Source organism: Pseudoalteromonas sp. KG3 (genome assembly GCF_030436385.1).
In the GTDB taxonomy this organism is placed as follows: domain Bacteria; phylum Pseudomonadota; class Gammaproteobacteria; order Enterobacterales; family Alteromonadaceae; genus Pseudoalteromonas; species Pseudoalteromonas prydzensis.
On the sequence record NZ_CP098523.1, the window covers coordinates 2,272,256 to 2,329,926 of the forward strand.

The window sequence follows — 57,671 nt, forward strand, 5'->3', positions numbered from 1 at the left end:
TCAAGGTACAACAAGCTCACGAGCTGTGCTATTTACTAAGGATGCGCAAGTATATACAGCCGCTCAGCAAGAGTTTCAACAGTACTTCCCTGAAAATGGTTGGGTAGAGCATAACCCCGATCATATTTGGCAAACAGTAATTAGCAGTGCGCAAAAAGCATTGGCAGATAAACAAGTCAAAGCTGAAGACATTATAGCTATAGGTATCGCCAACCAACGTGAAACCACTTTAGTATGGAATAAAACGACAGGTAAACCCATTTATAACGCGATAGTCTGGCAAGATCGACGCAGCAGTGAATACTGTAAGAGTTTACGTGATGCAGGACACAGCGAAAGCGTGAATGATAAAACCGGCTTATTACTCGATCCGTATTTTTCTGCCACCAAAATTCGTTGGATTTTAGATAATGTCACTGGCGCTAAAGAGCAAGCTGCAGCTGGCGAACTGGCCTTTGGTACAGTAGACACCTACTTACTATGGCAATTAACCAACGGTAAAGTACACAAAACCGATGCAACCAATGCCTCTCGCACATTATTGTTTAACATTCATAAGCAATGCTGGGATGAAGAGCTACTCTGCTTATTTGATATTCCAGCCTCAATGTTACCTGAAGTGATGGACTCAGCGGCTGACTTTGGTGTAACTAGCAGCGAGTTATTTGGTGGTGAAATCCCAATTAGCGGCATAGCGGGCGATCAGCAAGCCGCATTAATTGGCCAGGCGTGTTTTGAAGAAGGTATGGCAAAAAGCACCTACGGAACTGGCTGTTTTTTAATGCTTAATACCGGAGATAAAGCACTCAAGTCGAATAATCGCTTATTAACCACCATCGCCTATAGGCTCAACGGCAAACCCACCTATGCCATTGAAGGCAGTATTTTTATGGCAGGTGCCACCATGCAATGGATTGTAGAAGGTTTAAAACTACTGGAGCACGCAGGTGAAAGTGAGGCGCTGGTTAAAGGTGTTCCCTTAGATCATGGGGTATTTTTAGTGCCCTCTTTTACAGGTTTAGGCGCTCCTTATTGGGATGCTAATGCTCGTGGTGCTATTTTAGGGCTTACCCGAGATTCAGGGATTAGTACTATTGTGGCAGCTGCCTTACAATCAGTGGGTTATCAAACTAAAGATTTGCAAAAAGCGATGGAAGGGGATGGCTTGCGCCCCAGTATTTTGCGCGTCGATGGCGGTATGGCCAATAATAATTGGGCAATGGCATTTTTAGCTAATATTTTAGGTGCAAGTGTTGAGCGCCCGACCTTAACCGAAACCACCTCGCTTGGTGTTGCCTATTTAGCAGGCCTGCAAAGTGGGGTTTATGAATCAACAGCGCAACTAGCAACGATGTGGCGATGTGACCGGCGCTTTGAACCAACCATGAGCAGCGATGAGCGCAACGATTTATATGCAAAATGGCTGCATTGTATTGCGCAAGTGACGCTTGCTAATAATCAGCAAAATAACAGTGCGAATTAACAGGCGGCTAATCGCGTTAATATAATCTGACATTCACAACCAACTTAAAGGTGCTCCCGTGCAGTTACTCGATAACGAATATGATTTACTCGTCATTGGCGGTGGCATTAATGGTGCTGGTATTGCCGCAGATGCCAGTGGTCGCGGCTTGAAAGTATTATTATGTGAGCAAGACGATTTAGCCTCAGCAACCTCCTCTAATAGCAGCAAACTTATTCATGGCGGGCTTCGCTATTTAGAGAATTATCAATTTAGATTGGTAAGAGAGGCCTTGCGTGAGCGTGAAATACTGTTAAAAAAAGCGCCGCATATTATGTGGCCACTCTCTTTTAGACTACCTCATCAAGCACATTTACGATCGCTATGGATGATTCGAGTGGGATTATTTATTTACGATCACCTAGCCAAACGTAATACTTTACCTGCTTCAAAAACAATTGAATTTAACAGCGACAGCGTACTCAACAGTAGTATTACTCAAGGCTTTGAATATGCTGATGGCTGGGTTGATGACGCGCGCTTAGTGATTTTAAACGCACAGGCAGCACATAATTTGGGAGCCACCATTGCAACACGTACACGCTGCATTAAAGCAACGCGTAATGCAACTGACTGGGATGTGATTTTAGAGCAACAAGCGAGCAAACAGCAACTACACATTAAGGCCAAAAGTGTTGTAAATGCCGCAGGCCCTTGGGTCGCGTCATTATTTGAAGATGTATTTACCCAGCCCACACCACACACCATTCGCCTTGTGAAAGGCAGTCACATAGTGGTGCCTCGAATTCATAGCCAGCCGGTTGCCTATATTTTACAAAACGAGGATAACCGTATTGTATTTGTTATTCCTTATGAGCAAGATTACTCACTAATTGGCACCACTGATGAAGAGTACACTGGCGATATTGCTGATGTAAAAATTAGTGAGCAAGAAATACAATACCTGATCAGTATTACTAATCATTACTTTAAAAAGCCAATAAGCGAAGCGGATATTGTGCACACGTTTAGTGGCGTGCGCCCGCTGTTAGATGACAAATCAACAGATGCCCAAGCGGTCACCCGCGATTACAAACTGATATTAAATAATGAAGCTGATCACGCCCCATTATTAAGCGTGTTTGGTGGCAAAATTACCACCTATAGAAAGCTTGCAGAAAATGCCGTTAATAAATTAGCGCCTCTTTACCCAAAAATGAGTCGCTCGTGGACGAAAGATAGCCCTTTACCAGGCGGCGACTTTAGTAACCAAGCATACCTTATCGCACAGTTAGAAAGCAGCTATCCTTGGCTGCCAATCGACACCTTAAAACGTATGGCTCGCAGCTATGGCACGCTTAGTTATCAATTATTAGGTAAAAGCCAAGCAATCGGCGATTTAGGTTATCACTTTGGTCATGGCTTATATGCACAAGAAGTTGATTACTTAGTTAACCATGAATGGGCAAAAAACAGCGCAGATATATTGTGGCGCAGAACTAAGCTCGGACTACGCTTTACTGAAAAACAAGTGGTTGTACTGGGGCAATATTTAACTAAACACCCTGCTTGTCACAGCTAAGCTGCGATTAACTAGCTGCAACAAGGTGCTGTGTTAATGCAGCTTTTTCATCAGCCGAAAGCGTTTGCTTTGTTTTGCTGGCAAAGTCGTATCGCACCATGACCGTTTTACCAATTGCACAGCACTTATCTTGCTGCCAGGCTTCTTGGCGGATCACAAATGAACTATTACCAATCTGCTCTATGCTGGTATTAATTGTCACCTCATGGGCATAAAATAACTCGCCGACAAACGACACTTCAACCTTAGCAATGATTAACTTCCAGTTGTGAGGATTAAGATCAGGGGTAAAAAATTTAAAAATAGGTACTCGGGCGGCTTCAAACCAAACAGGGAGTACGGTATTGTTGATGTGTCCGAGTGCATCCGTTTCGCTAAAGCGCGGCATCACTTTTTCAGTAAACATAATAATCCAATAATAATTAAACAGGTAACTCATGACGGACTTTATCCGCGTATATGACAACGCGCTCAGCAGTGACTTTTGCGATAACTTTATCACTACCTTTTCGCAAAGCCCGCATATAAAACAAGGGATGACATCAGGCGGCATAGATCTTAATAAAAAAGATAGCCACGACTTACACTTAAACAATCATCCTGAATACGCTGAGCAATTAAAACATATTCAACAAACTACTGCACAATATGTTTTTAACTACATTGAAGAACATATTTTTATAATGATTGGGGCGTTTGGTTTAAAAGTGTACCACCCCAAAACAGGACAACCTGTTGATTTAACGCAAGCTAATTTTGACGAGGTAGGTAAACCGCAATTACCTTTATTGGTACAGCAAATTTTTCGACTCGGTAATATCCAAGCGCAAAAATATGAGGTAAATAAAGGCGGCTACCCGTATTGGCATAGTGAAGTGTACCCACAGTTACAGCATAACGAAGCACTACATCGAGTATTGTTATTTATGTTTTATTTAAACGATGTTGAAGAAGGCGGTGAAACCGAGTTTTATTATCAAAATCGTAAGATAGCCCCGAAAAAAGGCACTATGGTGATTGCCCCTGGCTACTTTACTCATACCCATCGCGGTAATAAGCCAGTGTCGAATGATAAATATATTTTAACGTCGTGGGTGCTGTTTAACCGCGCAGAGCAAATATACGGGCAGCCACAGGCCTAAGCGGTCAGCGGTCAGCGGTCAGCGGTCAGCGGTCAGCGGTCAGCGGTCAGCGGTCAGCGGTCAGCGGTCAGCGGTCAGCGGTCAGCGGTCAGCGGTCAGCGGTCAGCGGTCAGCGGTCAGCGGTCAGCGGTCAGCGGTCAGCGGTCAAAAATTAACTAACTGCTGACTACTGTCAAGTATTTGCACTTTAATAAACAATAATTAAAGTGCAAATTTGCATTAAACTGACGGCTTATAGCTGACAGCTTCAAATCAGCTCATCAAACAAATTAAAGAGCGTGTCCATCTCTTCGATGGTGTTGTAGTGCATACAGCCAATGCGCACCACGCCGCCAGTATCCAATACACCCAATTGCTTGCATAAGCCTTGAGCGTAGAAGTTACCATCCCACACACATACATGTTGCTTGCCTAAAAACTCAGACACTTGGCGTGGCTCAAGCCCTGCAAAGGTTAACGCAAAAGTTGGGGTACGTTCAGCTAAACGATCTAAATCATCAATACCAAATAGCTTAATTTTAGGATAGTTAACTAAACGAGTAAGAAAGTACTCACTTAACGCCATTTCATGCTGTTTCGTTTTAGCAAAAGCTGCTGTTAATTTATCACGGCGTGAATAGCTTTCATCAAGCTCACTAATATCAGCAATGTAGTCAACAGCAGCAATTAAGCCTGCTAGTGCTTCAAAGCTTTGCGTGCCGGTTTCCCAGCGCCCAGGAATAACATCTTTGGCAGGCTCTACTTTGTATGGTCTAAATCCTTCAAGGTGCTCACGCTTACCGTACACCATGCCTAAGTGCGGGCCAAAGAACTTATAGGCAGAGCAGGCCAAAAAGTCACAATCAAGATCTTGCACATCAACTAACTCATGTGGCGCATAATGCACTGCATCTACATAAACCAAAGCACCTACGCTATGAGCAAGTTCTACAATACGTTTAATGTCGTTAATAGAGCCAGTGGTATTTGATGCGTAAGTCACTGCAACAAGTTTAGTCTTAGCATTTAGCAAACTCTCAAAATGCGCTAAATCTAAGCTGCAATCAGCTTCGTTAATCAATACAGTATTAACCTTTGCGCCTTTATCTTCTGCAGCTTGTTGCCAAGAGGAGACATTTGAGAAATGATCTGCGTTGGTCACGATAATCTCATCACCCGCTTGCCAATCACGAGAAATCGCACGGCTAAAGCTAAAAGTAAGGCTGGTCATATTCGCACCAAATACAATTTGATCGCGCGATGGGGAATTAAGTAAATCAGCCGCGGCTTGACGTGCATTAGCCATAAGCTCAACGGTTTTATCGCTTGAGAAAAACGCGCCGCCTAAGTTAGAGTTGTAATAACCTAAATAAGCCGACATAGCACTAAGCACTGATTGTGGTACTTGTGAGCCACCCGGGCCATCTAAAAATATTGGCGATTTACCCGCAACTTGTTGCATTAATGCCGGAAATTGACGACGTAGTTTAGTTAAATTCATTGCCATTCCTTAAGCCGTTAGTACGAAACAATCTAGGTAACCGTCTTTACTTGCATCAATTTTATTCATTGGCGTGGCGTTGTGCCACACTTCACGGTCGTTGATTAATGCAAACATACCGTCTTTAATTTCCATTTTAAAACACGGCTCAGCTTGTTTGTTTTCATAAACAAGTAATTCACCACCTTCTAGGTTTTCATGTGATACACCACAAATACATACATGATCAAAGCCATCTTGGTGAATACCTTCTGGCGCCGGTGGGGTATCGCTTTCGATTGCTAACATTCTGAACTGGTGAATTTCAATATCACGGTCTTCGTCTATGCCTGTGATAGCACGAAACTCATTAACGATACTTTTCATCCCTTCGCTTGCCAATAAGCTTGGCTCTAAGTTCTCATACGTACGCTCAACATTGCCTTGAAAGGTATTAATTGAATCATCTTGTACAAAGGCTTTAGTGGCTTGTAGTTTTAGTTCGCCACCTTGTGCTTTGATCACTGAATAGCGGCGTTTACGAAACGCACCATCGGCGTACGGATTAGCCGGAAGATTGGCAAATGATGGCTTGACCGCCTCGATATGAGCTTGGTTTACAAAACGAAGTTGTAATAGGTTCTGGTTGTTTAATGCTGTCATAAAATATCACCTAAGAAATAAGAGACTAACTCATAAATATTGAAGGGGATTTTAATGCAAATAGAGAGGAATTTTTGCGTCTTTACTTGATTAAAGCAAGGTTAAAGTAGAATTTTAAGATCTAAAATATCATCATAATGAAATTTTAATCTAACAACAAATAACTGGTTGAATTTCTATTTATAAACATCAATAACAAAAACACTTAAAGCGTCCAATAAACCTCATATTGATTTTGCAACCTTCGAGTATAAGTTCAACTTAGTACTAGGCTGGTAAGGTGGGTTATAGCACCCCTTCTTAATGTTCACTACATACAGATGATATTTAATAAAAAAGCCTGCAAAACAGGCTTTTTATGTACAAACTAGTTAAAATTAAACAGCTTGCTGAATAATTACGTTGTCTGCTTTTTTGGTATAAACAGGCATGCGATGGAAGTTCAAATAACGATAAGTATCAGCTGCTGTTGCATTAATTTTTGCTGCATACTGTTGGTACTCATCAGCTGTCGGTAACTTACCTAAAATCGCAGCTACGGCTGCAAGTTCTGCTGACGCTAAGAATACATTTGCACCATTACCTAAGCGGTTCGGGAAGTTACGCGTAGAAGTAGAAACCACAGTTGCTTTATCTGCAACACGTGCTTGGTTGCCCATACACAGTGAACACCCTGGAGTTTCAATACGAGCACCTACACGACCAAAGATACCGTAATAACCTTCGTCGGTAAGTTGGTCTTTATCCATCTTAGTCGGTGGCGCAACCCATAGCTGAGTTGGAATACGACCAGAGAAACCATCTAATAGTTTACCTGCGGCGCGGAAGTGACCAATATTCGTCATACATGAACCAATAAATACCTCATCAATTTTCTCGCCCGTCACATCAGATAATAAACGTGCATCATCAGGATCATTTGGCGCACACAGAATTGGCTCTTTGATATCGGCTAAGTCAATCTCTAGTACATGCTTATACTCAGCATCTGCATCAGCTTCCATTAGTTCTGGGTTTGCTAACCAGTCTTGCATTGCATTAATACGACGTTCAATAGTGCGTACATCGCCATAGCCTTCTGAGATCATCCACTTAAGCATTACAATGTTTGATTCTAAGTATTCAGCAATAGACTCTTTAGAAAGCTTGACAGTACAACCTGCCGCTGAACGCTCTGCTGATGCATCGGAAAGCTCAAATGCTTGCTCAACCGTTAAGTGCTCAACCCCTTCAATTTCTAGTACACGACCAGAGAACTCGTTGATTTTACCTTTTTTTTCTACAGTCAGTAGACCTTCTTTGATAGCGAAGTAAGGGATTGCATGCACAAGGTCACGTAGCGTGATACCAGCTTGCATTTCACCTTTAAAACGTACCAAGATTGACTCCGGCATATCAAGAGGCATAACCCCTGTTGCGGCTGCAAATGCCACTGCACCTGAACCTGCAGGGAATGAAATACCTAATGGGAAGCGTGTATGCGAATCACCACCCGTACCTACGGTATCTGGTAATAACATCCGGTTTAACCATGAATGAATAACACCATCACCAGGACGAAGTGATACACCGCCACGGTTCATAATGAAATCAGGTAGCGTATGATGGGTGTTTACATCAATAGGTTTAGGGTAAGCAGATGTATGACAAAAAGACTGCATGGTTAAATCAGCAGAGAAACCTAAACAGGCTAAATCCTTAAGCTCATCGCGAGTCATCGGCCCTGTCGTATCTTGCGAGCCAACGGTGGTCATCTTAGGCTCGCAGTATTGACCAGGGCGAATGCCTGCAACATTACATGCTTTACCCACCATTTTTTGTGCAAGCGTGAAGCCTTTATCAGATATTTCAGTTACTGCTGGCACTTTAAATACATCCGTTGCACCTAAACCCAGTGATGTACGCGCTTTGTCTGTTAAGCCACGGCCAATGATCAGTGGAATACGACCACCAGCGCGAACTTCATCAAGAATGACATCTGATTTAAGTTCAAAAGTAGAGATCACCTCATCAGTACCATGACGTTTAACAACCCCTTCATAAGGGTAAATATCGATTTGATCACCCATATTGAACTCGTCGACATTTAATTCGATTGGTAACGCACCAGAATCTTCCATTGTATTAAAGAAGATTGGCGCAATTTTATTACCTAAACATACACCACCAACACGCTTGTTCGGTACGAACGGAATATCATCGCCCATAAACCAAAGCACCGAGTTAGTAGCAGACTTACGAGAAGAGCCAGTACCAACAACATCACCTACATAGGCAAGTGGTAACCCTTTCGTTTTTAATTCTTCCAGTTGTGTAATTGGGCCAATTTCACCGCCTTTATCTGGCGTGATGCCATCGCGCTCAATTTTTAGCATTGCTAAAGCATGCAGAGGAATATCAGGACGAGACCATGCATCTGGTGCTGGTGATAAGTCATCCGTATTTGTCTCACCCGTTACTTTAAATACCGTAACAGAGATTTTTTCAGCAACCGCTGGCTTATTCGTAAACCATTCTGCAGCCGCCCAAGATTCAATAACTTGCTTAGCAAAGCGATTACCTGCTTTGGCTTTTTCTTCAACATCATAAAAGGCATCAAACATTAGTAATGTATTTGCAAGACCTTTAACAACAATTGGCGCAAGCGCATCGTCATCAAGTAAATCAATCATAGGTGCGATATTGTAACCGCCAAGCATAGTACCTAACAGCTCTGCTGCTTGCTCTTTTGAGATAAGTGGTGATGATGCATCACCTTTAGCCACTGCTGCTAAAAAGCCTGCTTTGATGTAAGCGGCATCATCCACACCTGGTGGTACGCGGTTTACTAATAAATTTAGAATAAACTCTTCTTCACCTGCCGGTGGAGATTTTACTAGCTCGATAAGATCAGCCGTTTGCTGAGCATCTAATGGCGCTGGTACGATACCTAATTCGGCACGCTCTTCTACGTGTTTACGATAATCTTGTAGCACAGTATTGCCCTCTTGGTGACGTGAAAGTATTCGGTAGTGCGAGTGTTCGCGTAAAATTACCAAACTTTTATAGTATTCTGACGGTTCATAATAAAGCTTTTAAGTATAGATTAAAATCCATCCAGTAGCGCAAAACATGATACTCATTATAAATATCGTGAATATCACACACAAAAAATACCTGTCAGATGAATACCAATTACGAATCATTATTATCAGGCATAAAAAAACCCAGCACATGGCTGGGTTTTTATAAATCAAATTTTATTAACGCTCAACTTTCACGCGTTCAATTGACTTAAGGTGTGCTTCTACACGACGGTTTTCAGCATGAGCTTCCGCAGTGTTAGCTGTATTTTTAAGACGCTCTTCGCCTAAACCAACCGTAGTGATACGATCAGCAGCAATACCATCAGCAATTAACTTAGCTGCAACGGCATCAGCACGCTTCTTAGATAACCATTTGTTGTAATCTGCTTTACCAACAGCAGAAGAGTGACCTTCAAGCAATACTGTTGTTTCAGTATGTTCTTTTAAGAACGCTGCAACTTTATCAATGCCGCTATCATATTTACCGGCAACTTTTGAAGTATTGTTAGGGAATGTTACTAATAAGCTCGTAGTTACTTCACGATCTTCATAAAGAGTACAACCAGTACCGTCTACTGCATCTGTCATTGGTGTATTAGCACATTGGTCATCAGCATCAGGGATATTATCGCCGTCACTATCAACAGGTGCTACAGCAACAGGAACTACAGCAGCAACTGGTGCAGCTTCAACTGGTTCTGCTGAGCTTTGCGCGCCAAAGATATAGCTAAGACCTAATTTAGCACCAACATCAGTGTAACCACGGTCAAGACCTTGGTATAAAGATGTTTCAGCGTTAAATGCAAAATTATCAGTAAAGTAATGTTGGTAACCAGCACCTACGTTAGCAAACATTAAATCTTCATCAACAGCATCAAGGTTTTTCAAACCAAAGATCCCATAGAAAGGACCGCCATTGATATGATATAGACCATCAATACCGTAACGCTTACCGTCTTCAGAACCACTAACCGACGTCCCGTCAGTTGCACGAGCAGTCCAATCGAAATCCATGTCTGCGTATTCTAAACGAGCGCTCCAGTAATCATTGAAGCGATAACCTAGCTCAAGACCCCAACCTGTAGAGTCATCAACATCTAAGCCACCTTGTTCATAACCGCGAACATTTTCCCAAGAAGCATCGTAGTAATCGCCAAATGCACCGATGTAAAAGCCTTCTTTTTCGGCCGCGAAGCTTGAAGCGCTAGTTGCAGCTAGTGCTAAAGCAATAGTAAGAGATTTAAGTTTCATGTTTCATTCCTTTCCATTAAAAATACCTAAAGGCCATTTTGGCCAAACTCACTCTAAGATAGATGATGACCAATTAATCCAAACTTAATAAGCTATAGAAACTGAAAATTTAAAATGAAGCTCAGTAGCTTAGAGCAACACCAAATACGACAATGCCTATATCAATTCTTAACTCGCTAGATACTTTGCGAGCTCTCAAAATTATTTAACTCATTTCAAACTTCGACAAATTAATTGATTAACAATCACAATACTACAATTATTTACGGCTTTATTACTTTAAATCAAGTTTAAATTCACTTTAATTAAAAGAGAAAGTTGATTAAGTAGTCAAGATTAACATCATACAGTGTTAGCCTTTTTACTCAAAAAGTAAATATTGGCAGGTATTTTAAACGTAAAAAAGCCAACTTAAGTTAATCAAGTCGGCTTTCTAAAAGTAAATATTACTGAAGTTAAAGCCATTTTAACTTCAGTAAGTAAAATTAATTGCGAAGAACTTTAACTCGTTCAACACTCTTAACCTGAGCTTCTACTCGGCGGTTTTGCGCATGAGCTTCAAGTGTGTTTGCTGTGTTTAGCAAACGCTCTTCACCGTAACCAATTGTCGATACTCTGTCAGATGAAATACCATCTTTGATTAATACATCAGCCACATCTTGTGCACGCTTTTTAGATAATTGCATATTATAATCAGCATCACCAACGGCTGAAGCATGACCTTCTAATAAAACTGATGTGCCATCGTTTTCTTTCATGAACGCAGCTAAAGCAGCAATATCATCAAAATAACCATTTGGTACTTCAGCTACATCGTGCGGGAATGTAACTAGCAATGTCATCATTGCTTCTTTCTCTTCGTACAGTGTGCAGCCTTTATCATCAACTGCATCTGTCATTGGTGTATTAGCACATTGGTCATCAGCATCAATAACGCCATCATTGTCACTATCCATGGGAGCTGCCGTTACAGGCGCAGGCTCTACCGGTGCAGGTGCTGAACCTTGCTCACCAAAGATATAGCTAAGACCTAGTTTAGCGCCAACATCTGTGTAACCACGGTCAAGACCTTGGTATAAAGATGTTTCAGCGTTAAACGCAAAATTATCTGTAAAGTAATGTTGGTAACCCGCACCTACGTTAGCAAACATTAGATTTTCAGAAAGATCTAATTGCTTAAGGCCGAAAATACCATAGAAAGGGCCGCCGTTAATGTGGTAAAGACCATCAATACCGTAACGTTCGCCGTCCATGCTGGTTGCAGTCATAGCAGGATTTGAGCTTGATATATCAAAATCCATATCAGCATATTCTAAACGCGCACTCCAGTAATCGTTAAAACGATAACCAATTTCAGCTCCCCAACCTGTTGAATCATCAACGTTGGTGCCTGCACTACCGCGGACATTTTCCCATGAAGCATCGTAATAATCGCCAAACGCACCAATAAAGAAACCTTCTTTTTCAGCAGCAAAACTTGAAGCGCTAGTTGCAGCTAGCGCTACAGCAATAGTAAGTGATTTTAATTTCATTGTTTCCTTCCCATTTTCGCAATTAAAATTGTAGCTAAGTAACCCTAGCTTTTAATCTTTAAACCAGAGTAAAAAATCATTTGTTAATCATTACCTAACAAAACGCCTAAATTGTGTTTTTGTCAACTAAAGTGGTTGTTAATACAAACGGTAATAAGTATAGACGATATAAAAAACTTTACCTAACCCACAAGTAAATCGTCTACCGACAACACTAAAAGCACCTTACAAAGTCAATATTAATAGCAGTAAGGGAACTTTAAGACGTGTTAAAGTGTTCGGTCTCTTAGGTACATTATATTGGTTAATTTTAAATCAACAAGTGGCAAACGTATTTATTTTTTATAAATATTAATGAATAACAGGTAATAATCAGCCTAAAGCAAGAAAAATAAATACAACCTCATAATAACGACTGATATTTAGAAAAAAACCAATAGAAACAAAAATATATTACCCCATAGGTCGATTTCATTAGGTGCCACAAAATGTTTGATAATTTTCATCATCTTCAGGTGCTAAAGTCCATGACTCTTTTACTGGGGATTGAAATGGCTGTTGCAATGCATGCAAATATTCGTTCAATATTGGACTTTGATGCTGATGCGTAAAATCTTTTAAGATAGCTTCAATAATATGGTTACGCGGGATCAATTTTGGGTTCGCTTGTCGCATTGTCGGATAACTGTCTATATTAGTGCGTGTTAACCATTTAATTGACCAAGCAGCCAACTCACTAGGAATGGCAACACTACCTTGTAATGACTCGGTCAACGCATCAAAGCTATTGGTGTAATCAAGTTTATGCGTTTTCAGCAGCCCCAGTAACTCTGAAACTAACTCCTTATCACCAGCTTGCTCGCCATCAAGCCCCAGTTTTTGCGCCCACATTTGACTAAATGCGTGATTAAATTGCTCAGAAAAACCATTAATTAGCGGGCTCAATAGCGCAACGGCTTGCTCTTCATCGTCGCTAATTAAGGGTATTAAACTTTCAGCTAAGCGGGCACAATTCCAGTTAGCTATATTTGGTTGATTACCAAAAGCGTAGCGCCCCTGCCGATCTATAGAGCTAAACACAGTGTCAAAATCAAACTGATTCATCATAGCACATGGCCCATAGTCTATGGTTTCACCACTGATCAGGGTGTTATCTGTATTCATCACACCATGGATAAAACCAACTCGCATCCAGCTCACCACTAGCGCTATTTGTTTTTCAACAACCTTAGCTAAAAACGCTAAATAGCGCTCAGGACCCGTTGTATTGATTTCAGGGTAATGGCGTGCAATGGCTAAATCAGCCAATGCCTGCAAACCAGCAACATCACCTTGGCTTGCTAAATACTGAAACGAGCCAACGCGGATGTGACTACGTGCAACGCGGGTAACAATGGCGCCTGGTTGCGGGGGTTGTCGGTAAACAGTTTCACCGCTGGCGACGACAGCTAAACATCGTGTAGTTGGTACTCCTAACGCGTGCATCGCCTCACTCATTATGTATTCACGAACAGCAGGGCCAATTGCGCAGCGACCATCGCCACCGCGGGAGAATGGCGTAGCACCTGCACCTTTAAGCTGAATGTCCCATAGCTGTTGCTGCTGATCGGCAACAGCCCCTAGTAAATGGGCACGGCCGTCACCCAAACGCGGTGAAAAATGACCAAACTGATGCCCTGAATAACCCAGTGCAACAGGCGCTACGTTACTGCTATTTAGGTTACCTGCAAAAACCTGTGCACGTTCAGCGCTGGCAACATCAATATTAAGCTGCTGAGCTAATACATCGTTCCACAGCAATAACTTGGGTGCTGCAACGGCACTAGGAAAATCGGGCACTGCAAAATCATCAGCAATCTGGGTATAGCGAGCAACTAGTTTCATGGTATTCCTTAAGCTGGGGTTGTTTGTATACCTACGCGATTATCACCTACGCTGTATGCGATAATTAAGCTTAGCGCTTGTAAGCTTAAGCCGCTTTGCTGCTGTAATTCATTAAAAAATGCTTGTGCCGCAGTCAACGACTTTTTAGTTTGCAAACCGCCGTCAATTATTTTGTGAGCACGCAAATAATTTTCAACATCGCGCGATAGCAAAAAGGTATCTTTGCCAAGTGCGCGCAATGCATAAGGCCCTGTGTTACCCCCTAAACGCGCACCGTGTTTTTTTAAATATGCCCATAAACCAATTATGTCGCCTGTTGGCCAATTAGCAATAAACTGGCTAAAACTGCCATGCTCTGCGGCAATATCATGGATCATGTAAGTATTATGAGGAATAGTTTGTACTTTTTTAAAATTACGGACAATTCGCTCATCCGTGGCTTTTTGCTCAAGCATATCAGGCGGCATCATAAGTAACTTTTCAACACTAAAGTCCCAAAATACCTCGCGAAAACCAGCCCACTTATTGTTGATCACTGACCAATAAAAACCACTTTGAAAAATCTTGCGGGTAAACTCTTCAAGCCATGCATCATCAGATAAGCACTTCAGTTGTTCAGTCGCAAGAGGTGCGTGTAACAATTGCTCAAGCATAGCAGTACCGCCTTTACGCTGTGCCGCTCGTTGATAAATATCCTGAAACTTTTCCATTACTTAATACCCTTTTACCACTATGCACACTAGTGTACGAAAAAAGCTATTAATACGTAACCATTGAAGTGTAAAGATCAACATAAACACGGCGACTAACTAAAGATTTATTTCCAGAGTTCGGATTACAGTCTTGACACCTAGATGGCTAAAATGCTTTAATCACCGCCATTACCCCTATTTAAGGTGTCAGTTTTACTTTTTAAAACTGGCGCTGTGGGCTAGAAGAGGTGCGTTATTCAGGTAACGTATGTGAGGAGCACAACACTCCAGTGATCATACGTGAGGGGAATTAACGCCGAGAAGTAACACTTTTTGTGAAGGGTTATTTCGGGCGACTGGGTTGAATCCCAGCGACTGTCACCAATAACAGCTTGGCTGTTAAAATATTTGGTGGAGAGCTTCTGGTCTTAGCATAATAAGGCCATTGCGCCCTATTGTATTAAGCCCATTCGCTCTTCGAATTATTAGTTCGAACGATGTTAATGCGGCTCTTATCATAATGCTCATTAACTCCTCGAATCACTTATAAGTTCGTGAGAGATGATCAACAACTTCAATTTAAACGACTACCCATTGTGGACAGCCCTTGTCACGCCTTTTACTGACGCAGGCGAAGTCGACTATAGCGTGCTTGAGCAATTAGTTACGCAGCAACAGACAGCTAACAATGGCATTTTACTGCTTGGCAGTACAGGGGAAGGCTTAGCTCTTACCCTCAAAGAGCAGCAAGCGATTGTTGAGCACGTCTGCCAGTTAGCACCGACTGTGCCCTTGATGGTTGCCGTTGGCGGCATGAACCTCAAACAGCAAGTTGCATGGGTTGAATACTGTAACCAATTACCAATTCACGGTTATTTACTGGGCTCTCCTCTCTATGCTAAACCAGGCGTAGTTGGCCAAACCCACTGGTTTGAAAGTCTACTCAATGCCAGCAAGCATCCATGTATGCTTTACAACGTACCGGGGCGCAGTGCGATTGCTATCCCACCTGCAGTAATTAGCAATTTAAAAGATCACAAAAACTTATGGGCGCTTAAAGAAGCCAGTGGCGATATTGCGAAATTTGAAGGCTTTAGAAATGCCGCACCAGAGCTGGCGATTTTTAGTGGTGATGATGCGTTGATGCCTTACTTTGCCCAAGCCGGCGCGAAAGGCTTAGTATCTGTCGCGGCCAATGCATGGCCTTCACAAACCCACGAGTTTGTAAAACGTAGCCTCAGTGGTCAACACCCCAATTTATTTGCTGACTGGTCGCAAGCAATTCAAAGCTTGTTTGCTGTCGCAAACCCTATCCCCGTTAAAGTACTCATGCATTTACAAGGGCGTATTAATAGCCCGTATTTGCGTCCGCCTTTAACGCATCTTGAGTTAACGCAAACAGATTGTATTAACAACGCAAACAACACCATTTTATCTTGGCATTAAACACAGGTTTTTATAATGAGCTGGTTAGAACTATTAAATAATTTAGAATCGGGCGCAGTACGCGCAGCAACACAAGACGAAAGCGGCCAATGGCATGCGAATGTTGAAGTTAAACAAGGTATTTTAGAAGCGTTTAAAAACGGTACTAATACTGAATTCCCTGGTGGTTTTGTTGATAAGCATAACTTAGCGCCACAAGGCTTTGCAGCTGATGCAGGTGTACGTATGGTGCCAGGTGGCTCAAGTGTACGACGTGGTGCTCACGTTGCTAAAGGTACGATTATCATGCCACCAGCCTATGTAAACATTGGCGCCTACATTGACGAAGGCACTATGGTTGATAGCCACGCATTGGTAGGCTCTTGTGCACAAGTAGGTAAAAACGTGCATTTAAGTGCTGCGGTACAACTAGGCGGCGTACTTGAGCCAATTGGCGCAAGTCCTGTGGTAGTCGAAGACGATGCATTCATCGGTGCAGGCTGTGTAATTGTTGAAGGCGTAGTGGTTAAAAAAGGTGCAGTACTTGCCCCTGGCGTGCGTTTATCTGCAACCATTCCTGTCTACGACTGTGTCAATGAGCGCCAACTAGATAGAGGCGAGCCAATTCCAGAATATGCGATTGTTATTCCTGGTTCTCGTCCAGCATCAAATGCATGGGCTCGTGAACAAGGTTTAAGTATGTCATGCGCACTAATCGTAAAATACCGTGATGAACAAAGTGATGCGTCATTACTTCTTGAAGAGGTTTTACGTTAATGACCTTTTTGAGCACGCCAGTTAAAAACGCCATTGCTGAGCTATCAACTAAACTTGATACGCCATTTTTTGTTTACGACCTAGATACTCTAAACGCACACTTAGCACGTTTAGTAGCGCAAACAGAGGTAAAACTGTGGTATGCGGTAAAAGCCAATCCGCTTTCTAAAGTGATTCAAAGCTTAGATAACGCAGGTTTTAACTTTGACGTAGCAAGCAAAGGTGAACTTGAGCAAGTACTTGCACAAGGCATTAACAGCGAGCGCGTGCTCAACACGGGGCCAGCAAAGAGCCCACGCCAAATTAAACACTTTATTGAACGTGGCGTACGTATTTTTGTTGCCGAAAGTCTCAATCAAGTCCGCTGGTTAAATGAGCAAGCGATTGCAAAGCAATGCCAGCTACAGGTTTTACTACGTGTGCAATTACGCTGGCCTGAAGGCGAAAAAAATCCTCTCGGTGGCGATAGCCTTACTCCATTTGGTTTAGGTTGCGATGAATGGCAAACGCTCAATACTAGCGACTACCCAACGCTTAGTTTTGACGGCCTGCATATTTTCCAATGGGGCAATATGCTCAGTACTGACAAACTTGCCGAGCTTTGGTCACAAATGGTTGCACCACTGCAACAACTTGCAAGCGATTTAGGTATTCGTTTAAAAGTGCTCGATTTAGGCGGTGGTTTAGGCATTCCTTACACTTTAGATGCACCTACCTTAAGTTGGGATACATTAATTAGCGCCCTTGCAAAAATTAAGCGTGCTGCAGGCGTTGATGAGTTATGGATGGAGCTTGGCCGTTATGCCGTAGGTGAATGTGGCCACTACGCAACACCGGTGGTTGAGCGCAAACTTAACTATGGCCAGCAGCAAGTAATCTTAAGCGGTGGTATTAACCATTTATTACGCCCCGCCGTCACCAGCCAAGATTTCCCTGCACGATTATTACGTGACTCAACAGCCTCAAACCAAGCAATGAGTTTATATGGACCATTGTGTACTGCACTGGATTGTTTAGGTGAACATCAATTACCTAACGATTTAAACGAGCAAGACTGGCTGGTGTTTAGCCAATGCGGCGCGTACGGTTTTACCGAAAGCATGCCCTACTTTTTATGCCATGAACTGGCCGCCGAATACGTTATGAACAATGGTGAGCTTAACTGTATTCGCCAAGCAGAAGATGCTAGCTACTACTTAAGGTAATTGAAATGAGTATGACAACTGCAATCAGCCAAGAAAATATCGTGGTTGGCGAAGTCGCAAATGGCTTACCGCTAACCATTCCAGTCTATCGTTTAAAAGGCGATGGCACTGGGCCAAATGTTTATGTGCAAGCCAATATGCACGGTGCTGAAGTACAAGGTAATGCGGTTATTTACCAATTACTTGAGCAACTTAAGCATCTTGAACTCAAAGGCGATATCACCTTAGTGCCTTATGCCAACCCAATTGGCTGTAATCAAAAGTCAGGGGAGTTTACCCTTGGCCGCTTTGATCCAATCACTGGCACTAATTGGAATCGCATGTATCACTGCAATAGTAAATTGGCGAGCCAATTTGCCGAGCAATATCGTGATGCCGATGAGCAAACCTTAAAAAGCGTATTTAAAACTGCGCTGATTGAAGAGGTAGATCAACAGCTTAACGGTCCAGCTTATCAACTAACTACTGGTAAGCGCATTGCACTCAATTTACAAAAACTCGCGCATCAGGCTGATATCGTGCTGGATTTACACACTGGGCCTATTTCAAGCCAGCATTTATATTGTCCAGATTACGCCAAGGCCAGCGCCAGCTATTTCAACATTCCCCATGTTTTGTTCATTCCGAATGACTTTGATGGTGCAATGGATGAAGCCAGCTTCTGCCCTTGGTGGCAACTAACCGAGGCATTAGCTCAACAAGGCCGTGAGTTTAACGTGCAAGTTGAAGCGTTCACGGTTGAGCTTGGCAGCCAAGAAAAAATAGATTTAACGGCGGCCCTAAATGACGCGAATAGTATTTTGAGTTACCTAAATCACAAGCAAGTGTTTGTCGATGCGCCGTACCAGCCTAAAGCAATGCAGCGCTACGGCTGTAATTTAAGTGATTATCTTGCTTACTATGCACCTATGGGTGGCATGGTTGAATATATAGCGCCACTTGGTGGCCATATTAAAGCCGGTGAGCCTATTGCTAAAGTGCTGCGCATGGAACGCTACTTGAGCGAGCAACCATTGCAAACACTCACGCTTGATTGTAATGCGATCGCTATTTTGCATTTTGCCTCAGCAAGCGTAAACCAAGGCACCGAGCTATATAAATTTTTTACCAACGTATTTGAGCTTTAACTTTTATGTAAATCTCAGCCCTTCTCATTGCGTGAGAGCACGATTATCCAACAGGAAAACGTGCATTGAACAAGCGGCTTCGGCCGCTTTTTCTTTGTATTTATGATCGAAAAGCGTCACAATCACGTAAGTTCAGTAACAATTCACTGATATTCAGTTACAGTCAATGCTGGATAAAATGTAATGGAAAGGTATTTTCGCTGGTTTTATAACACTGAAATTAGCCCATTCTCATTTACCAACAACACACGATAGCTACTCTATATTTGATTTTATCAAAGGAATAATAATGACTTGGCACTATGGGATCATATTCACTGCACTATTATCAAGCACCACATTTGCACAATCAGAACCAGCAACAAAGACCAACGAACAAGACGATGAGCTTGAGCTGGTAAAGCAATGTATTTTAAATGAAGCAATTGGTGGAGCTGGCGAAATGACGCTCGCGCAATTGCGCGAAAAATGCTCATCACTAGATGAAAGCAAACAAGTTACCGCGCTGGATAAACGCAAAGCGCGTGAAGAGGTTAGTCAAAAAAACCGTAATGTGATCACACCACATAAGCGTAACTATATTTTACCTATCTCTTATGTATCCCACCCAAACAATAGCTCGTTTGAAGCATATGACGAAGTAACCGGTGAAAAAAAAGATGAACCACTCGATAACGTAGAAGCAAAATATCAGCTTTCAATTAAGGTTCCTATTTTCGATGATTTTTCTGATGAAGACCAAGCTATATTTTTTGCCTTTACATTGCAGTCATATTGGCAACTTTATAACAAAGAAAGCTCCTCACCATTTCGTGAGACCAACTATGAGCCAGAAATTTTTTGGGTTAATTATTTAGATAAAGAGCACGTTCCATGGGGCGACGAAATGGCTGTGGTGCTTGGTGTTTCCCATCAATCTAACGGTAATAGTCAGCCAGATTCACGCTCATGGAACCGTATTTATGCAAACTTTCTGTGGGAAAACGATGGCTACGTGTTTAGCTTTAAACCTTGGTACCGTATTTCAGAAAGCGAGAAAGAAACACCATTAGATCCAAGAGGTGATGATAACCCTGATATTTACAAATACATGGGTTACTTTGAATTTAGCGGTGCATATCGACTTAATGATCATGAGTTTAGTTTTATGACCCGCAACAACTTAAATTCAGACAATCGTGGTGCAATTCAGCTTGATTGGTCATTTCCGTTATGGGGGCGAGTTCGTGGTTACGCCCAATACTTCAACGGTTACGGTGAAAGTTTAATTGATTATAACGCGGATATAGAACGTATTGGTGTCGGTATATTGTTAACTGATTTACTGTAAAAATTAAGGCCAAGCAATCGCTTGGCCTTTTTGTTGTTAGTGCTAAATTCGGGCTACTTAATAATTTTAAATGTGCCTTCAAATTCGGCTACAAGTAGCTCACCGTCGTAAATTTCAACGGGCACCATGTAGCTTGCTTTACCATCTGTTTCCAGCTCAGCCAACTTGCCTTTACAGCCACTTAAATCAACGCTACCGCGCGGTTCATTATTGAGTGGTTTTAGGTATTTAATGTTTGCATCAGCAAGCACAATATTACCCTCAAGGCCAGCTTCTTTAAGCGCTAAATAAGTAGCACCCCACCCAGTTAACGTCGCTAAGCTATAAATAGAACCGGCAAACATAGTGTTATGTAGATTTAAGTTCGCATTGAGATCTGCACTGGTGGTAAATTGCCAATCGGTGTAGCTTTCAACCTTAATGCCCATCGCATCACTAATTGGAATAGATTCACGCCAGGTATTTTGCAGTACCTGAGTCCAATTAGGGTGGCGGAACCAACCTGGTTCAGACGGTTTTTGTTTCACCATCTTCCAATGTTGAACATCGTCATAAGCCAGATGCGCTTTTTCTTTGAGCTCATAACCATGGCGCTTATAAAACTCTAAAGCACGCTCTCGAGCAAATAGCACCAATTCATCGGCATCTTGGGTCCAGGCTATTTTTTCAAGTTCATGGAGTAAACGGCTACCAATATGCTGGTTACGATTACCCTCAGCCACCGCCATATAGCGCACTTGAGCTTGCTGTTGATTATTAAAATGCAATCGCGCAACACCCAATACAACACCTTCTTTATTTTTAATAAAACGGTGTTCGGCATCTTGTTCTAAATCATCTTGCTCTGAGCCACGCGGCTCATTCCAAGGCGCGCGTAGCACTTGCCAACGTAATTGATAATAAGCTTGCCAATCTTCGCTACTTTGTGGTGTTGTCACCTGAAACATAATCACTCCTGTTGTGCTAATACCGTACTATAAAACGCTGCTGATCATTGCGAAAAAATAACATCAACAAAATACAGCTATTTATTATTGCGACCTACCATACTCCATCTGATAAAAACTTGGAATACGACTTTGGTGAGCAAAGTAAAATAACTGCTTTACCTGTAAAACTTGATAGACATATTGGCGCTTTAGATTGACTCGTCTATGCTGATGTAACTATGGAACATTTTTTTGAAGACAGCGGTGCAGTTAAACACAGCTTTATTGAAGATTGCCATTGCATCGGGCAATTACTCTATTGGCACAAATATGGCGCCGATTGTATTCAGGTGCGCCAACATAAACAGTTACGCTGGTTACTGATCAACGAAATCTTGCAATCGGTGGTAGAAAAAAGCCGCCCAAGCCGTTTGCTATTCCCGCATTTGCAATATTTAGCAATGCTATGGCAACCATTAACACCGCCCAAAGCAATCCTTGAGCTAGGTTTAGGTGGGGGAGCAATTCGTAATTACTTACAACACACTTATCCTGATAGCCAGTTGATGTCGGTAGAGAAAAACCCCAATATCATTCATTGTTATAAACGTTTTTTTGGTGGTGATCACGCCTCTAACTTACGCTGTTTTGATGCAGAAGCCGTGCTTGATCAACAACAAACATATGACTGGATTATTTTAGATTTATTCAGTCAATTAGATGCACCGTTATTTTTATACAAACACCGCTTTTACGAAAAGCTGCGCAGCGCTTTAGCTAAAAATGGCTACCTGTTTATTAATTTTTTATCTGGTCATGAGTCACAATTAAAACAGCTAGAACATTTACTGATCACCACATTTGGTAAAATACCCAGCATCGAAAAAATCCCTGGTTATGCTAATAATATTGTGGTGATCAGAAAATAATTCGTTACACAGCCAAATTAAATGTTACAGGCCCGTCGTTACACAAGCTGACCTGCATATCTGCAGCAAACTGCCCGGTCGCAACAGTTAACCCCGCCGCTTTTGCTTGGTTTACAAAATAATCATAAAGCTCATTTGCTTGAGCAGGGGTTGCCGCCGATGAAAAACTCGGGCGCATGCCTTTTTTAGTGTCGGCTGCTAAAGTAAATTGCGACACCACTAATAATTCACCTTGGATATCCTTGAGACTTAAGTTCATTTTATCGTTTTCATCGGTAAAAATACGATAGTTGCTTACCTTGTGTAGCAGTTTATCAGCAGTATTATCATCATCGTGTTTCTCAACACCTAGCAGTAACAATATTCCCTGTTCAATTTGCCCGATGATTTGCCCTTCGACTTCGACTTTTGCGTGTTTAACCCGCTGAATTAGTCCTTGCATTTATGCCTCGATAATTTAATGTACATAAGATCGGCTGCGCGCCGCACTGCGGATAAAGATACATTATTATCAACACCATGCCCAATGCCATCTAAGATAAGCAACTGAGCATTGAGTTGCTCGGCTAACTGCTGAACCGCATTGAATCGACATACTAAATCATGACGACCATGAATAAACCAAGTCGGAATTTTACTAATTTTTTTATAGTGCTCACTAATAAAGTTATCCGTAATAAAACACTGTGCGGCAAAATAATGGACCATCAAACGCGCCATATTGAGGCCCAATTGTGGTGAGCTCAATCCCCATTGATGTTGCTGTTTACCATGACTTAAAACATTTTCCCACTGGCACCATAACTTGGCAAAATGATTGGCATTTATTTGATTATCATCATTTAATTGCTGCTGATAAAACTTAAGAATACTTGTAACATCCGGCAGATTTTGGGAAAAACGCGCATACAACTCAGGGTAAAAGTGTGCCGCAGCACCGGCACTGCTATATAACCAGTTTAAATCTGCTGAAGTCGCTAAAAACGTTCCCCGTAAAATAAGCCCTTGCACATGTTGAGTATGCTCAATAGCATATAGTAAACATAAGGTTGCTCCCCACGAACCACCACTTAGCAGCCATTTTTCTAGTCCTAAATAAATACGTAAGTAATCAAGATCTGCCACAAGCTCTGCGGTAGTGTTCGCATTAATTAAATGGGGAGTAGATTGGCCGCAGCCGCGTTGGATATACAAAATAATACGGTAGCGGGTGGGATCAAAAAAACGGCAATTATCCGCATGCAATCCCACGCCAGGACCGCCATGGCAAACCACTACAGGCAAGCCATCAGGATCACCGTATTCTTGTACATGAATTTGATGACCATCCCCGACACTCAAATGAAAATCATGGTACGGGGTAATATTAGGATATAACTGCATAATGCTGATTCTCCCATCAGCGATGCAATTAATTAGTTAATAGCATCGCTCTCATCTTCAAGAACAATCTCAGGTGTATCGGCAATATTTTGCGGGCTAACACATACTGTGAATTCAGCCCCTAACAGCACCACCACCCAAGATAAATAGATCCACACAAACAAAATTGGGATCGTTGCCACTGCGCCATAAATTACTTCATACGATGGAAAATGACTGATATACAGCGCAAAGCCTTTTTTGGTTAATTCAAATAATAAAGCAGCAAATAAAGCACCCGGTATTGCAGCTCGAAAAGAAACTCGCGTGTTAGGCACTAAAGTATAGAGCAAAATAAACCCCGCCATGGAAATTAAATACGGTAACAGCTTTAACAAAAAGCCACTAAAACCTGGGATCCCTTGATCAGCAAAAGAGACTAAAGAAACAATATAAGAAGTAACACCAATACTGGCACCTAATAACAAGGGTCCTAAACTCAATACCATCCAATAAACAGCGAACGAAATCATCATTGGCCGTTTAGCTTTAATTCGCCAAATACGGTTTAAAGTTGCATCAACATTTCGGATCAACAGTAGTGCGATGGCGGCTAAAAAGCCGATACCCACCGCCGTCATCTGGTTCGCATTACCAGCAAAAGAAGTAATATGCTCTTTAATGACATCTGATGAGGTGGGAATAAAATTAGCAAACAAAAAGTTTTCAATCGCAATTCGGGTGTCTTCAAAGCCAGGAAAAGCAGAGAAAATAGCCACACCCACAGCGATTAAAGGCACTAATGAGAGTAGTGTTACATAGGCTAAATAACCAGCGTTTACAGTAATTTGGTCATCTATACAACGATTCACATATTGCATCCACCAACCAGGCTGTTGGCGTAAAAATGACATTACTTGTTGCTTATAAAGCGCGACTTTATCACTCATAAATTTAACTTTCTGCTAAAATAGTTTTGATTATCATAGCAATCCGCCACATAATTTAAAGCTATAACGGATTTAAAAAGGGATATCCATGAAAAAACTTACTTTGTTAGGCGCACCAATTATCGCTTTAACGCTCACCTTAACGGGTTGTCAATCCGCATATTACTCAGCCATGGAATCGGTTGGTGTGCACAAACGCGATATTTTAGTCGACCGTGTTGAGGAAACAAAAGAATCTCAAGAAGAGTCACAACAAGAGTTTCAATCTGCTTTAGAGCGTTTAACTACGCTAATAAATTTTGATGGTGGTGATTTACAAGCCGCTTATGAGCAACTCAACGATGACTACGAGTCGAGCCTTTCGGCTGCAAACGGCGTTACAAATAACATCAACAAAGTTGAAGACGTAGCCGAAGCATTATTTGAAGAATGGGGCGACGAATTAGAGCAATATACTAATGCGTCACTAAAGCGTGAAAGCAATAAAAAACTCACCGCAACCAAACGTGACTTTGATAAACTATTACGCTCAATGCGCAATGCTGAAAGCAAAATGGAGCCTGTACTGTCATCACTGCATGACAATGTTTTATATTTAAAGCATAATCTTAACGCACAAGCCGTGACAGCCATTCAAGGTGAATTTACCAACCTTAAACGCGATATCAAAGTGTTAATGGATGACATGAACAAGTCGATTGCTGATTCAAATAAATTTATTGAGCAAATGAATAAAGCAGGATAAATTAGCTGCGAGTTGGCGAGAAAAGAATACATTAAGCCTGCGATTTCGCAGGCTTTTTTATTGTTATATCTTGTTACTTTTTAAGTATTTTTTTATCAGCTATTTTTGGTACACTTTTCAATCATTAAAATAATAAAAACAGTGAACAATGAAAATACGTACCATTAGTTTGATTATCAGTTCAACTATCTTAGTCGCTTGTAGTAGCGCAAATAAAGTACAAACTATTGCGGGGCCAGAAACTATTGTACCACTGCACCAAGAGGGTGAACGAGCTGGCCGCTACCACAATCTCTACCCTGGTGAAAAAACTTACCCTATTAGTTGTGAGCATGATTGCTACCCAAAAAACGCGAGCTTAGTATGTGAAGCAGAAACTGAAAACTGCCAATATCAAGGCGAGCAGCTAACACCACAACTCAATACTGGCTTCACTGTGCGCTGGCTTGGCCACGCAGGTTTTATGATCAAAACCCCCAACGGCCAACAAGTGGTATTTGATCCAGTAAAGGAACAGTTTGACTCCCCTGTTGATTTAGCTTTTCGTCTTGCTTCAGGGTTTTATCGCAAACCTGGTGATTGGCTCACTAACGACGAACTAAAAAACTTAGCCGCCGTTATGTATTCTCATCTTCACTACGATCATTTCAATAAAGCCGATATTGAAGAAATTGGTAATCAGCCTCGCTATCTAACCCCGCACGGGATGGCCGATAACTTTCCAACTGGTGGCTTTAACATTAGTGAAATGGCCTGGTACGCAAGCACCAAAATTGATGATTTAACCATTCACGCCGTGCCTGCACATCACTTTAGCAGTCGTATTCTCGTCCCTTTTATTTACGAAGATAACGATAAAGCTTCATGGAATGGCTGGCTGCTTGAACAAAATGGCAAAACACTCTTTTTTGCAGGCGACACCGGTTACTCACAGCACTTTAAAGACATTCAACAGAAATATGGTGAGATTGATATTTGTTTAATGCCAATTGCCTCTTATTACAGCGAAGATAATGGCAAATGGTATCGTTATGTACATACCACTCCTGAGGATGCCTTAACAGCCGCACAAGAGCTAAATTGCAAAGTTATGATACCTTGGGGCTATGGCAACTCAAGTTGGCAGATGGGCGATCACAGCAGCCATTCCCCATTACTACGCTTATTGCATATGTACGATGAAATGGACTCGCAAATCCCGCTGTATATTTTCAATGAAGGAGAAAGTGTCGCACTATAAAGCGACACTTGGGTACTGATACGATTGCTCTTCCGCCTTGCATTCAAAACTGTAAAAAACTGTATGCACTTACGGCTTGTTAGTGTCTCTATTTAGCACCTCACTTATTACCGCTGTTGTTTTCAATTTTTGTTTCAGTCACTATTAGGCTATAAACAAAATAAAAAACTTGAGAATGACATGAAAACAGTCGCGCTGACCTTAAGCCTATTAATGAGCAACGCCGCCATGGCTATCGATGTAGAGCATACAGCAACGCCAATTACTATTGATGGTGTCTCTGAAAGCGCATGGGACCAAGCACAATGGCAATCGATGCCTTACCTTATGGATGGTACTTTACCTGACTCAGATAAAGACTTTAAAGGCCGCTACAAATTACTTTGGGATGAAAACTATCTTTATTTACAAGCCGACATTGCTGATGATGTACTAATTGATACGCACCCAGATCCAACAGTCAAATATTGGGATGACGATGCACTGGAAATATTTATCGACAGCGATGCATCAGGCGGTAATCATCAATTTAACCATACTGCATTTGCGTATCATATAGGCCTTGATAACCAAGCTGCCGATTTTGGGCCTGATAAAAAGCCCCATTTATACACAGATCACTTGATTAGCCGCTGGCAACGCAACACCACCTCGCCCTACAACATCACTTGGGAAGTGGCGATTAAGCTCTACCCAAATGATTACCAAGAAGGCGCGCCAAACACCCCGCTTAAGTTAACGGCAAAACAAGTAATCGGCTTTATGCTCGCTTATTGCGATAACGACGGCAGTGAAATTCGCGAACACTTTATGGGCTCACACGAAATACAGCCCGTAAATGGCAGCCGCAACCTAGGTTATATCGATGCCGACGTGTTTGGCAAAATCACCTTGTTACCAAAAAATAACTGATCCACGCAGAACTCAAGAGATGCTGCGCTTACAATAAAATAGGTACTAGGTTGCTAGGCGCTAGGGCAGCAAATCCCGATGACTTTGTTGCCCTAACCTCATTTACTGCTCATTATCTTCTCTTTGTGCAAACATTTTTTAAGTGAATTATTCACAAAGAGGATAAGAGACGCTGCGCTTTAGAGGAAAAAATTATTTCAGAGATAGATTCTGTGGCAAGATTTTTCAAAGTCTAGCGCCTTTCACCTAACAGCTATTACTGACACCAAGCTACCCAACTACACTGTTCTAATCTGACAGCTGACCGCTTATAGCTTACAACTCTTCCCCTCACAAACTTTACTCTCGCTAACTCGCTAACTAATAACCACAAAAAAGCCGCTGTATCTCTTAAATACAGCGGCTTTTAAAATCATCGTTCTAAATTAATAGATTATGACTTAGGCGCACGACCCGCACGTTTACGTTCATTTTCAGTTAAATGACGTTTACGAATACGAATGTTTAATGGCGTTACTTCTACTAACTCATCATCAGCAATAAACTCAAGCGCTTGCTCAAGTGAATAGTTAAGTGCTGGTGTTAATGTTTGTGCTTCATCTGTACCAGATGCACGAACGTTAGTAAGTTGCTTACCTTTAAGCGCGTTAACTGTAAGGTCGTTATCACGGCTATGAATACCGATAACCATACCTTCGTATACTTCAACACCGTGACCGATGAATAAACGGCCGCGCTCTTGTAAGTTAAATAATGCGTTAGTCAGTGCTTTACCCGTTGCGTTTGCAATCATTACGCCGTTCTTACGAACACCTAGCTCGCCACCTTTGTGCGGACCGTAGTGATCGAAAGTATGGTACATAAGGCCAGAACCCGATGTAAGCGTCATAAAATCAGTTTGGAAACCGATTAAGCCACGGCTTGGGATCATAAAGTCCATACGCATACGACCTTTACCATCTGGTGCCATGTCAGTAAGCTCACCTTTACGAAGACCAATTTGCTCCATGATAGAACCTTGGTGCTCTTCTTGACAGTCAATCGTTACTGTTTCATACGGTTCTTCAAGAACGCCATCAACAGTACGTAAGATTACTTCAGGACGAGAAACCGCTAGCTCGTAACCTTCACGACGCATGTTCTCGATTAAGATACCTAAGTGTAATTCACCACGGCCAGAAACACGGAAGCTATCTGGGTTTGCAGTATCTTCAACACGAAGTGCTACGTTGTGTACTAATTCTTTGTCTAAACGTTCACGAATATTACGTGATGTTACAAACTTACCTTCTTTACCACAAAAAGGAGAGTTATTAACAGAGAACGTCATTGTTACTGTTGGCTCATCAACACTTAGTGGTGGTAATGCTTCAACATTAGTAGGACAACAAACAGTGTCTGAAATCTTAAGTTCGCCGATACCAGTTACAGTTACGATGTTACCAGCATAACCACGTTCAGTTTCGATACGCTCAAGACCTAAGTAGCTTTGTACAGAACCGATTTTACCGTTACGTTTAGTGCCATCAGCACTGATGATAGTAACTTGTTGGTTAGGTGCTACAGAACCACGCTTGATACGACCTACACCGATCACACCAACATATGAGTTGTAATCAAGTTGCGAAATCTGCATTTGGAAGTCACCTTCAGGATCTGCATCCGGTGGTGATACTTCGTCAACGATCATCTTGAACATAGGTTCCATGTTATCTGATGGCTCGTCTAAATCTAGTGTTGCCCAGCCGTTGATTGCTGATGCATAGATCACTTTAAAGTCTAACTGTTCGTCAGTTGCACCTAGGTTGTCGAATAAATCAAAGATTTGATCCATAACCCAATCAGGGCGTGCACCTGGTTTATCAATTTTATTGATAACAACGATTGGCTTTAAGCCTTGCGCGAATGCTTTTTGCGTAACGAAACGCGTTTGTGGCATTGGACCTTCTTGAGCATCAACAAGTAGTAATACTGAGTCAGCCATCGAAAGTACGCGTTCAACTTCACCGCCAAAGTCGGCGTGTCCTGGGGTATCTACGATATTGATATGGTAGTCATTCCATGAAATGGCTGTGTTTTTAGCCAAAATGGTAATACCACGTTCTTTCTCAATGTCGTTTGAGTCCATCACGCGCTCTTCGTTACCGCCGCGTGTTTCTAATGTACCTGATTGCTCAAGTAGTTTGTCAACCAGTGTTGTTTTACCATGGTCAACGTGCGCGATAATCGCTATATTTCTTAACTTTTCGATGCTCATATTTTTACTCAGAGAAATTAAATTCTCAATGATCCTGCAAGATCTACGCACTCATCTGCGTTTTCACGAGATGTCCCAGCATAGGATTTAAAAGGGCGCATATTATCCCTTATTAATGTCATGGATGAAAGTTTATCCAATATATATTTCACAACTTTCTTCATACTTCTAATAAGTATCTGTTTTATATATGACATTTTCATTAATTTAATTTTTCAATTTGCCACTATTTTGCTCATTCCTAGCTATTATTGTCATAATTTGGCAGTATTTGCTAAGTAAGTTAACAAAATAGCTGTGTTTATTATATATACAAATTGTTTGCAAATAGCGTTCACTTAACGCATGCACCAAAATGATCAAAGCACGCTCCAGATTGGTGCAAAAACACTAACGCATAGCAAGTGCTGGCATTTTTTAACCATTAAAAACAACAAATTATAAATATGGCATGGAAGCCGCTTACTAGAAAGCAAAAGCAATTATGCAGCAAAAATAAAACCCAACAGTTGGAGGACACATGTCACAATCGGTTTTAGATTTTATTAAAGAAAATGACGTTAAGTTCGTTGATTTACGCTTTACTGATACCAAAGGTAAAGAGCAACATGTTTCTATTCCTCATCATCAAGTAGATGAAGACTTCTTTGAAGACGGCAAAATGTTTGACGGTTCTTCAATTGCAGGTTGGAAAGGCATTAACGAATCAGACATGGTATTACTACCGGTTGCTGAATCAGCTAAATTAGACCCTTTCACAGAAGAAGCTACTTTAATCTTACGTTGTGACGTGGTTGAGCCTAGCACATTACAAGGTTATGAGCGCGACCCGCGTTCTGTTGCTAAGCGCGCTGAAGAATACATGCGTTCTACAGGTATTGCTGACACAGTTTTATTTGGTCCTGAGCCAGAGTTCTTTGTATTTGATGATGTTAAATACAAAACTGACATGTCAGGTTCTATGTATAAAATTGACTCTAAGCAAGCTGCTTGGAACTCAGATAAAGAATATGAAGGTGGCAACACCGGTCACCGTCCTGGCGTAAAAGGTGGTTATTTCCCTGTTGCTCCAGTTGATGATTTCCAAGATTGGCGTTCAGCGACGTGTTTAGTGCTTGAAGAGCTAGGTCAAGTGGTTGAAGCACATCACCACGAAGTAGCAACTGCTGGTCAAAACGAAATCGCTACTCGCTTCAATACTATGGTATTAAAAGCGGATGAAATCCAAGAAATGAAATATGTTATCCATAATATGGCTCATTTATATGGAAAAACAGCAACCTTTATGCCTAAGCCAGTTGTTGGTGATAACGGTTCTGGTATGCACTGTCACCAGTCTTTAGCTAAAGACGGTGTTAACTTATTCGCAGGCGACAAGTACGGCGGTCTTTCTGAAGAAGCGCTTTACTACATTGGTGGTATCATCAAGCATGCTAAAGCAATCAATGCGTTTGCTAATGCGTCAACTAACTCGTACAAGCGTTTAGTACCAGGATTTGAAGCACCAGTAATGCTTGCATACTCTGCACGTAACCGTTCTGCGTCTATCCGTATTCCAGTGGTTCCGTCTGCAAAAGGACGTCGTATCGAAGTACGCTTCCCAGATCCAACAGCTAACCCATACCTTGCATTTTCTGCAATGCTTATGGCTGGCCTTGACGGTATCAAAAACAAGATCCACCCTGGCGATGCAATGGATAAAGATTTATACGACTTACCAGCTGAAGAAGCAGCAGAAATTCCAACAGTTGCCTCTTCATTAGGTGAAGCGCTAGCTGCACTTGATGCAGACCGTGAGTTCTTAAATCAAGGTGGCGTATTCACTAATGATTTAATCGATGCTTACATCGCACTTAAATCTAAAGAAGTTGAAAAACTTAACATGACAACTCACCCAGTTGAGTTCGAAATGTACTACAGCTGTTAATCAGCTGTAGTTAAAATTATCTAATTATAGATAATTTATGTGTGTTCTCAAGGCCCGTTCTGCGGGCTTTTTTTATGGCTAATTTTTCCATTCTCCACTAAAGTTTAGTTAGTGCAAAAAATGCAAGGTGGCAAGGTGAAAACAAGGCTTTTATTACTAACAATACTGATTTCAATCAGCTTTTATGGCTATAGCGGTGATAAGAAAATTTATTCTTGGGTAGATAAAAATGGCGTATTGGTATTTTCTGATACACCTAAAGTGGGGGCTACCGAAGTAAAACTCACCAGCCAAACTTTAACTATGCCAACCGTTGATACGCGTATTTTAGATGAGCAGCAGCCTGTTGCCGCGAAAAGCTATAAAGTGGTCATTTCTTCCCCTGCCGATCAAGGTACTGTGCGTGAGAATACCGGTTCAGTGTATGTAACTAGTCGTATTACACCTCGTTTTGAGAATGGCTTTAAAATACAGCTACTGGTTGATGGCACTGCATTTGCAGAGCCTAGCAATACCAGCACGTTTGCTCTGCGCGATGTAAATCGCGGGGAACACACCTTACAAGTTAAACTATTTGATCCGCAAGGCTCAATAGTCTCTGTTAGCCCTATAAGTACTTTTTTTATGCATAGAGCATCATCTTTGTAAAAAGATCGTCTTCCTATACAAAGACAATAATTTGCTTAATAATTATGTGCTAAGCTGCTAATTATCATCAACGCACTAAAGTGGTGCAACCATGCCCAATAATAAAAATTTTAGCCCTGAACTACTCACCAGTATTTGGCAAAACCTGTCGACTGCGGTGATTTTACTCGATCAACAATTTACGCTTATTTACGCTAATAATAGTGCCAGTGAGCTATTAGGATTAGGCCCTAAGCGAATTTTAAAGCAACCTTTTGATACTCTATTTAATTACCATTCGATAGACTTAAAACGCATTGCTCAATACTCACTGGTGGATGGTGTTGATTGCCATCAGCATAGAGCTGACGTGGTGTTCGTTGATTCTCGCCACGCAAAATTGGCGATTAGCTCGCGCCGCGTAAAACTACAAAATGAGTATTATATTTTATTTGAATGTCGCCAAACTGACGATGAAATTCGCCACGACCAAGCTTCTAATCAAATGCATCAATACCAAGCTGCCCGCAACCTAATTCGCGGACTTGCCCATGAAATTAAAAATCCTTTAGGTGGAATTCGCGGAGCGGCGCAATTATTGCAGTATGAGGTTGATCAGCAAGAACGGGATGAATGTGCAGAACTGATCATTGAACAAGCTGACCGCTTACGAGAGCTGGTAGACAGATTGCTAGGGCCGAATCAATTGCCGCAAAAATCCTACGGTAATATTCACCAAACCTTAGAATCTGTAATTAAGTTAAGCACCTTAGATAATTGTGCCAATATTAGTTTGGAAAAAGATTACGATCCAAGTATTCCGGATGTATTTATTGACCAAGGTAAAATTCAGCAAGTGGTACTTAATATTGTTCGTAATGCACAACAAGCGTTAGTCGATGGTGGCGTGATAAAAATTAAAACACGCATTAATCATCAACAACGTCGCCCGGGTAAAGCGCCTAAAAAAGCGCTGCTGATCCAAATATCAGATGACGGACCTGGTATCGATCCTAGCATCAAAGAGACCTTGTTTTACCCGATGATCACCAATAAAGAAGGTGGCTCAGGACTTGGTCTTTCGATTGCACAAACCTTGATCGATCAACACAATGGTTATATCGAATGTGATAGCTGGCCGGGTCATACAGAATTTAATATATATCTGCCTTTTGTGGATTAATCGGTTGTTGGAGTTCGCATGAAAACAGTTTGGCTTGTTGATGATGATGCATCAATCCGCTTTGTACTTGAAAAGGCGCTAGCACGCGCAGGTTTCAACGTTGAAAGTTTTGCTAATGCCCAAGACGTGCTCAGTGCATTAAAGTTTAGCCAGCCCACCGTGTTGGTCTCAGATGTAAGAATGCCGGGTATGGATGGTATGGCATTGCTAGAGCTTATTGCAGAGCAAAATCCAGGGCTACCCGTGATCATTATGACCGCGCATTCCGACTTAGACTCTGCAGTTAATGCCTTTCAAAAAGGCGCATTTGAATACTTGGCCAAACCGTTTGATTTAAATGAAGCGGTTGCCTTAGTTGAAAGTGCGTGCCGAGCTAATTCCACCAAAAAGACCAAACGTAAACCTGCCCCGCCAACAAGCGCCCATATCATTGGCGAAGCACCCGCTATGCAAGAAGTGTTTCGGGCAATCGGCAAGTTGTCCGCTTCAAGTATGAGTGTGTTGATTAATGGTGAATCTGGTACTGGTAAAGAGTTAGTTGCCAGTGCATTGCATAATCACAGTCCGCGTAAAGAAAACCAGTTTATCGCCTTAAATATGGCGGCAATTCCTAAAGAATTGGTAGAATCTGAGTTATTTGGCCATGAAAAAGGTGCCTTCACCGGTGCCGATAGTGTTCGCAAAGGCCGCTTTGAACAAGCCAATGGCGGGACGCTATTTCTCGATGAAATAGGTGATATGCCGCTGGATGTGCAAACTCGGCTATTACGGGTATTAGCTGATGGCGAATTTTACCGTGTTGGTGGTCATCAAAGTATTAAAGTTGATGTGCGGATCATTGCTGCGACCCACCAAAACCTTGAAGATTTGGTCAAACAAGGTAAGTTTAGGGATGACTTATTTCACCGCCTAAACGTAGTACGATTACGCCTACCCGCTCTACGCGAGCGCACCGAAGATATTGAACGCTTAGCACAACATTTTTTGCATAAAAGCGCCAAAGACTTACAAGTTGAAAGTAAAGTACTCAGCGCTAAAGCTACTGATTTACTACGTCTATTTAACTGGCCAGGTAATGTTCGTCAACTTGAAAACACCTGCCGCTGGCTTACTGTAATGGCCCCAGGTGAATTAGTCAGTGAACAAGATTTACCGCCTGAAATTTTAGAAATTGATGAGGCTCAACAAGAAGGTGATTGGCTTGATTCATTCCAGCAGTGGCTTAATCAAGAGCTAAAACAAGGTAAAGAAAATATTTGGCCGAATATTCAAGCGCAGTTAGAAACTCGCTTAATTAAAACTGCGTTGGCAAACTGTGCAGGGCATAAACAAGAAGCGGCGGTTAAAATTGGTTGGGGTCGTAATACATTGACCCGCAAATTAAAAGAGCGCAATATCAACTAAACTTCCCTGTTGAAAAGGAAAAAAGTTGAAGTTAATTGAACATATTCCATTAATTAAGCAGATGGAAATACTCAATAGGCTGAATTTTTTTAGAGAGTTTACCCTCAACGAGCGGCAAATTTTACTGGAATCATTCAGCCATTTATATTTAGTAAGTCAAAATCGCTTTGTGTTTAAACAATTCGATAACGACAAACAACTGTATATTGTTCTCAGCGGCGCTATTGTGGTATTTAACCACAGCCATTTAATGGAACTGGGCACAATAGAGCCCGGTGAGTTTATTGGCGAAGGTGCGTTTATCAATAACCGTGAGCGTAGCACCAGTGCCCGCGCAAAAAGTGACACAATCGTGCTCGCAATATCACCTGAAGCACTAACACGACTCCCCAATGTGATCCGCGAAAAAATCAAAGACCGTATTATCGAAGGTATGAGCGAGCGTATAGCCAAACTTAGTCACTACCTAGAATCACGAGGCTAATCCATATACACAACTTGCAGCGAGCAATTTAACCATTGTGGCCCTTCAATGTGTGCGTTATAGCGAAATGTGTCTGAGGGCTTTTCCCCAAAAGGAGTGGCAACTAAAGGGCTTGAATGCGTATATGACTGCGAAGTATCTCTATAATTGATGACTAAATAATTTTCATAACGTTGCCAACCTAACTGAGCGCGGGCACCATTTACTAAAGTAAACTCAACAAAGTTATCAACAAATTTAACTTTGAGACCATTGTAGCGATCTTCAACGCAACCAGTAGTTCGCATTTGTTCTGGCACATCAAAACCTAGCTCTATTTGCTCACCACGCAAGTAAAAGCCAATATTGCCATTGCTATAATGATGATTTGCTGCCGACACATAGTGTATCTGTGGTTGATAGCCCATAGCTTGCATAATACCAGCAAGCTGCTCGGTTTCGGCTGTGAGTAGCTTATCTTCAGAAGTTAATAGAGTCGCAGCGGCAAACTCTTTGGGTATCGGTAATTGAATAAACTGATACGGTAATGGTTGTTGCTGTAAGCGTATTGTTAGCTGTTGTTTTTCTAGCTCTGTTAACGCTTGCGTGTATACATATATTGTTGGTTGTTGGCAGGCAGTTAGTAATAACAACATGCAGATTAAAATTCCGTTTCGCATAGTACCTCCAAATGATTACAAGTGTAGTCTATTGGAGGTAGCGCATTAAGGCAACTTAATTTATTTGGCTATTTAACCAAGCATCAACACTTTGCTTGGTGTATAACACATCTTTAAATAAACGATGGCGTTGAAACTCCAACAAACGCTCTCGGTTGTTGTCACCACTGAGTAATTGACTGTGATTATCATTAAATTTTGAAATCACCGAAAAACCTTTGTGCGTACTGTGCGGCTGCTGCTTTACCTGGTGAGTTAGATGCGCTCTGACATCATCAGCTGTTAACATATCTGAGTTATTTAAACCCATTAACTCTTTTCTCATTGCTAATCTTACGCCCATCTTCTACTCCATTTTTCAGTGCGTTAGCACTTAAGTTACTGCATCTAGCGGTTATTAATTTTCATCATCTATGGCAAATAACAGGCCAGATTTTACAATGGCAGCTTACATCGCAATTACTGCAGTTTTTTTAAAGCCAGTAAAAAATACCAAAAAGTTTTCGGTTTTTTCTGTTGAATGCCTCGCAGAGATTAGAAGGTTTGATGCAAAAGCCGAGCATAGCCTTTATACTACAGGCTATGCCCTACCTTAATGAGATCAAACATGAACGACGAATACATTGAAATTGAATTAGAAGAAGAACCGATTGAGTTATGTAAACTTTTAAAAGTTCTTGATTTAGTTGAAGGTGGCGGCCAAGCAAAAAATCTCATCACTGAGGGGTATGTGGGTGTTAACCATGAAATTTGTACAATCAAACGGAAAAAATTATACAGTGGTAATGTGCTTGAATTTGATGGTGAGCTCTTTAAGTTAACTTTAAGTGAAGATGCAACACCGGCACACCGTGCTGTGGAAAATACTCAATCTGAGAGTGTAAAAAGCCCTGTGCAAGAAACACCAGCGGCACCTAAAAACAAACGTAAACGTACTAAAAAGCCGAAAGTAGATGAAAAAACGGGTCGTCGTCCAATTTCATTTGGTTAATCACCAGCATAACTTGTAAAACACTTTGAGGTCGTCTTTAATTACTTTCTAAATAACGACAAATAGAAAGCATTTTATGACGACTTCAACAGCCCCTACTTGGCTCAAAAGTGTTGCTTGGGCCGCATTAGTTTGGAATTTACTCGGGGTCATTGCATTTATTATGCAACTGCTTATGACACCTGAGATGATTAGTAAACTTCCTGTAGATCAACAAGCTGCATATTCAAATACTCCTTTGTGGTCTACCTTAGCATTTGCTGTAGCCGTTTTTGCTGGCACAGTAGGCTGTATTTTCTTATTACTTAAAAATGCCATTGCGCGAGTGTGCTTTGCGTTGTCTTTAATCGCGATTTTTATCCAGCAATTTTATAATTTTATTGTCATTAACAGTATTGAATTACTCGGTGCAAGTGCTGTATTTATGCCACTGCTGGTGATCATCATCGCAGTTTTATTACTACAACTTAGTCATCGTGGCAAACAACAGGGTTGGTTGAGATAAAACATCACTGCAAGCTTGCGTTGTTTTGATTGGTTTTACAAGCCATGGCTTGAAATCTAAACTTTCAGCATCATCTCAGTATCATTAACTGCGCAATAATCGTGCAATTTGATACTGGTATACAGTTTGCATTTTAATATTTAAAAGAGGTTACATTTACCATTTAAGGACATTCATCTACTTTAGGGGCATATAATGAATAATAGTTTTGATACCCAAAAACAACTCACTATTAATGGCGAGCAGTTTCATATTCATTCACTGCAAGGATTAGGCGACAAAGCCAAACGATTGCCGTTCTCGCTGAAAATTCTACTAGAAAATTTATTACGCAATGAAGATGGCGTAAATATCAAATCCCAAGATATCGATGCATTATTAGATTGGGATCCTCAAGCTAAGCCAACTGCTGAGGTAGCGTTTACGCCAGCACGCGTAGTAATGCAAGACTTTACCGGTGTACCTGCAATCGTTGATTTAGCCGCAATGCGTGACGCCATGGAAAAACTCGGTGGCGATCCGGCAAAAATAAACCCACTCTCTCCTGCTGAGTTGGTAATTGACCACTCAGTACAAGTAGATGGCTATGGTAATGATGGCTCATTTGATTTAAATGCCAAGCTAGAATATGAACGCAATAAAGAGCGTTATGAATTTTTACGTTGGGGTCAAACAGCATTCGATAACTTAAAAGTAGTGCCACCCGCCACCGGGATTGTTCACCAAGTGAATTTAGAATACCTGGCACGAGTAGTATTTAACGAAGACCGTAACGGGCAAAAATTTGCTTACCCAGACACCTTAGTTGGTACTGATTCTCATACTACCATGATCAATGGTTTAGGCGTACTTGGTTGGGGTGTAGGTGGTATTGAAGCTGAAGCCGCAATGCTCGGCCAGCCAATTAGCTTGCTGATCCCACAAGTTGTGGGCATGAAGCTCAGTGGCCGCTTACCTGAAGGCACCACAGCGACAGATTTAGTACTGACCGTCACTGAGATACTGCGCAAACATGGTGTGGTGGGTAAGTTTGTTGAATTTTATGGTGATGGCCTAGCCGACTTACCATTAGCAGATCGTGCAACCATTGCTAATATGGCGCCTGAATACGGTGCTACGTGTGGTATTTTCCCTATTGATGATGAAACCATTAGTTACTTGCGCTTAACTAATCGCGATGAAGAGCAGTTAAAACTGATTGAAGACTACGCAAAACATCAAGGGTTGTGGCGTAATGATGGCGATGAAGCTAATTACACCGATAAACTCGAGTTAAACCTCAGCGATGTGGTGCCAAGCCTTGCAGGTCCAAAACGTCCACAAGATAGAATTGCACTGGATCAAGCCGGCGATATTATTACCAAACATTTAAAAACCTTTCAAGATGAACGCTTAGCAAAACGTGACAACAGTGACGAACAGCAATCGCGTATTGAAAGTGAAGGTCCCGCTATAAACCCTGACGATACGGTCAACGAAGCACAGTTTATGGGGGCTGCAAAAGTTAACTTTAAAGAGCAAGAATTTGAGCTCAAAGATGGCGCTTGTGTGATTGCTGCCATTACTAGCTGTACCAACACTTCTAACCCAAGTGTGATTTTAGCCGCAGGTTTAGTTGCGCAAAAAGCTCGCCAATTAGGAATTAATGTAAAACCTTGGGTAAAGACATCACTGGCACCTGGCTCACAAGTAGTCACTGACTACTTAGAAAAAGCAGGTTTAATGGATGATTTAGATGCCCTTGGTTTTAACTTAGTCGGTTATGGTTGTACCACCTGTATTGGTAATTCAGGCCCACTCGCTGATGAAATCTCTGACGCGATTCAAAAACATAAACTGGTGGTAAGCTCTATTTTATCAGGTAACCGTAACTTTGAAGGACGTATTCATCAAGATGTGAAAATGAACTTTTTAGCCTCTCCACCGTTGGTTGTTGCTTACGCAATTGCTGGGCGCACTGATATCGATGTATACAACGAGCCTCTAGCGCAAGATGCAAATGGTAATGATATATACCTGAAAAACATCTGGCCTACAGTGAGCGAAGTAAATGAACTAGTGAAAAAAACTGTTACCAAAGAAATGTTTGCCTCAAGCTATAGCAATGTTTACAAAGGCGATGATCGCTGGCAACAAATTAAGATACCTGATGGTAAATTGTATGACTGGAATGATGCATCAACTTACATCAAAAAAGCGCCATTCTTTGATGGCATGACTGCAGAGCCACCGGGGATCCCAACAATTAACGGCGCACGCTGTTTAGCAAAACTTGGCGACTCGGTTACTACCGACCATATTTCCCCAGCTGGGGCAATCAAGGCCGATGCACCTGCAGGCCTATACCTGCAAGAAAATGGGGTTGAAAAAGCCCAATTTAACTCTTATGGCTCACGTCGTGGTAATCACGAAGTGATGATGCGTGGTACATTTGCTAACGTAAGATTAAAAAACTTATTAGCCCCGGGCACTGAAGGCGGTGTGACTCGCACACAACCTGAGGATGAGCTGGCCAGCATTTATGATGCAGCGATGGCCTATCAACAACAAGGTATACCGCTAGTCGTACTTGCCGGTGCTGAGTATGGCACAGGTTCATCACGCGACTGGGCCGCAAAAGGCTCGCTATTATTGGGTATTAAAGCAGTAATAGCGCAAAGTTATGAACGCATTCACCGCTCAAACCTAATAGGTATGGGTGTGCTGCCACTGCAATTTAAAGAGGGCGAAAGTCATGAATCCCTTGGTTTAACTGGCCAAGAGCAATTTGATATTGATGGTCTGTATGACAAGACTGCTGAAGTAAGCGTGATTGCTACTAACAGCGAGGGTAAACAGGTTAGTTTTAGCGCCGATGTTCGTATTGATACCCCTAAAGAGTGGGATTACTACAAGCATGGCGGCATTTTACAGTATGTACTACGTAATATGCTCAGCAATTAATTAATCAGGGCTTTGCAGATTTAATTTGCTTAGCCCTTAGTTTATTGATGTAAAACAAGCTGAACCTGCCAGATATTACCTACACTGAATGCACCTAATTACCAACAGGTGCATTGAATGGCTGAGCAAAAACTAATAAGTACGCTTAAAATATGTATCGTTCTCGGTATATCACTAATTTTAGTGGGGCATTACTTATTAGTATCAGATCTGTTAGTCGAAAAAAATAGTATTCATGGCATAATGTTCGGTGCGACATTTATTGCCATTGGCATTTTATTTTCATTACCGACTAAAATTTATCTCACCATAGTGCTGATGAATATGGAAGCCAAGCACAACAAGCGCGCACAATCGCCGCTTTAATTACTTAGCGGCTTCTAACGTCTTAGTACGTTGCTCTAGTGTACTCTTTACTTGCTCTGCATCTTCAAACAGTTTTTTTATCACCGCAGGGTCATAAACACTACTTGGTGTTGGTGAAAGTGACGACATATTAGCAGCCTTAGCGCTGCCTTTGAGAATTGCGGTATCCTCGGCTGCAACAACAGTAATATCGTTAGGGTCGAGTACTATTTGCTGGCTTTTGCCATCGGGATTAGGGCGATCTGAATAGTGCCATTGACCTTGTCCGTCTTGCCACTTGTAAATGACTATAGCCTCTGGCGAACTATCCGAAGTCATTGTTTCTACAATTTTTTGGCTGGTTTCGCTGACAACCTTAACTGCTCGGGCAAGCATGTCACTGGATAACGAGACCATTTGCTCTTTTATACCACTTGATTGGCGCGTTATTTCATCACTCGTTAGCCATGTTTGACCATCTGGGCGCTGCAAATAAAATAATCCTGCAACACTAATTAGCAATACCATAATTGCTAGGTAGGCGAAGTACTTCATATTCAATCCTTTGCGTTAAAACTTTCCATAACTATCATTGATAGCGAGCGATGATTTTATCCAGCTCGCCATTATCTTTCAACTTTTGTAAAAAATCATTAAATTGTTGCGCATACTTTTTACCCTTAGAGTTATAAGCAAACTGCAACTGTAAGGGTGCCACGCCAACGTTAATGTCACTAACGACCAACGCTGCAAAATCCGGATAATGCTGTATGTACCAGTTCAAAACTGATTTCGAGATCACAGTAAAGCGCGGGCTAGAATGGGTATCTTTATACAAGCTTTGTAGTACTTCTAGATCCGAATAAAAATTCTCACGATGTAGTATATTATTTTGCACTAACGGCTCAAAAGTCGGGTAAACATAGCCAAAGCGCCCAAGTAACACACCACTTTTTAAGCGATTTAATTGCTTTAAGTCGATTAGCTGGACACCTCGCGCAGCGACCATAACATCTTCGACCTGCATAATTTCTTGGCTCCAATAATATGGTTCATTACCATTGAGCCAAACCTCCGATTCCATTCGTACATCAACATCACCGTTTTGTACCATTTTAGCCGAACGCATTTCTGGTACAAAAACGTAATCTACTTGAATCCCCGATGCCTTCGAAAATGCCGTTATAACATCCCGCAAAATGCCTTTATTTTCTGAGCTGACAAAATGAAAGGGGGGATAATCTTCATCAGGTAGCGCAACACGAAGATTTGCAGCAACAAGATGACTGGAAAATAATAACAAAAAAACTATGTAACACAGTTTCATAAAATATGTGCACTTCTATTTATAGCGCCTAACTGTATTGTAGTCCAAAAACACAAAACGCAGCTAGGCTGCGTTTTAGGAATATTCAAATAGCTGGTTAAACAGTGTTAGGGTTAAATACCGCCACCGTCAATATGTAACCCACATTCACGGTTTAAACCAAAGAAACGAGTTTCTTCTTCGGTCATACCCGGCTCTAACTTACGGGTTGTATGCACATCCCCCATCGACACATAGCCTTGTTCCCACAATGGGTGATAAGGTAAATCATGTTTCGTTAAATACTGGTACACATCGCGATTTGACCATTCAATAATTGGGTAAACCTTCACTGTGCCACGGCTAATTTCAACGATCTGCTTTTCAGCTCGGGTCGATGCTTGGTCACGACGCAGGCCGCTAAACCAAGTACCGGCGTTAATCTCTTTTAGCGCACGCGTCATTGGCTCTACTTTATTAAGCTGGTTATATTGCTTAATTCCCGCTTCACCTTGCTCCCATAACTTACCAAACTTAGCTTCCTGCCATGCTGGGCTCAGCGCTGATTTATACACTTTTAAATTAAGTGATAAACGCATCGTCATTTGCTCAATAAACTGATACGTTTCCGGGAATAAATAGCCTGTATCAGTCAGTACCACAGGAATATCAGGGCGCTGTGATGTCATTAAATGCAACATCACCGCAGCTTGAATACCAAAACTCGATGATAAAAACTGGGTATCTGGTAAGTTTTCCAGCGCCCAAGCCACCCGTTGTTCAGCGCTCAAGTCTTTTAATACGCCGTTTGCATCTGCAAGCAGTGCCGCTTGGCTTTCTTTATCTAGCTGTAATATGTTTTTAAATTCACTCATGGCAAATTCCAAACCTTAGCCAGTGTGTTGCACTGGCTTATTATTATGCGTGAAAATCGGTAACTGATACTTTAACTTCAGCAACAATGCCTTTGCGGATCACAAAATCACCAAAGCATTCACCGTCATTACGCTCATTAACCCATTGACCAATTAATTCATCAAAAGCAGCTAAATACACGTCTTCACCCACATTTTCTAAATATAATTTAGGAATACGTGTGCCTTCAAGGTTACCGCCTAGATACACATTATATTTACCCGGACCTTTCCCAACCAATCCCGCTTCGGCTAACATGGCACGGCCACAACCATTCGGGCAACCAACCACACGCATAATGATACTGTCATCAGGAATGCCGTGCTTCGCAAGCAGCGCTTCTGTTTTTTCAATTAAGCTTGGTAAGTAACGCTCGGCTTCCGCCATTGCTAATGGACAGGTTGGCAATGCCACACACGCCATAGAGTTTTTACGTTGCTCTGTGTCTTTATCGTCAATCAAACCGTGATTACGGGCGATTTCTTCAATCACCGCTTTTTGATCCGCAGGCACGCCGGCGATAATCAAATTTTGGTTCGCCGTCATACGCATGTCACCTTGGTGAACTTCAGCAATTTTACGACAACCGGTTTTTAGTGGCTTATCTGGGTAATCTAAAATACGGCCACTTTGAATAAATAGTGTTAAGTGATGTTTGCCATCAATACCTTCAACCCAACCGATACGATCGCCACGGTGCGTAAATTCATAAGGGCGGCTTGGGGCAAATTTAACACCCGTGCGTTGCTCTACTTCGGCTTTAAATACATCAGTTCCTACACGATCTAGGGTGTATTTGGTTTTCGCATTTTTACGGTTTGAACGATTACCCCAATCGCGCTGTACAGATACCACATGCTCAGCAATTTTTAGTGTGTCTGCTAAGGCGATAAAACCAAAATCATCGGCTTTACGTGGATAGGTTGCGGTATCACCGTGAGTCATGGCAAGACCGCCACCGACTAATACGTTAAAGCCAACCAGCTTGCCATCTTCAGCAATTGCCACAAAGTTTAAATCATTCGCGTGTACGTCCACTTCATTATTAGGTGGGATAGTCACAGTGGTTTTAAACTTGCGCGGTAAATACGTTGAACCTAAAATAGGCTCTTCTGTGGTCTCTGCTTTTTCACCATTTAACCAAATTTCTGCGTACGCTTTAGTTTTTGGCAGTAAATGCTCAGAAATTTTTGCAGCCCACTCATACGCTTCTTGATGTAACTCAGACTCAACGGGGTTTGTAGTACACAGTACGTTACGGTTAACATCACCGGCGGTGGCAATTGCGTCAATGCCCACGCTATTAAGCATTTGGTGCATGCCTTTGATGTTTGGCTTTAATACACCGTGAAACTGAAATGTTTGTCGCGTAGTTAAACGAATACTGCCATAGCTGGTTTTTTCGTCAGCAAATTTATCTATCGCTAACCATTGCTCAGGCTTGATAATTCCGCCAGGCATACGAGCACGGAGCATCACGTTATGTAATGGCTCTAGCTTTTGTTTAGCACGCTCAGGACGAATATCGCGGTCATCTTGCTGGTACATGCCATGAAAACGAATTAACTGGAAATTATCGCCAGTAAAACCACCGGTAATTTCATCTTTTAAATCTTGCGCTATAGTGCCGCGTAAAAAGTTACTTTCTCTTTTTAAACGTTCGTTATCAGAAAGCTTTACGGTTTTATCTTGTTCGCTCATTTTAAATCCTAAATTTGTTACAGTGACGGCTGTTAGCTTTTAATAAAATAAACAACGTGCACTTAGTACACGTCTTTCTGATAGCGATTTGCGCTACGTAAGTCTTTTAAATACTGTTCAGCGTCTTCATCGTTTTTACCGCTATTTTCTTTGATGATATCAAGCAAGGCTTGGTGTACATCTTTCGCCATGCGATTTGCGTCACCACAAATATAAAAATGCGCGCCCGCTTCTAGCCATTCAAATACCGCTTGGCTGTTTTGACGTAGCTTGTCTTGCACATAGACTTTCTCAGCTTGGTCACGGCTAAACGCCACATCAACTTTGCTCAATAAACCTGATTTTAAATAGCCTTGAATTTCCACTTGGTATAAGAAATCTTGGGTAAAATGTGGGTTACCGAAGAACAACCAGTTTTTACCAGCTGCTTCACGTGCATCACGCTCTTGTAAAAATGCACGAAACGGCGCAATACCCGTACCAGGGCCGACCATGATCACCGGTGTGTCGTCGTTAGCAGGTAAACGGAAATTATCATTATGCTCGCTATATACTTTTACTTTACAGCCTTCTTCGGCACGGCGTGCTAAATAGCCTGAACAACCACCTAAGTGCTCGCTGCCAAACGCTTCAAACTCAACCAAACCAATGGTTAAATGAACTTCGTCTTCTACTTCAGCTTGGCTGGAAGCAATTGAATATAAACGGGCTTGTAGTTTACGTAAACAATCCACTAAAGTTTGTGCTTCTAATTTGGCTGGGTTTTGGCGGATCACGTCGAAGATTTGACGAGGTTCAATGTATTCACGCATTGCCGCTTTATCTTCAACTAGCTTTAATAACTCAGGTGTACCTGTGGCGATTGCGTATTTTTCAACAAAGCCAGGGTATGACTGAGTTAGCTCTAATTTTTCAATTAATGCATCACGCACACTAAGCTCTTCATCTGCAATTTTAACTTTGCTTGCAGCATCAATTTGCGTCAGTGTCAGTACTTCATCAATCAATGCTTCATCATTTAAGAAGTACACACCTAGAGAGTCGCCTGGGGTATAGGTAATATCAGAACCTTCAAGGGAAATTTCAACGTGACGCACATCTTTAGTTGAATCACGACCGGTGATCTTTTGCACTGTACTTAGCTCTGCTGCAAACGGGTTTTGCTTAGTATATTGGCTCGCTGCTGTGGCTGGCGCACCAAATGACAGAACTTGCCCACCTGTTGCACTTTGTTGTGCTTTTAAATCAGGTTCAAAGGCATCTAATGCACCCGTGATCCAAGTAGCCGCTTCATCATCGTAATCGACGTCTAAATCTGCACGCTGATACACGGTTTCTGCACCGAGTTTATTTAAGCGTTGCTCAAAGTCTTTTGCTGTTTGACAGAAGAACTCGTAGCTTGAATCACCTAAACCAATGACGGCAACTTTAACACCATCAAGTTTAGGCGCCTTTTTAGTCGCTAAAAATTCATGCAGTGTTTCTGCATCTTCCGGCGGCTCACCTTCACCGTAAGTTGAAACAACAACGCTCAGGAACTTTTCTTTTTTCAGGGCCGTTGGTTTGTAATCAGCCATACTCACTAACTTTACAGCCAAACCACGTGACTCAGCCTGCTCTTTAAGCTTAGTTGCGACACCTTTTGCATTACCGGTTTGTGAGCCATATAAAATGGTCAAGGCAGCTGCTTCGCCAGCACTTGGTACAGCTGCTGTAACGCCACCTAAAGCCGCGGAATTAGCATTCGCAGCAAGATAGCCACTTACCCACGCTTGCTGAATTGGATTAAGCTCAGCCACTAAACCTTGTAGCTTTTGTACTTGCTCTTGCGATAATGGACTTGCTAGCGCATTGAGTTGACCTAACAACATGAATTAATTCCCCGTAACCCTGAAAGTTATCTACAAAATGATCACTGATTGCAGTCATCACTTTGCCTAAAATTTGTGTCGACTTTAAGGCAAATAACCTAGGCCCTAAAGATTTCTCTGAGTGTGAAGAATAACGGGGTATGCGCCAATAAAAAAAGAATAGAATCTGCTTTGTTATTCCATTTAGTTATTAATTTATAAATTTACCAGTAAAAACAGATTAAAAGTTAAAAAGAGTGTCCGTCAGCAAACCCAACACAATAAATACCTCTCAAAAATAGTAATGACCAAGCTTGATAACAAAATAAACAATTAACTTTTTTGCAACAAAACTCGGGTAGGCTATAGTGGAATTGGCCACATTCTGTGCGCCCATAACAATAAGGAAACACTATGTCACACGGGACATATAAAAAATGCATACTCGCCAGTGCTGTTTTATCAGCAGCACTACCTTGCTTAGCCGCCATTGATAATGGTGATTTTGAAAACTGGGCAGGCAACACCCCTAATAATTGGAGTACCATTGATTCAGGTATAGTGCTGTCGCCTTCAAGTTCTATCGTCAATTCTGGCTCACTCGCTGCAAAAGTAGAGGTGAATACAGCGAGCCAAAGCAGTACAGATTTACTACAACAGGTGGACGTTGAAACAGGCCAAAGCTATCAGTTTTCTAGTTGGGTTTACCACACTGAAGGCGGTGTTAAAGCGCGCCTCATTGCTGACGGTTATCAAGGCTACTCAAACCCTGCGCTTTTAAATCAATGGCAACAGCTCAGCTATACATACACAGCATCAAGTAACACGACCATTAGCGTTGGCCTACGCTTTTATGATGTTAGCGGCTTTGATGGCAGTGAAACCGTTTACGTAGATAGTTTTATGCCAAATTCTGCTGGCAATACACAGCCAACACCAGACGGCTGCGCCGATAATACGGTTAGTTTAGCGCTCACCACAGATAACTATGGCGAAGAGACAAGTTGGCAAATTACTAATGCGCAAGGCACACCCGTTGCATCTGGTGGCGGTTATAGTGGTAACAACAGCTACACTGAGCAAGCTTGTTTAGTTGATGGCGATTATACCTTTAGCATTTTTGATAGTTACGGCGATGGTATTTGCTGCTCGTTTGGTAACGGTAGTTACGCGCTCACATCGGCACAAACACAACTTGCAAGCGGCAGTAGCTTTCAAAGTAGTGAAGCAACGCCATTCACACTCGGGGATGGTAACAACCCAGAAACGCCCCCTACAGAGCCAAGCGGTTATTATGTCACAACCCAAGGTTTGACAGGCTATGCTCTAAAATCAGAACTATACAATATTATAAAAGACCACAACTCACAGGGATATTCAGCAATTTGGAGTTTTTACGATAGCGCATCTCGAGATAAATACTTTGAAAACGACAATTCAATTCTTGATCGCTATGCTGAAAACCCAACAGCTCAAGACAGTTATAATTACGTTGCTGTCGCTGATCAATGCGGCACCTACCGAAGCGAGGGAGATTGTTATAACCGCGAGCATTCATTTCCAAAAAGCTGGTTTGGCGGCACAAATGAGCCTATGAATTCAGACGTGCACCATATTTTTGCAACCGATGGTTATGTAAATTCCAAGCGCAGCAACTACCCGTTTGGTGAAGTGGGCAGCGCAAGCTACACCTCAAGCAATGGCAGTAAACTTGGCAGCGCAGCAAGCTCAATTAATTACTCAGGTACGGTATTTGAGCCAATCGATGAGTTTAAAGGTGATTTTGCCCGCGCCTATTTTTATATGGCAACCCGCTATGAGAACGTCATTGGCTCTTGGCAAAACAACACCACATACAGCAACGCAGTACTTAATGGCACTAGTAATCAAGTGTTTGAGAATTGGGTAGTGACAATGCTGGTAAATTGGCACAACGACGATCCCGTCAGTCAGCTTGAACTAGATAGAAACCAAGCCGCTTATGAACATCAAGGTAATCGCAATCCATATATCGATCACCCTGAGTTTGTAGAAATGATTTGGTAAAGGTCAGCGGTCAGCGGTCAGCGGTCAGCGGTCAGCGGTCAGCGGTCAGCGGTCAGCGGTCAGCGGTCAGCGGTCAGCGGTCAGCGCAGAAAAACATCAGCCTTTGCACTTGCAAAGGCTTTTTTGCTCTTTAATTTTATAACCCAATTTACGCAGTAAGAATATAATTAATGCTCTTTTGTTTGTCATTGTTGGGCATCTTTTTTGTTGCTCAACCCATGCTAACGCAGCAGTTGCAAATTCACTGTTATTTGCAATTGAGTGATCCACCGCTTCTACAAGCTTCACAATTTGTAAAATAGATTGTCTATATTCGGTAAGGCCTAGGCTTAAAAGGTAATTTTGAATCGGACACATAGCATTTAATCAGAGTGAAAAAATACAGCATAAAAGCTGGAGCTAGGTTAAGGACAAGTAGTTTTTTAAAAACAAAAAAAGCCCCAGCTAATGCCGGGGCTTTTTATAAAACAGACTTAATTAAAAATTAAGCTTGTTTTGGACGCTCAATAATATCTACTAATGTCCAAGACTTAGTCTTAGAGATAGGAGCACATTCACGGATAGTAACTACGTCACCAGCCTGAACTGTATTATTTTCGTCATGTACGTGTAACTTAGTCGTACGTTTGATGAATTTCCCATAGATTGGGTGCTTCACGTAACGTGCGATAGCAACAGTGAAAGATTTATCCATCTTGTCGCTGATTACACGGCCTTGAAGAGTACGGATTTTATCGCTCATTATTGACCTGCCTTCTGGTTAATAATTGTTTTTACACGCGCGATATCGCGACGTACTGTTCTTAGCGTGTGAGTTTGAGCTAACTGACCAGTGCTTGCTTGCATGCGCAGGTTAAACTGCTCACGAAGAAGTCCTAGAAGTTCAGCATTTAGCTCTTCTACGCTTTTGTCTTTTAGTTCGCTAGCTTTCATTACATCACCGTCCGAGTTACGAAAGTTGTTTTGAATGGTAATTTACGCGCTGCAAGGTTGAATGCTTCACGAGCAAGCTCTTCAGAAACACCTTCCATTTCGTAAAGTACTTTACCAGGCTGAATTTCTGCAACCCAATATTCAACAGAACCTTTACCTTTACCCATACGAACTTCAAGCGGTTTGTTCGTAATTGGCTTGTCTGGGAACACACGGATCCAGATTTTACCTTGACGTTTTACGTGACGCGTCATGGCACGACGAGCTGCTTCGATTTGACGAGCAGTCATGCGGCCACGGCCAGTAGCTTTCAAACCGAAAGTACCGAAGCTTACTTTGTTACCGTTTTGCGCTAAACCGCGGTTGCGGCCTTTGTGCATTTTACGGAATTTTGTACGTTTTGGCTGTAACATTACTCGCTACCTCTACTTAGCACTTTTCTTGGCTTTCTTTGGTGCGCGTTTAGCTGGCTTCTCTTGCTCTTGTACTAGTGGTAAACCACCAATAACTTCGCCTTTGAAGATCCAAACTTTAACACCAATGATACCATAAGTGGTTAAGGCTTCAGAAGTTGCGTAGTCGATATCAGCACGAAGAGTATGTAGAGGTACACGACCTTCACGATACCATTCTGAACGTGCGATTTCTGCGCCGCCAAGACGACCGCTAACTTCAACTTTGATCCCTTTAGAACCGATGCGCATTGCATTTTGTACCGAACGCTTCATAGCGCGACGGAACATAACACGACGCTCTAGTTGAGAGGCAATGCCGTCTGCTACTAGTTGTGCATCTAGTTCTGGTTTACGTACTTCAGAAATATTGATCTGAGCAGGTACACCAGCAATCTTAGTTACCGCTTGACGTAATTTTTCTACGTCTTCGCCTTTTTTACCGATAACAACACCCGGACGAGCCGTGTGAATTGTTACGCGGATTGATTTTGCTGGACGCTCAATAACGATTTTAGACACAGAAGCCGCTTTCAATTCCTTAGTAAGGAATGTACGTACTTTGTGATCGCCAAAAAGCTGTGCAGAGAAATCTTTTGAACTCGCGTACCAGGTAGAAACCCAAGGTTTAGATATACCTAGGCGAATACCAGTAGGATGAACTTTTTGTCCCATTACTTATACTCCTAGCTATCTGAAACCACAACAGTGATGTGGCTTGTACGCTTAAGGATGCGGTCTGCGCGTCCTTTAGCACGTGGCATAATACGTTTCATTGTTGGACCATCGTCCACAAAGATCGTTGTTACACGTAGCTCATCAATGTCAGCACCTTCGTTATGCTCTGCGTTAGCAATAGCAGACTCAAGTACTTTTTTAACTAATACAGCCGCTTTCTTAGGGCTGTACGCCAGGATTTCTAGTGCGCGATCGACAGGTAACCCGCGGATCTGATCTGCAACTAGACGTGCTTTTTGCGCCGAACCAGAGGCGAATTTATGTTTAGCTAATGCTTGCATTTATCATTCCCCTCTTAACGTTTCTTCGCTTTCTTATCCGCAGCGTGGCCACGGTAAGTGCGAGTTGGTGCAAATTCACCTAGTTTGTGACCGATCATTTCGTCAGAAACGAAAACTGGTACATGCTGGCGACCATTATGGACAGCAATGGTCAATCCGATCATGTTAGGTATGATCATTGAACGACGGCTCCAAGTTTTAATTGGCTTCTTGTCACCGCTTTCCAAAGCTTTCTCTACCTTCTTCAGCAAGTGTAGGTCTATAAAAGGACCCTTCTTGAGAGAGCGTGGCATGGCTATTCCTCAATATTACTTAGTACGACGACGTACTATAAATTTATCCGTACGCTTGTTCTTACGCGTCTTAGCACCTTTAGTCGGCTTACCCCATGGAGACACAGGATGACGACCACCAGACGTACGACCTTCACCACCACCGTGTGGGTGATCAACCGGGTTCATGGCAACACCACGAACTGTCGGACGAATACCACGCCAGCGATTTGCACCTGCTTTACCAAGTGAACGAAGCATATGCTCAGCATTGCCTACTTCACCTAGTGTTGCACGACAATCAGATTCAACTTTACGAACTTCGCCTGAACGAAGACGTAATGTTACATATTGACCATCACGCGCAAGGATTTGAACGTATGCACCAGCAGAACGTGCGATTTGCGCACCTTTACCTGGTTTTAATTCTACGTTGTGAACAGTCGAACCTACAGGCATATTACGCATAGGTAATGCATTACCAGGCTTGATTGGTGCATCAACACCAGACTGGATTGCATCGCCAGCTTTTAAGCCTTTTGGTGCGATAATGTAACGACGCTCACCGTCTGCATATAATACAAGAGCGATGTTTGCGCTACGATTTGGATCATATTCTAAACGCTCAACTACAGCTGGAATACCATCTTTAGTACGTTTAAAATCGATTAAACGGTAATGTTGCTTATGACCACCACCGATATGACGAACCGTAATACGACCATTGTTATTACGACCACCTGACTTAGAGTTTTTCTCTAATAGTGGTGCGTATGGCTTGCCCTTATGTAGATCTGGGTTTACCACTTTAACTAGGTGACGACGACCCGCAGAAGTTGGCTTACACTTTTGAAGTGCCATAATTCTAACTCCCCTTATTACTCGGCGCCGCCGACAAAGTCTAGTTCGCTGCCTTCTTTAAGAGTAACGTAAGCTTTTTTCCAGTCGCTACGACGACCGAAACGTGCGCCAGTACGTTTTGTTTTACCCTTAACGTTAAGTGTGCGAACACCAGTTACTTCCACTTCAAAAAGCTTCTCTACAGCTGCTTTAACTTCAGCTTTAGTTGCGTCATTTACTACTTTGAAAACGATTGTGTTGTTTTCTTCAGCAGCAATAGTGCTTTTTTCAGAGATATGTGGAGCAAGGATCACTTTTAAAAGACGTTCTTCACGGATCATGCTAGCGTCTCCTCAAGTTGCTTAACAGCAGCAGCTGTAATAAGTACCTTATCGAAAGCGATTAAGCTTACAGGGTCGATACCAGCTACATCACGCGTGTCAACCTTGTACAGGTTACGTGCCGATAAAAATAGATTCTCATCTACTTCTTCAGTTACGATAAGAACATCTTTAAGCTCAAGTTCTTTAAGCTTAGCAACTAGTTCTTTAGTTTTTGGTGCTGCTAGAGCAAAACTTTCAACAACGATTAAACGCTCTTGACGAACTAATTCAGATAAAATGCTTTTGATCGCACCGCGGTACATTTTACGGTTTACTTTTTGGCTGTGGTCTTGTGGTTTAGCTGCGAAGCTAACGCCACCTGAACGCCAAATTGGACTACGGATTGTACCAGCACGTGCACGGCCAGTACCTTTTTGAGCCCATGGTTTTTTACCACCACCGCTTACTTCAGAACGTGTCTTCTGAGCACGAGTACCTTGACGAGCACCTGCTGCGTATGCAACAACTACTTGATGTACTAATGCTTCGTTAAACTCACGTCCAAAAGTAGCTTCAGAAACTTCAAGACCGCCAGAAGCGTCTTTAATTGCTAATTCCATCACTAAATCTCCAGGACTTATGCTTTAACAGCAGGTTTAACGATAACGTCACCGCCGATAGCGCCAGGTACTGCACCTTTAACTAAAAGCAAGTTACGCTCAGCGTCAACGCGTACTAGTTCTAAGTTTTGAGTCGTTACACGCTCAGCACCCATATGACCGGCCATTTTCTTACCTTTAAACACCTTACCAGGTGATTGGTTTTGACCGATTGAACCAGGAGCACGGTGAGATAGAGAGTTACCATGTGTAGCGTCTTGCATGCTGAAATTCCAGCGCTTAACACCACCTTGGAAACCTTTACCTTTAGAAGTACCGGTTACGTCAACTTTGTTGATTTCGTTGAATAATTCAACAGTAAGCTCAGCGCCTACTTCAAAATCGCCTTCACCACCATTTAGGCGGAATTCCCACAGACCGCGACCCGCTTCAACACCAGCTTTAGCGAAGTGACCCGCTGTTGCTTTGTTTACACGGCTTGCTTTTTTAGTGCCTGCGGTTACTTGAAGCGCGTTATAACCGTCTGTTGCGTCAGATTTGATCTGAGCAATGCGGTTAGGTGTCGCTTCAATAACTGTCACAGGGATAGATACACCATCTTCAGTGAAGATACGTGTCATACCCACTTTACGACCGACTAGACCTAATGCCATTTTCCTAAAACCTCTCTAATCTTTCGATTAACCCAGGCTGATTTGAACATCAACACCAGCAGCAAGATCTAAACGCATAAGTGCGTCAACAGTCTTGTCAGTTGGTTCTACGATGTCGATCAGACGTTTATGGGTGCGGATCTCATACTGATCACGCGCGTCTTTATTAACGTGCGGTGATGTAAGTACAGTAAAACGTTCAAAGCGTGTAGGTAGTGGAATTGGACCACGTACTTGTGCGCCAGTGCGTTTCGCAGTTTCCACGATTTCCGCCGTTGATTGGTCAATCAAACGGTGGTCAAAAGCTTTTAGGCGAATACGAATGCGTTGATTTGACATTCTTAAACCTCAATATAAAGAGCATTTAAAAGAGCATAAAAAAACGACCGAAACAATCTTAAAAACTTAAGATGCCGGTTGTTGATTTATATCTACGTTGAGTTCCAAATCGGAACTCCTGTTTTATTAGCTTGAAATCCAAGCTTAATGTTCCTTCCAAGTTCCCGAGGGAATTTTGAAAGCCTGCGTATTATAGTGATATTGGTGATAAATGCAACAACTATTTCAAACTGCCAGAATGAGGATTATTTATACTGTAAAAAAGGGCTGTCATTGTGTCGTCAATACAGGAAATTATCTATAGTGATAGAGCGAGATGATCGTGCTCGCTATTAATGATAATGGTCAGTCCAGTTATTACTTGGTATTATCTGCGCTAATTTTGCTTTTTACCCTCTAACGTTGGTGAGTTGATGCGTATTTTTAATTATTGTTTGAATTTTGTCTCTAAGGTAATGAATAGCCTGTTTGTTAAAAGCAAGGTGCTACCTGAAAACCCAATCGAACAATACGGCCTTAATCCGGCATATCCAACCTTTTATATCGTGAAGCTTAATGCCCGCTCAGATTTAGCGGCGCTAGATAAAGTCTGCAAAAAATTTGGCTTACCTTCTCCGATACAATCACAACTGTTAGGTGGCCAAGAATTAGAACGCTTTATTGGTTTACAAAATCCGCCACCACTGTTTGGTGACGAAGCCAAACCAACCGATGCGCTTAATCAAGGCAAGCAAATTATTGACCAGTTGCTAGCCAATGGTGAGCAAAATGTACAAGTGCTGCCGGTAACCATTCTATGGGGCCGTAACCCTGGTAAAGAAAAGCCTGGATTAGGCACGCTGGTGTCGCACTCTCTTACCCCAAGCTGGTTTCGGAAGTTTTTTGTTTTACTGTTTTCTGGCCGTGACAACTTTATCCGCTTTAGTCAGCCTTTAGATTTATCTCTGTTGGTGAACGAAAAAGCCGAGGTAGATGAGTTGCCGCATAAACTGCTGCGCGTGGCTCGGGTGCATTTTCGTCGTCAAAAGCTAGCGGCGACGGGGCCAAAAATGCCCTCACGCGAGCAACTATTTAATTCGTTATTAGCTTCACCAACCATCAAAAAAGCGATTCAAACTGAAGCCAAAGAAAAAAACATCAGCCAACAACAGGCACAGCAAAATGCGCTAAAACTGCTTGATGAAATAGCGGCCAATTACAGTGACGCGACAATTCGAGTTGCCGATCGCGCGCTCACTTGGCTGTGGAATAAACTGTATAACGGCATTGAAGTTAAATATACCGAACAGCTTCATGACTTAACCAATAAAGGTCATGAGATCATCTATATGCCATGCCATCGCTCGCATATGGATTATTTGCTACTTACCTACTCTATTTATCATTTAGGTTTAGTACCGCCCCATATTGCAGCGGGTATTAACTTAAACTTTTTCCCTGCCGGTGGCATCTTCCGCCGCTCAGGGGCGTTTTTTATTCGCCGTTCATTTGCAGGCAACAAGCTCTATTCAGCCGTGTTTAAAGAATATTTAAGCCAGCTGTTTATTAAAGGTTATTCAGTCAAGTTTTACACCGAAGGTGGTCGCAGTCGCACAGGACGTTTACTACCACCAAAAACCGGTATGTTAGCAATGACTCTACAAGCTATGCTGCGTGGCATCGACCGCCCAATTTCGATTGTGCCTGTGTATATTGGCTACGAGCACGTCATGGAAATCAATACTTACTTGAAAGAACTTGCGGGCGACGACAAAAAAGGCGAGTCGATTTTTGGTATTTTTAAAGCCATTAAAAATTTAAAAAATTATGGTCGTGGTTATTTAAACTTTGGCGATCCAATCTCAATCAATCAATATTTAAATGAGCAACAACCTGATTGGCGTGACTCTATTCACCCTACCGATGTACAAAAACCGCAGTGGCTTGGGCCGCAAGTGGCGACCTTAGCCGATAAAGTCATGGTTAACATTAACAGTGCTGCCGCCCTTAACTCGGTTAACTTACTAGCCATGATCTTACTAGTAAACGATAAACAAGCACTGAGTAAACCTAAGTTGCTAGCACAACTAGATTTTTACTTACACCTGCAACGCAGTGCGAGTTACAGTGAAAAAATCACCATTCCAGATGAAAGCCCAGAGCAACTATTAGCGCATGCGTTAAAACTGAATAAGTTTGAGGTGATCAGCGATGAGTTTGGCGAAATTATTGCTATTAGCGATAAAGAAAAAACCCTGTTTAACTATTATCGCAATAATATTCTGCATGTTTTTGCAGTGCCAAGCTTACTGGCACTGCATATATTTAAAAGCCATAAAACCACCATTGCACAATGCCAAGCACTAATTAACTGCTTTTACCCGTTATTTGCTAAGGAATGGTTTTTACATGAGCTCGATGAAAACTACATTTCCCGCATTTTAGCCAGTTTTGTAGATCAAGATTTAATTGAAATTGATGGTGATAACATCAAAATTACCAATAGTAATGACTGCTTAGCGAAACTTGAAATTCTCGGTCGAGCACTGAGTTTAACGCTGCAACGCTATGCGATTGTGACCGGTTTTATTCAAACAAGCTTAGGCATTGAGCGCGAAGAGCTAGAGCGGGAAAGCCAAGTACTGGCTGAGCGTTTAGGTACATTGCACGGCATTAAAACTCCAGAGTTTTTTGACAAAAAAGTATTGGTAGGTTTTATTAGCAACTTACGCGAGCAAGGGTTAATTAGCGAAACCGAGAATGGCTTACGAGGCAGCACAGAACTGTGTGAAGTGTATATGCATCTTAAAGCATTACTGCCAGCACGGGTCTGGCAGTCAATTAGTGATATTGTACAAGGGCAGTGTAACCAAAAATAGCTGCAAATCGCCTATCAGCGCTGACGCATAACCCCTTCTTGGATCGTTGAGGCAACAAGATTGCCTTGACGATCAAAGAACTGGCCACGCACTAAACCACGTCCAGAGCTGGCACTTGGGCTATCAACAGTATATAAAATCCAATCATCCAAACGAAACGGACGATGAAACCACATAGCGTGATCAATGGTTGCTACCTGCATATTGGGTTGCATAAAGGATACACCATGAGGCTGAAGCGCCGTTGGTAAAAACTCAAAGTCAGATGCATACGCCAATAAATAATTGTGGATACGCTGATCATCTGGCATATCACCATTGGCTTTAAACCAAATATGCTTCACAGGTTCCATTACCTCAGGTTTAAACGGGTTGTGGAATGTTACTGGGCGCATATCAATTGGCACTTCACGAATAAATTTATTGCGGATCACTTCAGGAATATGGCTAGCATTTGCCTGGTAAAACTCAAGTGACGATTTAAGCTCTTCAGGTTGTGGTACATCTGGCATGGTTGCTTGGTGTGACAACCCTTCCTCAAGACCTTGGAAAGACG

General features: G+C 42.1%; 56 protein-coding genes, 2 pseudogenes and 1 riboswitch (2 of these 59 running past the window's edge). Of the genes and pseudogenes, 26 read left to right on the plus strand and 32 right to left on the minus strand.

Features of this window, described 5'->3' with window-relative positions; translation table 11 throughout:
* Both glpK and glpD read left to right on the plus strand, forming a co-directional pair.
* Positions 1 to 1,483, plus strand: the 3' portion of a protein-coding gene (gene glpK, locus NDQ71_RS10730; RefSeq protein WP_192541697.1) for a glycerol kinase GlpK. The gene continues 26 nt to the left of window position 1, outside the view; the window shows 1,483 of its 1,509 coding nt (coding positions 27–1,509); its start codon lies off the left edge, out of view; the stop codon is at positions 1,481 to 1,483.
* Between the two features lie 58 nt (positions 1,484 to 1,541).
* Positions 1,542 to 3,044 (plus strand): glycerol-3-phosphate dehydrogenase, encoded by a 1,503-nt coding sequence (gene glpD / locus NDQ71_RS10735; RefSeq protein ID WP_192541698.1) that lies wholly within the window; start codon positions 1,542 to 1,544, stop codon positions 3,042 to 3,044.
* 7 nt (positions 3,045 to 3,051) lie between these two features.
* On the opposite strand, the gene NDQ71_RS10740 is transcribed toward glpD, so the two are convergent.
* Positions 3,052 to 3,450, minus strand: a complete 399-nt coding sequence (locus NDQ71_RS10740; RefSeq protein ID WP_064668229.1) for a thioesterase family protein — start codon at positions 3,448 to 3,450, stop codon at positions 3,052 to 3,054.
* A 31-nt stretch (positions 3,451 to 3,481) separates the two neighbouring features.
* Between NDQ71_RS10740 and NDQ71_RS10745 the strand changes: the two genes are divergently transcribed.
* The 3 genes and pseudogenes from NDQ71_RS10745 to NDQ71_RS24405 form a co-directional block, all read left to right on the plus strand.
* Positions 3,482 to 4,186: a 2OG-Fe(II) oxygenase gene (locus NDQ71_RS10745; RefSeq protein ID WP_064668222.1), complete on the plus strand. Its 705-nt coding sequence runs from the start codon at positions 3,482 to 3,484 to the stop codon at positions 4,184 to 4,186.
* Positions 4,165 to 4,272, plus strand: a pseudogene (locus NDQ71_RS24400) (hypothetical protein); the annotation flags it as partial. The gene NDQ71_RS10745 and the pseudogene NDQ71_RS24400, both read left to right, overlap by 22 nt.
* A pseudogene (locus NDQ71_RS24405) lies at positions 4,250 to 4,345 on the plus strand (hypothetical protein); the annotation flags it as partial. The pseudogenes NDQ71_RS24400 and NDQ71_RS24405, both read left to right, overlap by 23 nt.
* A gap of 88 nt (positions 4,346 to 4,433) precedes the next feature.
* Here NDQ71_RS24405 and NDQ71_RS10750 read toward each other — a convergent pair.
* The 7 genes from NDQ71_RS10750 to NDQ71_RS10780 form a co-directional block, all read right to left on the minus strand.
* Positions 4,434 to 5,666: a cysteine desulfurase-like protein gene (locus NDQ71_RS10750; protein ID WP_301561616.1), complete on the minus strand. Its 1,233-nt coding sequence runs from the start codon at positions 5,664 to 5,666 to the stop codon at positions 4,434 to 4,436.
* 9 nt (positions 5,667 to 5,675) lie between these two features.
* Positions 5,676 to 6,308 carry a 2OG-Fe dioxygenase family protein gene (locus tag NDQ71_RS10755; protein WP_192540661.1) on the minus strand — a complete coding sequence of 211 codons (633 nt, stop codon included), beginning with the start codon at positions 6,306 to 6,308 and terminating at the stop codon, positions 5,676 to 5,678.
* Between the two features lie 377 nt (positions 6,309 to 6,685).
* Positions 6,686 to 9,283, minus strand: coding sequence for a bifunctional aconitate hydratase 2/2-methylisocitrate dehydratase (gene acnB / locus NDQ71_RS10760; protein WP_301561617.1), 2,598 nt, complete (start codon positions 9,281 to 9,283; stop codon positions 6,686 to 6,688).
* Positions 9,284 to 9,550: 267 nt separating this feature from the next.
* Positions 9,551 to 10,624 carry an OmpA family protein gene (locus NDQ71_RS10765; protein WP_064667795.1) on the minus strand — a complete coding sequence of 358 codons (1,074 nt, stop codon included), beginning with the start codon at positions 10,622 to 10,624 and terminating at the stop codon, positions 9,551 to 9,553.
* Positions 10,625 to 11,109: 485 nt separating this feature from the next.
* Positions 11,110 to 12,156: an OmpA family protein gene (locus NDQ71_RS10770; protein WP_064667794.1), complete on the minus strand. Its 1,047-nt coding sequence runs from the start codon at positions 12,154 to 12,156 to the stop codon at positions 11,110 to 11,112.
* Positions 12,157 to 12,630: 474 nt separating this feature from the next.
* A complete protein-coding gene (locus tag NDQ71_RS10775) occupies positions 12,631 to 14,040 on the minus strand; it encodes a YdiU family protein (RefSeq protein ID WP_192540658.1) in 1,410 nt (469 codons plus the stop codon).
* Positions 14,041 to 14,048: 8 nt separating this feature from the next.
* A complete protein-coding gene (locus NDQ71_RS10780; RefSeq protein WP_064667792.1) occupies positions 14,049 to 14,750 on the minus strand; it encodes a DNA-3-methyladenine glycosylase I in 702 nt (233 codons plus the stop codon).
* 217 nt (positions 14,751 to 14,967) lie between these two features.
* A riboswitch (Lysine riboswitch) is annotated at positions 14,968 to 15,162 on the plus strand.
* A 131-nt stretch (positions 15,163 to 15,293) separates the two neighbouring features.
* Between NDQ71_RS10780 and dapA the strand changes: the two genes are divergently transcribed.
* From dapA to NDQ71_RS10805, 5 genes are all read left to right on the plus strand, one after another.
* Positions 15,294 to 16,178, plus strand: a complete 885-nt coding sequence (gene dapA / locus NDQ71_RS10785) for a 4-hydroxy-tetrahydrodipicolinate synthase (RefSeq protein ID WP_064667791.1) — start codon at positions 15,294 to 15,296, stop codon at positions 16,176 to 16,178.
* Between the two features lie 15 nt (positions 16,179 to 16,193).
* On the plus strand, positions 16,194 to 16,934 hold the full coding sequence (locus tag NDQ71_RS10790) for a 2,3,4,5-tetrahydropyridine-2,6-dicarboxylate N-succinyltransferase (RefSeq protein ID WP_192540656.1): 741 nt from the start codon (positions 16,194 to 16,196) through the stop codon (positions 16,932 to 16,934).
* Entirely contained in the window at positions 16,934 to 18,139 is a 1,206-nt protein-coding gene (locus NDQ71_RS10795; RefSeq protein WP_192540655.1) for a PLP-dependent decarboxylase, read from the plus strand. The genes NDQ71_RS10790 and NDQ71_RS10795 overlap by 1 nt, the downstream gene beginning before the upstream one ends.
* 5 nt (positions 18,140 to 18,144) lie before the next feature.
* Positions 18,145 to 19,266, plus strand: coding sequence for a succinylglutamate desuccinylase/aspartoacylase family protein (locus NDQ71_RS10800; protein WP_192540654.1), 1,122 nt, complete (start codon positions 18,145 to 18,147; stop codon positions 19,264 to 19,266).
* A 289-nt stretch (positions 19,267 to 19,555) separates the two neighbouring features.
* Positions 19,556 to 20,596 (plus strand): phospholipase A, encoded by a 1,041-nt coding sequence (locus NDQ71_RS10805; RefSeq protein WP_301561618.1) that lies wholly within the window; start codon positions 19,556 to 19,558, stop codon positions 20,594 to 20,596.
* Positions 20,597 to 20,649: 53 nt separating this feature from the next.
* On the opposite strand, the gene NDQ71_RS10810 is transcribed toward NDQ71_RS10805, so the two are convergent.
* Positions 20,650 to 21,543, minus strand: coding sequence for a bifunctional GNAT family N-acetyltransferase/hotdog fold thioesterase (locus NDQ71_RS10810; protein ID WP_192540652.1), 894 nt, complete (start codon positions 21,541 to 21,543; stop codon positions 20,650 to 20,652).
* A 47-nt stretch (positions 21,544 to 21,590) separates the two neighbouring features.
* On the opposite strand from NDQ71_RS10810, the gene NDQ71_RS10815 reads away from it, so the two are divergent.
* Complete coding sequence (locus tag NDQ71_RS10815; protein ID WP_192540651.1) at positions 21,591 to 21,743, plus strand: hypothetical protein; 153 nt, start codon at positions 21,591 to 21,593, stop codon at positions 21,741 to 21,743.
* A gap of 21 nt (positions 21,744 to 21,764) precedes the next feature.
* Entirely contained in the window at positions 21,765 to 22,454 is a 690-nt protein-coding gene (locus tag NDQ71_RS10820; RefSeq protein WP_192540650.1) for a spermidine synthase, read from the plus strand.
* Between the two features lie 4 nt (positions 22,455 to 22,458).
* Here NDQ71_RS10820 and dtd read toward each other — a convergent pair whose 3' ends face one another.
* Genes dtd through NDQ71_RS10835 form a run of 3 tightly spaced genes read right to left on the minus strand, consistent with a single transcriptional unit; the run spans position 22,459 to position 24,766 of the window.
* Positions 22,459 to 22,896, minus strand: a complete 438-nt coding sequence (gene dtd, locus NDQ71_RS10825) for a D-aminoacyl-tRNA deacylase (protein ID WP_192540649.1) — start codon at positions 22,894 to 22,896, stop codon at positions 22,459 to 22,461.
* Positions 22,884 to 23,837, minus strand: coding sequence for an alpha/beta fold hydrolase (locus tag NDQ71_RS10830; protein WP_301561619.1), 954 nt, complete (start codon positions 23,835 to 23,837; stop codon positions 22,884 to 22,886). The genes dtd and NDQ71_RS10830 overlap by 13 nt, the downstream gene beginning before the upstream one ends.
* A gap of 32 nt (positions 23,838 to 23,869) precedes the next feature.
* On the minus strand, positions 23,870 to 24,766 hold the full coding sequence (locus NDQ71_RS10835; protein ID WP_192540647.1) for a virulence factor BrkB family protein: 897 nt from the start codon (positions 24,764 to 24,766) through the stop codon (positions 23,870 to 23,872).
* 88 nt (positions 24,767 to 24,854) lie between these two features.
* Between NDQ71_RS10835 and NDQ71_RS10840 the strand changes: the two genes are divergently transcribed.
* The 3 genes from NDQ71_RS10840 (at position 24,855) to NDQ71_RS10850 (ending at position 27,663) form a co-directional block, all read left to right on the plus strand.
* Positions 24,855 to 25,511: a DUF2959 domain-containing protein gene (locus NDQ71_RS10840; RefSeq protein ID WP_301561620.1), complete on the plus strand. Its 657-nt coding sequence runs from the start codon at positions 24,855 to 24,857 to the stop codon at positions 25,509 to 25,511.
* A 148-nt stretch (positions 25,512 to 25,659) separates the two neighbouring features.
* Entirely contained in the window at positions 25,660 to 26,751 is a 1,092-nt protein-coding gene (locus NDQ71_RS10845) for an MBL fold metallo-hydrolase (protein WP_301561621.1), read from the plus strand.
* 180 nt (positions 26,752 to 26,931) lie between these two features.
* Entirely contained in the window at positions 26,932 to 27,663 is a 732-nt protein-coding gene (locus NDQ71_RS10850; RefSeq protein ID WP_301561622.1) for a CBM9 family sugar-binding protein, read from the plus strand.
* Between the two features lie 433 nt (positions 27,664 to 28,096).
* On the opposite strand, the gene typA is transcribed toward NDQ71_RS10850, so the two are convergent.
* A complete protein-coding gene (gene typA, locus NDQ71_RS10855) occupies positions 28,097 to 29,920 on the minus strand; it encodes a translational GTPase TypA (RefSeq protein WP_064667778.1) in 1,824 nt (607 codons plus the stop codon).
* A 520-nt stretch (positions 29,921 to 30,440) separates the two neighbouring features.
* On the opposite strand from typA, the gene glnA reads away from it, so the two are divergent.
* The 5 genes from glnA (at position 30,441) to NDQ71_RS10880 (ending at position 35,545) form a co-directional block, all read left to right on the plus strand.
* Positions 30,441 to 31,847, plus strand: coding sequence for a glutamate--ammonia ligase (glnA, locus tag NDQ71_RS10860; protein ID WP_064667776.1), 1,407 nt, complete (start codon positions 30,441 to 30,443; stop codon positions 31,845 to 31,847).
* 135 nt (positions 31,848 to 31,982) lie between these two features.
* A complete protein-coding gene (locus tag NDQ71_RS10865) occupies positions 31,983 to 32,495 on the plus strand; it encodes a DUF4124 domain-containing protein (protein ID WP_157586779.1) in 513 nt (170 codons plus the stop codon).
* Between the two features lie 91 nt (positions 32,496 to 32,586).
* Positions 32,587 to 33,657, plus strand: a complete 1,071-nt coding sequence (glnL, locus tag NDQ71_RS10870) for a nitrogen regulation protein NR(II) (protein ID WP_301561623.1) — start codon at positions 32,587 to 32,589, stop codon at positions 33,655 to 33,657.
* An 18-nt stretch (positions 33,658 to 33,675) separates the two neighbouring features.
* A complete protein-coding gene (gene ntrC, locus NDQ71_RS10875; RefSeq protein WP_283709885.1) occupies positions 33,676 to 35,061 on the plus strand; it encodes a nitrogen regulation protein NR(I) in 1,386 nt (461 codons plus the stop codon).
* 25 nt (positions 35,062 to 35,086) lie between these two features.
* Positions 35,087 to 35,545: a cyclic nucleotide-binding domain-containing protein gene (locus NDQ71_RS10880; protein ID WP_192540641.1), complete on the plus strand. Its 459-nt coding sequence runs from the start codon at positions 35,087 to 35,089 to the stop codon at positions 35,543 to 35,545.
* Here NDQ71_RS10880 and NDQ71_RS10885 read toward each other — a convergent pair.
* Positions 35,542 to 36,204 carry a hypothetical protein gene (locus NDQ71_RS10885; protein WP_064667771.1) on the minus strand — a complete coding sequence of 221 codons (663 nt, stop codon included), beginning with the start codon at positions 36,202 to 36,204 and terminating at the stop codon, positions 35,542 to 35,544. The genes NDQ71_RS10880 and NDQ71_RS10885 overlap by 4 nt on opposite strands.
* 55 nt (positions 36,205 to 36,259) lie before the next feature.
* On the minus strand, positions 36,260 to 36,547 hold the full coding sequence (locus tag NDQ71_RS10890) for a hypothetical protein (RefSeq protein WP_064667770.1): 288 nt from the start codon (positions 36,545 to 36,547) through the stop codon (positions 36,260 to 36,262).
* Positions 36,548 to 36,811: 264 nt separating this feature from the next.
* On the opposite strand from NDQ71_RS10890, the gene NDQ71_RS10895 reads away from it, so the two are divergent.
* The 4 genes from NDQ71_RS10895 (at position 36,812) to NDQ71_RS10910 (ending at position 41,009) form a co-directional block, all read left to right on the plus strand.
* A complete protein-coding gene (locus tag NDQ71_RS10895) occupies positions 36,812 to 37,195 on the plus strand; it encodes an RNA-binding S4 domain-containing protein (protein WP_301561624.1) in 384 nt (127 codons plus the stop codon).
* Positions 37,196 to 37,271: 76 nt separating this feature from the next.
* Entirely contained in the window at positions 37,272 to 37,700 is a 429-nt protein-coding gene (locus NDQ71_RS10900) for a hypothetical protein (RefSeq protein WP_283709883.1), read from the plus strand.
* A 195-nt stretch (positions 37,701 to 37,895) separates the two neighbouring features.
* Positions 37,896 to 40,643, plus strand: coding sequence for an aconitate hydratase AcnA (acnA, locus tag NDQ71_RS10905; RefSeq protein WP_301561625.1), 2,748 nt, complete (start codon positions 37,896 to 37,898; stop codon positions 40,641 to 40,643).
* A 117-nt stretch (positions 40,644 to 40,760) separates the two neighbouring features.
* Positions 40,761 to 41,009, plus strand: coding sequence for a hypothetical protein (locus NDQ71_RS10910; protein WP_301561626.1), 249 nt, complete (start codon positions 40,761 to 40,763; stop codon positions 41,007 to 41,009).
* On the opposite strand, the gene NDQ71_RS10915 is transcribed toward NDQ71_RS10910, so the two are convergent.
* The 5 genes from NDQ71_RS10915 to NDQ71_RS10935 form a co-directional block, all read right to left on the minus strand.
* Complete coding sequence (locus tag NDQ71_RS10915; RefSeq protein WP_192540637.1) at positions 41,010 to 41,543, minus strand: DUF4124 domain-containing protein; 534 nt, start codon at positions 41,541 to 41,543, stop codon at positions 41,010 to 41,012.
* 34 nt (positions 41,544 to 41,577) lie between these two features.
* Complete coding sequence (locus tag NDQ71_RS10920) at positions 41,578 to 42,291, minus strand: ABC transporter substrate-binding protein (RefSeq protein ID WP_192540636.1); 714 nt, start codon at positions 42,289 to 42,291, stop codon at positions 41,578 to 41,580.
* A gap of 137 nt (positions 42,292 to 42,428) precedes the next feature.
* Positions 42,429 to 43,169 carry a phosphoadenylyl-sulfate reductase gene (locus tag NDQ71_RS10925; RefSeq protein WP_192540635.1) on the minus strand — a complete coding sequence of 247 codons (741 nt, stop codon included), beginning with the start codon at positions 43,167 to 43,169 and terminating at the stop codon, positions 42,429 to 42,431.
* Between the two features lie 43 nt (positions 43,170 to 43,212).
* Positions 43,213 to 44,910, minus strand: coding sequence for an assimilatory sulfite reductase (NADPH) hemoprotein subunit (cysI, locus tag NDQ71_RS10930; protein WP_301561627.1), 1,698 nt, complete (start codon positions 44,908 to 44,910; stop codon positions 43,213 to 43,215).
* A gap of 62 nt (positions 44,911 to 44,972) precedes the next feature.
* Positions 44,973 to 46,781, minus strand: a complete 1,809-nt coding sequence (locus tag NDQ71_RS10935; RefSeq protein WP_192540633.1) for an assimilatory sulfite reductase (NADPH) flavoprotein subunit — start codon at positions 46,779 to 46,781, stop codon at positions 44,973 to 44,975.
* 393 nt (positions 46,782 to 47,174) lie between these two features.
* Between NDQ71_RS10935 and NDQ71_RS10940 the strand changes: the two genes are divergently transcribed.
* Positions 47,175 to 48,806, plus strand: a complete 1,632-nt coding sequence (locus NDQ71_RS10940) for an endonuclease (protein ID WP_192540632.1) — start codon at positions 47,175 to 47,177, stop codon at positions 48,804 to 48,806.
* A gap of 484 nt (positions 48,807 to 49,290) precedes the next feature.
* On the opposite strand, the gene rpsQ is transcribed toward NDQ71_RS10940, so the two are convergent.
* From rpsQ to rpsJ, 11 genes are read right to left on the minus strand one after another with little or no spacing between them, the layout of a single operon-like run.
* The gene (gene rpsQ, locus NDQ71_RS10945) at positions 49,291 to 49,548 is read right to left on the minus strand and encodes a 30S ribosomal protein S17 (protein ID WP_064667757.1); all 258 of its coding nucleotides are present in this window, start codon (positions 49,546 to 49,548) and stop codon (positions 49,291 to 49,293) included.
* A complete protein-coding gene (gene rpmC, locus NDQ71_RS10950; protein WP_004588692.1) occupies positions 49,548 to 49,739 on the minus strand; it encodes a 50S ribosomal protein L29 in 192 nt (63 codons plus the stop codon). Before rpmC ends, rpsQ begins: the two co-directional genes overlap by 1 nt.
* The gene (gene rplP, locus NDQ71_RS10955; RefSeq protein WP_064667756.1) at positions 49,739 to 50,152 is read right to left on the minus strand and encodes a 50S ribosomal protein L16; all 414 of its coding nucleotides are present in this window, start codon (positions 50,150 to 50,152) and stop codon (positions 49,739 to 49,741) included. Before rplP ends, rpmC begins: the two co-directional genes overlap by 1 nt.
* A 12-nt stretch (positions 50,153 to 50,164) precedes the next feature.
* Positions 50,165 to 50,866: a 30S ribosomal protein S3 gene (rpsC, locus tag NDQ71_RS10960; protein ID WP_054206128.1), complete on the minus strand. Its 702-nt coding sequence runs from the start codon at positions 50,864 to 50,866 to the stop codon at positions 50,165 to 50,167.
* A gap of 11 nt (positions 50,867 to 50,877) precedes the next feature.
* Positions 50,878 to 51,210: a 50S ribosomal protein L22 gene (rplV, locus tag NDQ71_RS10965; protein ID WP_004588690.1), complete on the minus strand. Its 333-nt coding sequence runs from the start codon at positions 51,208 to 51,210 to the stop codon at positions 50,878 to 50,880.
* Positions 51,211 to 51,224: 14 nt separating this feature from the next.
* On the minus strand, positions 51,225 to 51,503 hold the full coding sequence (gene rpsS, locus NDQ71_RS10970) for a 30S ribosomal protein S19 (protein WP_010561269.1): 279 nt from the start codon (positions 51,501 to 51,503) through the stop codon (positions 51,225 to 51,227).
* Between the two features lie 15 nt (positions 51,504 to 51,518).
* A complete protein-coding gene (gene rplB, locus NDQ71_RS10975) occupies positions 51,519 to 52,343 on the minus strand; it encodes a 50S ribosomal protein L2 (RefSeq protein WP_064667755.1) in 825 nt (274 codons plus the stop codon).
* Between the two features lie 17 nt (positions 52,344 to 52,360).
* A complete protein-coding gene (rplW, locus tag NDQ71_RS10980; protein ID WP_054206127.1) occupies positions 52,361 to 52,663 on the minus strand; it encodes a 50S ribosomal protein L23 in 303 nt (100 codons plus the stop codon).
* Complete coding sequence (gene rplD, locus NDQ71_RS10985) at positions 52,660 to 53,265, minus strand: 50S ribosomal protein L4 (protein WP_054206126.1); 606 nt, start codon at positions 53,263 to 53,265, stop codon at positions 52,660 to 52,662. Before rplD ends, rplW begins: the two co-directional genes overlap by 4 nt.
* 17 nt (positions 53,266 to 53,282) lie before the next feature.
* Positions 53,283 to 53,918 (minus strand): 50S ribosomal protein L3, encoded by a 636-nt coding sequence (gene rplC / locus NDQ71_RS10990; RefSeq protein WP_054206125.1) that lies wholly within the window; start codon positions 53,916 to 53,918, stop codon positions 53,283 to 53,285.
* A 27-nt stretch (positions 53,919 to 53,945) separates the two neighbouring features.
* Positions 53,946 to 54,257: a 30S ribosomal protein S10 gene (gene rpsJ, locus NDQ71_RS10995; RefSeq protein ID WP_002957900.1), complete on the minus strand. Its 312-nt coding sequence runs from the start codon at positions 54,255 to 54,257 to the stop codon at positions 53,946 to 53,948.
* 413 nt (positions 54,258 to 54,670) lie between these two features.
* Here rpsJ and plsB point away from each other — a divergent pair, with 413 nt between their 5' ends.
* Positions 54,671 to 57,115, plus strand: coding sequence for a glycerol-3-phosphate 1-O-acyltransferase PlsB (gene plsB / locus NDQ71_RS11000; RefSeq protein ID WP_301561628.1), 2,445 nt, complete (start codon positions 54,671 to 54,673; stop codon positions 57,113 to 57,115).
* A gap of 14 nt (positions 57,116 to 57,129) precedes the next feature.
* Here plsB and tesB read toward each other — a convergent pair whose 3' ends face one another.
* Positions 57,130 to 57,671 carry the 3' portion of an acyl-CoA thioesterase II gene (tesB, locus tag NDQ71_RS11005; protein ID WP_064667753.1) on the minus strand. 316 nt of this gene lie beyond the right edge of the window, so the window shows 542 of its 858 coding nt (coding positions 317–858); its start codon lies beyond the right edge, outside the window — the gene reads right to left on this strand; the stop codon is at positions 57,130 to 57,132.

What these genes read in the sequence shown, in the direction of transcription:
- NDQ71_RS10805 (WP_301561618.1), top strand. Translation starts at nt 19,556, where the DNA reads ATGACTTGGCACTATGGGATCATATTCACTGCACTATTATCAAGCACC.
- NDQ71_RS10910 (WP_301561626.1), top strand. Translation starts at nt 40,761, where the DNA reads ATGGCTGAGCAAAAACTAATAAGTACGCTTAAAATATGTATCGTTCTC.
- NDQ71_RS10900 (WP_283709883.1), top strand. Translation starts at nt 37,272, where the DNA reads ATGACGACTTCAACAGCCCCTACTTGGCTCAAAAGTGTTGCTTGGGCC.
- NDQ71_RS10780 (WP_064667792.1), bottom strand. Translation starts at nt 14,750, where the DNA reads ATGGAAAAGTTTCAGGATATTTATCAACGAGCGGCACAGCGTAAAGGC.
- NDQ71_RS10940 (WP_192540632.1), top strand. Translation starts at nt 47,175, where the DNA reads ATGTCACACGGGACATATAAAAAATGCATACTCGCCAGTGCTGTTTTA.
- typA (WP_064667778.1), bottom strand. Translation starts at nt 29,920, where the DNA reads ATGAGCATCGAAAAGTTAAGAAATATAGCGATTATCGCGCACGTTGAC.
- NDQ71_RS10800 (WP_192540654.1), top strand. Translation starts at nt 18,145, where the DNA reads ATGAGTATGACAACTGCAATCAGCCAAGAAAATATCGTGGTTGGCGAA.
- NDQ71_RS10935 (WP_192540633.1), bottom strand. Translation starts at nt 46,781, where the DNA reads ATGTTGTTAGGTCAACTCAATGCGCTAGCAAGTCCATTATCGCAAGAG.
- dtd (WP_192540649.1), bottom strand. Translation starts at nt 22,896, where the DNA reads ATGCAAGGACTAATTCAGCGGGTTAAACACGCAAAAGTCGAAGTCGAA.
- rpsC (WP_054206128.1), bottom strand. Translation starts at nt 50,866, where the DNA reads ATGGGACAAAAAGTTCATCCTACTGGTATTCGCCTAGGTATATCTAAA.
- rplD (WP_054206126.1), bottom strand. Translation starts at nt 53,265, where the DNA reads ATGGAATTAGCAATTAAAGACGCTTCTGGCGGTCTTGAAGTTTCTGAA.
- rpsJ (WP_002957900.1), bottom strand. Translation starts at nt 54,257, where the DNA reads ATGTCAAATCAACGCATTCGTATTCGCCTAAAAGCTTTTGACCACCGT.
- glnL (WP_301561623.1), top strand. Translation starts at nt 32,587, where the DNA reads ATGCCCAATAATAAAAATTTTAGCCCTGAACTACTCACCAGTATTTGG.
- NDQ71_RS10850 (WP_301561622.1), top strand. Translation starts at nt 26,932, where the DNA reads ATGAAAACAGTCGCGCTGACCTTAAGCCTATTAATGAGCAACGCCGCC.
- NDQ71_RS10770 (WP_064667794.1), bottom strand. Translation starts at nt 12,156, where the DNA reads ATGAAATTAAAATCACTTACTATTGCTGTAGCGCTAGCTGCAACTAGC.
- NDQ71_RS10775 (WP_192540658.1), bottom strand. Translation starts at nt 14,040, where the DNA reads ATGAAACTAGTTGCTCGCTATACCCAGATTGCTGATGATTTTGCAGTG.
- NDQ71_RS10765 (WP_064667795.1), bottom strand. Translation starts at nt 10,624, where the DNA reads ATGAAACTTAAATCTCTTACTATTGCTTTAGCACTAGCTGCAACTAGC.
- NDQ71_RS10740 (WP_064668229.1), bottom strand. Translation starts at nt 3,450, where the DNA reads ATGTTTACTGAAAAAGTGATGCCGCGCTTTAGCGAAACGGATGCACTC.
- NDQ71_RS10755 (WP_192540661.1), bottom strand. Translation starts at nt 6,308, where the DNA reads ATGACAGCATTAAACAACCAGAACCTATTACAACTTCGTTTTGTAAAC.
- plsB (WP_301561628.1), top strand. Translation starts at nt 54,671, where the DNA reads ATGCGTATTTTTAATTATTGTTTGAATTTTGTCTCTAAGGTAATGAAT.
- rplW (WP_054206127.1), bottom strand. Translation starts at nt 52,663, where the DNA reads ATGATCCGTGAAGAACGTCTTTTAAAAGTGATCCTTGCTCCACATATC.
- glnA (WP_064667776.1), top strand. Translation starts at nt 30,441, where the DNA reads ATGTCACAATCGGTTTTAGATTTTATTAAAGAAAATGACGTTAAGTTC.
- rplV (WP_004588690.1), bottom strand. Translation starts at nt 51,210, where the DNA reads ATGCAAGCATTAGCTAAACATAAATTCGCCTCTGGTTCGGCGCAAAAA.
- NDQ71_RS10795 (WP_192540655.1), top strand. Translation starts at nt 16,934, where the DNA reads ATGACCTTTTTGAGCACGCCAGTTAAAAACGCCATTGCTGAGCTATCA.
- NDQ71_RS10840 (WP_301561620.1), top strand. Translation starts at nt 24,855, where the DNA reads ATGAAAAAACTTACTTTGTTAGGCGCACCAATTATCGCTTTAACGCTC.
- rpsS (WP_010561269.1), bottom strand. Translation starts at nt 51,503, where the DNA reads ATGCCACGCTCTCTCAAGAAGGGTCCTTTTATAGACCTACACTTGCTG.
- NDQ71_RS10750 (WP_301561616.1), bottom strand. Translation starts at nt 5,666, where the DNA reads ATGAATTTAACTAAACTACGTCGTCAATTTCCGGCATTAATGCAACAA.
- NDQ71_RS10915 (WP_192540637.1), bottom strand. Translation starts at nt 41,543, where the DNA reads ATGAAGTACTTCGCCTACCTAGCAATTATGGTATTGCTAATTAGTGTT.
- NDQ71_RS10745 (WP_064668222.1), top strand. Translation starts at nt 3,482, where the DNA reads ATGACGGACTTTATCCGCGTATATGACAACGCGCTCAGCAGTGACTTT.
- NDQ71_RS10890 (WP_064667770.1), bottom strand. Translation starts at nt 36,547, where the DNA reads ATGGGCGTAAGATTAGCAATGAGAAAAGAGTTAATGGGTTTAAATAAC.
- cysI (WP_301561627.1), bottom strand. Translation starts at nt 44,910, where the DNA reads ATGAGCGAACAAGATAAAACCGTAAAGCTTTCTGATAACGAACGTTTA.
- rplC (WP_054206125.1), bottom strand. Translation starts at nt 53,918, where the DNA reads ATGGCATTAGGTCTAGTCGGTCGTAAAGTGGGTATGACACGTATCTTC.
- NDQ71_RS10925 (WP_192540635.1), bottom strand. Translation starts at nt 43,169, where the DNA reads ATGAGTGAATTTAAAAACATATTACAGCTAGATAAAGAAAGCCAAGCG.
- rpsQ (WP_064667757.1), bottom strand. Translation starts at nt 49,548, where the DNA reads ATGAGCGATAAAATCCGTACTCTTCAAGGCCGTGTAATCAGCGACAAG.
- NDQ71_RS10820 (WP_192540650.1), top strand. Translation starts at nt 21,765, where the DNA reads ATGGAACATTTTTTTGAAGACAGCGGTGCAGTTAAACACAGCTTTATT.
- rplP (WP_064667756.1), bottom strand. Translation starts at nt 50,152, where the DNA reads ATGTTACAGCCAAAACGTACAAAATTCCGTAAAATGCACAAAGGCCGC.
- NDQ71_RS10790 (WP_192540656.1), top strand. Translation starts at nt 16,194, where the DNA reads ATGAGCTGGTTAGAACTATTAAATAATTTAGAATCGGGCGCAGTACGC.
- acnA (WP_301561625.1), top strand. Translation starts at nt 37,896, where the DNA reads ATGAATAATAGTTTTGATACCCAAAAACAACTCACTATTAATGGCGAG.
- ntrC (WP_283709885.1), top strand. Translation starts at nt 33,676, where the DNA reads ATGAAAACAGTTTGGCTTGTTGATGATGATGCATCAATCCGCTTTGTA.
- NDQ71_RS10830 (WP_301561619.1), bottom strand. Translation starts at nt 23,837, where the DNA reads ATGCAGTTATATCCTAATATTACCCCGTACCATGATTTTCATTTGAGT.
- NDQ71_RS10835 (WP_192540647.1), bottom strand. Translation starts at nt 24,766, where the DNA reads ATGAGTGATAAAGTCGCGCTTTATAAGCAACAAGTAATGTCATTTTTA.
- rpmC (WP_004588692.1), bottom strand. Translation starts at nt 49,739, where the DNA reads ATGAAAGCTAGCGAACTAAAAGACAAAAGCGTAGAAGAGCTAAATGCT.
- NDQ71_RS10895 (WP_301561624.1), top strand. Translation starts at nt 36,812, where the DNA reads ATGAACGACGAATACATTGAAATTGAATTAGAAGAAGAACCGATTGAG.
- dapA (WP_064667791.1), top strand. Translation starts at nt 15,294, where the DNA reads ATGATCAACAACTTCAATTTAAACGACTACCCATTGTGGACAGCCCTT.
- NDQ71_RS10885 (WP_064667771.1), bottom strand. Translation starts at nt 36,204, where the DNA reads ATGCGAAACGGAATTTTAATCTGCATGTTGTTATTACTAACTGCCTGC.
- rplB (WP_064667755.1), bottom strand. Translation starts at nt 52,343, where the DNA reads ATGGCACTTCAAAAGTGTAAGCCAACTTCTGCGGGTCGTCGTCACCTA.
- NDQ71_RS10845 (WP_301561621.1), top strand. Translation starts at nt 25,660, where the DNA reads ATGAAAATACGTACCATTAGTTTGATTATCAGTTCAACTATCTTAGTC.
- NDQ71_RS10810 (WP_192540652.1), bottom strand. Translation starts at nt 21,543, where the DNA reads ATGTTTCAGGTGACAACACCACAAAGTAGCGAAGATTGGCAAGCTTAT.